Source organism: Pseudoduganella sp. (assembly GCF_041914865.1).
Lineage (GTDB): Bacteria > Pseudomonadota > Gammaproteobacteria > Burkholderiales > Burkholderiaceae_D > Rugamonas.
The window spans coordinates 11,303-60,505 of the sequence record NZ_JAYSCO010000034.1 but is presented as its reverse complement, the minus strand read 5'-3'; the positions used below and the strand labels follow the sequence as shown (position 1 = coordinate 60,505).

The 49,203-nt window shown below is 66.2% G+C and carries 44 protein-coding genes; 16 read left to right on the top strand and 28 right to left on the bottom strand.

The window, feature by feature from the left end; all coding sequences use genetic code 11:
• The 4 genes from ACE3TQ_RS16450 to rpsL form a co-directional block, all read right to left on the bottom strand.
• On the bottom strand, positions 1-127 hold a 127-nt coding region (locus ACE3TQ_RS16450), incomplete at its 3' end, for a GTP-binding protein (RefSeq protein WP_374583365.1).
• Between the two features lie 77 nt (positions 128-204).
• Positions 205-2,310, bottom strand: a complete 2,106-nt coding sequence (gene fusA / locus ACE3TQ_RS16445; RefSeq protein WP_374583362.1) for an elongation factor G — start codon at positions 2,308-2,310, stop codon at positions 205-207.
• Positions 2,311-2,412: 102 nt separating this feature from the next.
• Positions 2,413-2,883 carry a 30S ribosomal protein S7 gene (gene rpsG, locus ACE3TQ_RS16440; RefSeq protein ID WP_130316713.1) on the bottom strand — a complete coding sequence of 157 codons (471 nt, stop codon included), beginning with the start codon at positions 2,881-2,883 and terminating at the stop codon, positions 2,413-2,415.
• Between the two features lie 114 nt (positions 2,884-2,997).
• Positions 2,998-3,381: a 30S ribosomal protein S12 gene (gene rpsL / locus ACE3TQ_RS16435; protein WP_374583361.1), complete on the bottom strand. Its 384-nt coding sequence runs from the start codon at positions 3,379-3,381 to the stop codon at positions 2,998-3,000.
• Between the two features lie 259 nt (positions 3,382-3,640).
• On the opposite strand from rpsL, the gene ACE3TQ_RS16430 reads away from it, so the two are divergent.
• Positions 3,641-5,488 (top strand): phosphoethanolamine transferase, encoded by a 1,848-nt coding sequence (locus ACE3TQ_RS16430; RefSeq protein WP_374583360.1) that lies wholly within the window; start codon positions 3,641-3,643, stop codon positions 5,486-5,488.
• Between the two features lie 3 nt (positions 5,489-5,491).
• Here ACE3TQ_RS16430 and ACE3TQ_RS16425 read toward each other — a convergent pair whose 3' ends face one another.
• From ACE3TQ_RS16425 to ACE3TQ_RS16385, 9 genes are all read right to left on the bottom strand, one after another.
• Positions 5,492-6,346, bottom strand: a complete 855-nt coding sequence (locus tag ACE3TQ_RS16425) for an AraC family transcriptional regulator N-terminal domain-containing protein (protein ID WP_374583359.1) — start codon at positions 6,344-6,346, stop codon at positions 5,492-5,494.
• Complete coding sequence (locus tag ACE3TQ_RS16420; protein WP_374583358.1) at positions 6,343-6,630, bottom strand: putative quinol monooxygenase; 288 nt, start codon at positions 6,628-6,630, stop codon at positions 6,343-6,345. The genes ACE3TQ_RS16425 and ACE3TQ_RS16420 overlap by 4 nt, the downstream gene beginning before the upstream one ends.
• A complete protein-coding gene (locus ACE3TQ_RS16415; protein WP_374583364.1) occupies positions 6,627-7,619 on the bottom strand; it encodes an NAD(P)H-quinone oxidoreductase in 993 nt (330 codons plus the stop codon). Before ACE3TQ_RS16415 ends, ACE3TQ_RS16420 begins: the two co-directional genes overlap by 4 nt.
• Before the next feature lie 7 nt (positions 7,620-7,626).
• Positions 7,627-8,310, bottom strand: a complete 684-nt coding sequence (locus ACE3TQ_RS16410; RefSeq protein WP_374583357.1) for a type 1 glutamine amidotransferase domain-containing protein — start codon at positions 8,308-8,310, stop codon at positions 7,627-7,629.
• 132 nt (positions 8,311-8,442) lie between these two features.
• The gene (locus tag ACE3TQ_RS16405) at positions 8,443-8,907 is read right to left on the bottom strand and encodes a DUF2269 family protein (protein ID WP_374583356.1); all 465 of its coding nucleotides are present in this window, start codon (positions 8,905-8,907) and stop codon (positions 8,443-8,445) included.
• A complete protein-coding gene (locus ACE3TQ_RS16400; RefSeq protein WP_374583355.1) occupies positions 8,907-10,175 on the bottom strand; it encodes an SDR family oxidoreductase in 1,269 nt (422 codons plus the stop codon). Before ACE3TQ_RS16400 ends, ACE3TQ_RS16405 begins: the two co-directional genes overlap by 1 nt.
• Positions 10,172-10,492 (bottom strand): hypothetical protein, encoded by a 321-nt coding sequence (locus tag ACE3TQ_RS16395; protein WP_374583354.1) that lies wholly within the window; start codon positions 10,490-10,492, stop codon positions 10,172-10,174. Before ACE3TQ_RS16395 ends, ACE3TQ_RS16400 begins: the two co-directional genes overlap by 4 nt.
• 90 nt (positions 10,493-10,582) lie before the next feature.
• Complete coding sequence (locus tag ACE3TQ_RS16390) at positions 10,583-11,110, bottom strand: GbsR/MarR family transcriptional regulator (protein WP_374583353.1); 528 nt, start codon at positions 11,108-11,110, stop codon at positions 10,583-10,585.
• Between the two features lie 43 nt (positions 11,111-11,153).
• Entirely contained in the window at positions 11,154-12,173 is a 1,020-nt protein-coding gene (locus ACE3TQ_RS16385; RefSeq protein ID WP_374583352.1) for an alpha/beta fold hydrolase, read from the bottom strand.
• Between the two features lie 73 nt (positions 12,174-12,246).
• On the opposite strand from ACE3TQ_RS16385, the gene ACE3TQ_RS16380 reads away from it, so the two are divergent.
• Genes ACE3TQ_RS16380 through ACE3TQ_RS16370 form a run of 3 tightly spaced genes read left to right on the top strand, consistent with a single transcriptional unit; the run spans position 12,247 to position 15,520 of the window.
• A complete protein-coding gene (locus ACE3TQ_RS16380; RefSeq protein WP_374583351.1) occupies positions 12,247-13,734 on the top strand; it encodes a S41 family peptidase in 1,488 nt (495 codons plus the stop codon).
• 17 nt (positions 13,735-13,751) lie between these two features.
• Entirely contained in the window at positions 13,752-14,879 is a 1,128-nt protein-coding gene (locus ACE3TQ_RS16375) for a DUF1624 domain-containing protein (protein ID WP_374583350.1), read from the top strand.
• A gap of 2 nt (positions 14,880-14,881) precedes the next feature.
• Complete coding sequence (locus ACE3TQ_RS16370; protein WP_374583349.1) at positions 14,882-15,520, top strand: SMI1/KNR4 family protein; 639 nt, start codon at positions 14,882-14,884, stop codon at positions 15,518-15,520.
• A 6-nt stretch (positions 15,521-15,526) separates the two neighbouring features.
• On the opposite strand, the gene ACE3TQ_RS16365 is transcribed toward ACE3TQ_RS16370, so the two are convergent.
• Positions 15,527-17,005, bottom strand: coding sequence for a DNA mismatch repair protein MutS (locus tag ACE3TQ_RS16365; protein ID WP_374583348.1), 1,479 nt, complete (start codon positions 17,003-17,005; stop codon positions 15,527-15,529).
• Positions 17,006-17,211: 206 nt separating this feature from the next.
• Between ACE3TQ_RS16365 and ACE3TQ_RS16360 the strand changes: the two genes are divergently transcribed.
• From ACE3TQ_RS16360 to ACE3TQ_RS16320, 9 genes are all read left to right on the top strand, one after another.
• Positions 17,212-18,477 (top strand): efflux RND transporter periplasmic adaptor subunit, encoded by a 1,266-nt coding sequence (locus tag ACE3TQ_RS16360; RefSeq protein ID WP_374583347.1) that lies wholly within the window; start codon positions 17,212-17,214, stop codon positions 18,475-18,477.
• 20 nt (positions 18,478-18,497) lie between these two features.
• Positions 18,498-19,202: an ABC transporter ATP-binding protein gene (locus ACE3TQ_RS16355; protein ID WP_374583346.1), complete on the top strand. Its 705-nt coding sequence runs from the start codon at positions 18,498-18,500 to the stop codon at positions 19,200-19,202.
• A gap of 1 nt (position 19,203) precedes the next feature.
• Positions 19,204-20,517, top strand: a complete 1,314-nt coding sequence (locus ACE3TQ_RS16350; protein ID WP_374583345.1) for an ABC transporter permease — start codon at positions 19,204-19,206, stop codon at positions 20,515-20,517.
• 7 nt (positions 20,518-20,524) lie between these two features.
• Positions 20,525-21,760 (top strand): ABC transporter permease, encoded by a 1,236-nt coding sequence (locus ACE3TQ_RS16345; protein WP_374583344.1) that lies wholly within the window; start codon positions 20,525-20,527, stop codon positions 21,758-21,760.
• A 192-nt stretch (positions 21,761-21,952) separates the two neighbouring features.
• The gene (locus ACE3TQ_RS16340; protein ID WP_374583343.1) at positions 21,953-23,299 is read left to right on the top strand and encodes a sigma-54-dependent transcriptional regulator; all 1,347 of its coding nucleotides are present in this window, start codon (positions 21,953-21,955) and stop codon (positions 23,297-23,299) included.
• Positions 23,296-24,627 (top strand): PAS domain-containing sensor histidine kinase, encoded by a 1,332-nt coding sequence (locus tag ACE3TQ_RS16335; protein ID WP_374583342.1) that lies wholly within the window; start codon positions 23,296-23,298, stop codon positions 24,625-24,627. The genes ACE3TQ_RS16340 and ACE3TQ_RS16335 overlap by 4 nt, the downstream gene beginning before the upstream one ends.
• Positions 24,628-24,744: 117 nt before the next feature.
• Positions 24,745-25,284, top strand: a complete 540-nt coding sequence (locus ACE3TQ_RS16330; protein WP_374583341.1) for an FxDxF family PEP-CTERM protein — start codon at positions 24,745-24,747, stop codon at positions 25,282-25,284.
• Positions 25,265-26,017 (top strand): spermidine synthase, encoded by a 753-nt coding sequence (locus ACE3TQ_RS16325; RefSeq protein ID WP_374583340.1) that lies wholly within the window; start codon positions 25,265-25,267, stop codon positions 26,015-26,017. Before ACE3TQ_RS16330 ends, ACE3TQ_RS16325 begins: the two co-directional genes overlap by 20 nt.
• 376 nt (positions 26,018-26,393) lie before the next feature.
• Positions 26,394-27,017, top strand: a complete 624-nt coding sequence (locus tag ACE3TQ_RS16320; RefSeq protein WP_374583339.1) for a Crp/Fnr family transcriptional regulator — start codon at positions 26,394-26,396, stop codon at positions 27,015-27,017.
• Positions 27,018-27,025: 8 nt separating this feature from the next.
• Here the strand turns inward: ACE3TQ_RS16320 and ACE3TQ_RS16315 are convergent, their stop codons facing one another.
• Both ACE3TQ_RS16315 and ACE3TQ_RS16310 read right to left on the bottom strand, forming a co-directional pair.
• Positions 27,026-27,649 carry a Crp/Fnr family transcriptional regulator gene (locus ACE3TQ_RS16315; protein ID WP_374583338.1) on the bottom strand — a complete coding sequence of 208 codons (624 nt, stop codon included), beginning with the start codon at positions 27,647-27,649 and terminating at the stop codon, positions 27,026-27,028.
• 90 nt (positions 27,650-27,739) lie between these two features.
• Positions 27,740-29,224 carry a PLP-dependent aminotransferase family protein gene (locus ACE3TQ_RS16310; RefSeq protein ID WP_374583337.1) on the bottom strand — a complete coding sequence of 495 codons (1,485 nt, stop codon included), beginning with the start codon at positions 29,222-29,224 and terminating at the stop codon, positions 27,740-27,742.
• 72 nt (positions 29,225-29,296) lie between these two features.
• On the opposite strand from ACE3TQ_RS16310, the gene ACE3TQ_RS16305 reads away from it, so the two are divergent.
• Positions 29,297-29,944 carry a pyridoxamine 5'-phosphate oxidase family protein gene (locus ACE3TQ_RS16305; protein WP_374583336.1) on the top strand — a complete coding sequence of 216 codons (648 nt, stop codon included), beginning with the start codon at positions 29,297-29,299 and terminating at the stop codon, positions 29,942-29,944.
• Positions 29,945-29,948: 4 nt separating this feature from the next.
• Here ACE3TQ_RS16305 and ACE3TQ_RS16300 read toward each other — a convergent pair whose 3' ends face one another.
• The 10 genes from ACE3TQ_RS16300 to ACE3TQ_RS16255 form a co-directional block, all read right to left on the bottom strand.
• The gene (locus ACE3TQ_RS16300) at positions 29,949-31,640 is read right to left on the bottom strand and encodes a hypothetical protein (RefSeq protein WP_374583363.1); all 1,692 of its coding nucleotides are present in this window, start codon (positions 31,638-31,640) and stop codon (positions 29,949-29,951) included.
• Positions 31,641-31,642: 2 nt separating this feature from the next.
• Entirely contained in the window at positions 31,643-33,754 is a 2,112-nt protein-coding gene (locus tag ACE3TQ_RS16295) for a hypothetical protein (RefSeq protein WP_374583335.1), read from the bottom strand.
• Positions 33,735-34,760 carry a hypothetical protein gene (locus tag ACE3TQ_RS16290; protein ID WP_374583334.1) on the bottom strand — a complete coding sequence of 342 codons (1,026 nt, stop codon included), beginning with the start codon at positions 34,758-34,760 and terminating at the stop codon, positions 33,735-33,737. Before ACE3TQ_RS16290 ends, ACE3TQ_RS16295 begins: the two co-directional genes overlap by 20 nt.
• Positions 34,757-35,647, bottom strand: coding sequence for a DUF58 domain-containing protein (locus tag ACE3TQ_RS16285; protein ID WP_374583333.1), 891 nt, complete (start codon positions 35,645-35,647; stop codon positions 34,757-34,759). The genes ACE3TQ_RS16290 and ACE3TQ_RS16285 overlap by 4 nt, the downstream gene beginning before the upstream one ends.
• Before the next feature lie 14 nt (positions 35,648-35,661).
• On the bottom strand, positions 35,662-36,663 hold the full coding sequence (locus ACE3TQ_RS16280; protein WP_374583332.1) for an AAA family ATPase: 1,002 nt from the start codon (positions 36,661-36,663) through the stop codon (positions 35,662-35,664).
• Positions 36,660-37,280 carry a DUF4159 domain-containing protein gene (locus tag ACE3TQ_RS16275; protein WP_374583331.1) on the bottom strand — a complete coding sequence of 207 codons (621 nt, stop codon included), beginning with the start codon at positions 37,278-37,280 and terminating at the stop codon, positions 36,660-36,662. The genes ACE3TQ_RS16280 and ACE3TQ_RS16275 overlap by 4 nt, the downstream gene beginning before the upstream one ends.
• A 103-nt stretch (positions 37,281-37,383) precedes the next feature.
• Complete coding sequence (locus ACE3TQ_RS16270) at positions 37,384-38,718, bottom strand: TldD/PmbA family protein (RefSeq protein ID WP_374583330.1); 1,335 nt, start codon at positions 38,716-38,718, stop codon at positions 37,384-37,386.
• Positions 38,719-38,727: 9 nt separating this feature from the next.
• Positions 38,728-40,365 (bottom strand): TldD/PmbA family protein, encoded by a 1,638-nt coding sequence (locus ACE3TQ_RS16265; protein ID WP_374583329.1) that lies wholly within the window; start codon positions 40,363-40,365, stop codon positions 38,728-38,730.
• 117 nt (positions 40,366-40,482) lie between these two features.
• Complete coding sequence (locus ACE3TQ_RS16260; protein WP_374583328.1) at positions 40,483-41,820, bottom strand: TldD/PmbA family protein; 1,338 nt, start codon at positions 41,818-41,820, stop codon at positions 40,483-40,485.
• 16 nt (positions 41,821-41,836) lie between these two features.
• Entirely contained in the window at positions 41,837-43,471 is a 1,635-nt protein-coding gene (locus ACE3TQ_RS16255; protein ID WP_374583327.1) for a TldD/PmbA family protein, read from the bottom strand.
• A 347-nt stretch (positions 43,472-43,818) separates the two neighbouring features.
• Between ACE3TQ_RS16255 and ACE3TQ_RS16250 the strand changes: the two genes are divergently transcribed.
• Together ACE3TQ_RS16250 and ACE3TQ_RS16245 are read left to right on the top strand one after the other, a co-directional pair.
• Positions 43,819-44,634, top strand: coding sequence for a class I SAM-dependent methyltransferase (locus tag ACE3TQ_RS16250; RefSeq protein WP_374583326.1), 816 nt, complete (start codon positions 43,819-43,821; stop codon positions 44,632-44,634).
• Between the two features lie 9 nt (positions 44,635-44,643).
• Complete coding sequence (locus ACE3TQ_RS16245) at positions 44,644-45,492, top strand: substrate-binding periplasmic protein (protein WP_374583325.1); 849 nt, start codon at positions 44,644-44,646, stop codon at positions 45,490-45,492.
• 158 nt (positions 45,493-45,650) lie between these two features.
• On the opposite strand, the gene ACE3TQ_RS16240 is transcribed toward ACE3TQ_RS16245, so the two are convergent.
• Together ACE3TQ_RS16240 and ACE3TQ_RS16235 are read right to left on the bottom strand one after the other, a co-directional pair.
• On the bottom strand, positions 45,651-47,255 hold the full coding sequence (locus ACE3TQ_RS16240) for a serine hydrolase (RefSeq protein WP_374583324.1): 1,605 nt from the start codon (positions 47,253-47,255) through the stop codon (positions 45,651-45,653).
• 2 nt (positions 47,256-47,257) lie between these two features.
• Positions 47,258-49,099: a M1 family metallopeptidase gene (locus tag ACE3TQ_RS16235; RefSeq protein WP_374583323.1), complete on the bottom strand. Its 1,842-nt coding sequence runs from the start codon at positions 49,097-49,099 to the stop codon at positions 47,258-47,260.
• Positions 49,100-49,203: the final 104 nt, after the last annotated feature.

Genomic DNA, 49,203 nt, shown 5'->3' with positions numbered 1-49,203 from the left:
CGCCGCCGAACTTCTTCGACAGAACGGTTGCGATTGCAGCGGTCAGGGTGGTCTTGCCGTGGTCAACGTGACCGATGGTGCCAACGTTCACGTGCGGTTTAGTCCGCTCGAACTTTTCTTTTGCCATTTTAATTCTTCCTCAGAACTTTAGATTTAAGGTCAAACCAGGCGGGAGGATCTCCCCCGCCCGGGTAAATATCAATTTTACTTCGCTTTAGCGGTGACGATTGCGTCGATCACGTGCTTAGGCGCCTCGGAGTAGTGCTTGAACTCCATGGTGTAGGTCGCGCGGCCCTGGGTCGCGGAACGCAGGATGGTCGAGTAGCCGAACATCTCGGACAGAGGAACTTCCGCCTTGATGATCTTGCCGCCGCCGCCTGGGATCTCGTCCATGCCCTGCACCATACCGCGGCGGGACGACAGGTCGCCCATCACGGTACCGGCGTAGTCTTCCGGAGTCTCGACTTCCACAGCCATCATTGGCTCCAGGATCACTGGGGATGCGCGCTTGCAGCCCTCTTTGAATGCCATGGAACCGGCCATACGGAACGCGTTCTCGTTCGAGTCAACGTCGTGGTAGGAACCGAAGGTCAGGGTGACTTTCACGTCCACCACTGGGTAGCCTGCCAGCACGCCGCTGTTCAGGGTTTCACGCACACCCTTTTCAACCGCAGGGATGTATTCGCGTGGAACGGTACCGCCCTTGATCGCGTCGACGAACTCGAAGCCCTTGCCGGCTTCCTGTGGTTCGATGGTCAGCACAGCGTGGCCGTACTGGCCGCGACCGCCGGACTGCTTGACGAACTTGCCTTCGGAATCGACCACCGCTTTGCGGATGGTTTCGCGGTATGCAACCTGTGGCTTGCCAACGGTCGCTTCCACACCGAATTCGCGCTTCATACGGTCAACGATAATTTCCAGGTGCAGCTCGCCCATACCACCGATGATGGTCTGGCCGGATTCTTCGTCGGTCTTCACGCGGAACGAAGGGTCTTCCTGTGCCAGGCGGTTCAGGGCCAGGCCCATCTTTTCCTGGTCGGACTTGGTCTTCGGCTCAACTGCCTGCTGGATCACTGGCTCTGGGAACACCATGCGCTCCAGGACGATGATCGAGGAAGGATCGCACAGGGTTTCGCCGGTGGTCACGTCTTTCAGGCCCACGGCAGCGGCGATGTCGCCAGCGCGCACTTCTTTGATCTCTTCACGCTGGTTAGCGTGCATCTGCAGAATACGGCCCAGACGCTCTTTACGGTTCTTCACCGAGTTCAGCACGGTGTCGCCGGAGTTGATCATGCCGGAGTACACGCGGAAGAAGGCCAGCTGGCCGACGAACGGGTCGGTCATGATCTTGAATGCCAGCGCGGAGAACTTCTCGTCGTCCGATGCCTTACGGGTTGCTGGCTGTTCGTCTTCGTCGGTACCAGCCACGTCGTCGATGTCCACTGGGGATGGCAGGAACTCAACCACCGCGTCCAGCATCGCCTGCACGCCTTTGTTCTTGAAGGCGGTGCCGCACATCATCGGAACGATTTCCGAAGCGATGGTGCGCTTGCGCAGGGCGGTCTTGATCTCTTCTTCGGACAGGTCGCCTTCTTCCAGGTACTTGTTCATCAGCTCTTCGGACGATTCAGCGGCCGCTTCGACCATCTTCTCGCGCCACTCTTGAGCGGTGTCCACCAGTTCAGCTGGAATGTCTTTGTAGTCGAACTTCATGCCCTGGGACGCGTCGTCCCAGATGATGGCCTTCATCTTGACCAGGTCGATCACGCCGGCGAAGTTGTCTTCGGCGCCGATTGGTACCTGGATCGGCACTGGGTTGGCCTTCAGGCGGGCACGCATCTGCTCGTAGACTTTGAAGAAGTTGGCGCCGGTACGGTCCATCTTGTTCACGAAAGCCAGACGCGGGACTTTGTACTTGTTAGCCTGGCGCCACACGGTTTCCGACTGTGGCTGCACGCCGCCCACTGCACAGTAAACCATGCAGGCGCCGTCCAGAACACGCATCGAGCGCTCAACTTCAATGGTGAAGTCAACGTGCCCTGGGGTGTCGATGATGTTGATGTGGTGCGGCTTGAAGTTGTTCGCCATACCAGACCAGAAGCAGGTGGTCGCTGCCGAGGTAATGGTAATGCCGCGCTCTTGTTCCTGCTCCATCCAGTCCATGGTGGCGGCGCCGTCGTGCACTTCACCAATCTTGTGGTTCACGCCGGTGTAGAACAGGACGCGTTCGGTGGTGGTGGTCTTACCAGCGTCGATGTGAGCGGAGATACCGATATTACGGTAGCGCTCAATGGGGGTCTTGCGGGCCATAATTGATCCTAAATCTTTGAATGGACAAAACCGAGCAGCATCTTCAGAACAAAAATGCGCCCGGCTTGAACAAGGCCGGCCACGGATGGCCGGCCAAACGTATTAGAAGCGGAAGTGCGAGAACGCTTTGTTCGCTTCAGCCATACGGTGGACTTCGTCACGGCGCTTCATTGCACCGCCACGGCCTTCCGCGGCTTCCATCAGCTCACCGCCCAGACGCTGTGGCATGGACTTTTCGGAGCGCTTGTTAGCGGCTTCGCGCAGCCAACGCATGGACAGAGCCAGGCGGCGCACTGGGCGCACTTCGACCGGCACCTGGTAGTTCGCACCGCCAACGCGGCGGGACTTCACTTCAACCAGTGGCTTGGCGTTGTTGATTGCTGCGGAGAACACTTCCAGAGGATCCTTGCCGGACTTCTGCTGGATGTGGTCGAACGCACCGTAGATGATGTTTTCTGCAACCGACTTCTTGCCGGACAGCATCAGAACGTTAACGAATTTAGCGACTTCGGTGCTACCGAATTTTGGATCCGGCAGAATCTCGCGCTTGGGTACTTCACGACGACGTGGCATGTTATTTCCTTCCTGTCTTCAGTTGAGTGCCTCTTTAGTAGCACTCGCGGAGGCCATCATAGCCTTCCACTTACTCGGTCTCGCGACCGCCTCAACTCAATTAAATTGCAAGAATTACTTCTTAGCGGCTTTAGCGCGCTTCGCACCGTACTTGGAGCGAGCTTGCTTACGGTCTTTAACGCCCTGGGTATCCAGAGAGCCACGGACCATGTGGTAACGCACACCTGGCAAGTCTTTTACACGACCGCCGCGGATCAGCACAACCGAGTGTTCCTGCAGGTTGTGGCCTTCACCGCCGATGTACGAAATCACTTCGAAGCCGTTGGTCAGGCGCACTTTTGCAACTTTACGCAGTGCCGAGTTAGGCTTCTTAGGAGTGGTGGTGTACACGCGGGTGCACACGCCACGCTTTTGCGGGCAGTTTTCAAGTGCCGGCGATTTGCTCTTCACGACCAGCTTGGTACGTGGGCTGCGAATCAATTGATTGATGGTTGGCATCGTTTTAAATCCAACAAAATTACAGCATTGACAACCCGGGCAGTGCTGCCCGGGGGCTAAAACGGTATCTCTTAGGGCGCGCTGAACGTCACTCAAAACGAGGCGTATACGATGCGCAGACTAAATTGAGAACTCGCGAGTATATACCCGGTTAACCGCTCAGTCAACCAATTTGCTGAATTAAGTGGCAGCATTTCGCCGCCCGCAGGCGCGACATTCCCCTCATAATAACGTTCATTTTTGTCCTTTCCAGCCTGTAATGCGACTGCTGCTGCGCCCTGCCCACCTGTTTATCCTCCTCAGCTACCTGGCCCTGTCGGCAGTGCCGTTCGTGCCCCTGCTGCTGGGCAAGCCCGTCGAGCAGCCGTGGCAGCTGCTCGGCATCGAGCTGGTGGCCTGGGTGGCCGTGTGGGCGCTGTTCAAGCGGCCGGCCTATTTCCACTGGCTGCTGATTCCCGCCTTCCTCGCGCTGCCGACCGAGATTTACCTGTTCGTGTTCTATGGCCAGGGCATTTCCACCCACCACCTGGGCATCCTGGCCGAGACCAGCCCGCGCGAAGCGCTTGAATTCCTGGGCCAGAAAGTGTGGACCATGGCGGCCGTGATGATCGGCGTGGCGGCGTGGTGGGTGCTTTGCTTCCGCGCCGCGCGCCAGACGCGCGAGCTCGATTGGCATGACGGTTCGCGCTGGGTGGCGCTGGCCATGCTGGTGCTGCTTGCCGCAGTGTCGGCCTGGGGTTATGAATTTGGCATCGCCGCGGCATCGGCCGGCGCCGGCACATCCGCCAGCGCCAGCGCCAGCGAGGAGGCGGAGGACGAGGCCAGCGACCCGGCGCGCGCCGCAGTAGCGGGCGCGCGCACCCTGCGCCTGCCCGGTCCGCCCCTGCCGCACTGGGCCCGGGTGCCGGTGGAGCCGAAAGCCTTCATCGAATCCTGGCCATTCGGCCTGGCCGCGCGCGGCTACGACTTCTATAAAGAGCGGCGCTACCTGTCGCAGCTGAACGAACGCAGCGCCAGCTTCAGCTTCGGCGCACGCCAGCTCGATGGCACGGCCGCGCCGGAAATCGTGGTGATGGTGCTGGGCGAATCGTCGCGCTACGACCGCTGGAGCCTGAACGGCTACAAGCGCGAAACCAATCCGCTGCTGGGCAAGGAAGGCAACCTGGTGGCGCTGTCGGACGTGATCACCTCGGTCTCCGCCACCCGCCTCTCGGTGCCGGTGATCATCTCACGCAAGCCGGCCACGCAAAGCCTGAAGGACGGCTTCAGCGAAAAGTCCTTCATCACCGCCTATAAGGAAGCGGGCTTCAAGACCTGGTGGCTGTCGAACCAGATCTCCTTCGGCCAGTACGACACGCCGGTCTCGGTGTTCGCCAAGGAGGCGGACGTGATCCAGTTCCTCAACCTGGGCGGCTTCACCAACAACTCCAACTTCGACGACGTGCTGTTCGAGCCGCTCAAGCGCGCCCTGGCCGATCCTTCGCCGAAGAAGCTGATCGTGCTGCACTCGCTGGGCAGCCACTGGAACTACAGCCAGCGCCACCCGAAGGAATTCGACAAGTGGCAACCTTCGCTGTTCGGCATCGACAAGCCGGTGTACACCGACCTGAAGATCAAGCCGCAGCTGAACAACAGCTACGACAATTCGATCCTGTACACCGACTGGTTCCTGGCGCAGGTGATCGGCGACCTGAAGGCCACCGGGCAACTGGCCTCCCTGGTGTACGTGGCCGACCACGGTCAAACCCTGTACGACGGCAGCTGCAAGCTGGCCTTCCACGGCCACAATACGCAGTACGAATTCCACGTGCCGGCCTTCATGTGGTACTCGGAACAGTACCGCGAACGCTATCCCGCCAAAGTGGCCGCCCTGCACAAGAACCGCAAGGCCAGGCTGGCCACGGAAAATTTCTTCCACACCATGCTGGACGTGGCCGACATCCGCTACCCGGACGACTTGCCGGAGTGGTCTTTCCTCAACCCGGACTTCAAGCTGCACAAGCGCGTCGTGGACAGCTACGGCTGGACCAATTACGACAACGCCACCATGAAGGGCGACTGCCGCGAAGTGATGGACAAGGGCAAGCCGCAGAAGCAGGATAAGTAGGACTCAGGCGGCGGCGCTGGGCGGATAGCCGAACAGGCGCTTGAACTCCCGGCTGAACTGGGAAGCGCTGGCGTAGCCGACCGCAAAGCCGGCCTGCGCGGCAGCCGCGCCCCGTCCGGTGATCAGGTCGTGCGCCCTATGCAGGCGCAGCGCCTTCTGGTACTGCACCGGCGACATGCCGGTCACCTGACGGAAGGCTTTGTGGAAGGCCGAGGCGCTCATGGCCACGCTGCGTGCCAGGGTCGCCACGTCCAGCGGCTCGGCAAAGCTGCGCTGCAGCGTTTCGCAGGCGGCAAACACCGGCGCCAGCTTGCCGTGGCGCGCCGCCAGCGCGCGCAGGCATGCCCCGCCCGGCCCCTGCAGCACGCGATAGTGCAGCTCGCGCAGCAGTTGCGGGCCCAGCACCGCCGCCTCCTCCGGCGACGGCAGGCAGTCCAGCAGGCGCTCCACCACGCCAGCCACGCCGGCATCCAGCGCCAGTACCGCCATGCCGCGCCCGTCCTGGCCGTCGGCCGGCGCGGCCGGCGCCATCTTGCCCAGCAGCTCGAACACCAGGGCCATATCGATGTCCACCGTCAGCGCCAGCATCGGCGCGCCGCTCACCACCGTGTCGCAATAAAAGGGCAGCGGCACCGACACCACCAGGTACTGCCCCGGCGCGTAATGGAATACCTCGTCGCCCAGGAAGCCGCGTTTCAGGCCCTGCGCAATGAACACCAGCGTCGGACGCTGCAGCACGGCGCTGGGCGGCTTGCTGCGGTCGGCGCGCATCAGGGTCACGCCCGGCAAGGCCGTGCCGGCATTGCCGTCCTGCGGCAGCAAGGCTGCCAGTCGCGCCGCCAGCGCCGCGCTGTTCACAGCGCCGCCATCCGCTGCACCTCGACCGGCGCCGCCAGCTTATCCGCCACGAATGCGCGGTAGGCCCGGTAATGCGGCGCCGCGCGGTGTGCCGCCAGGGCCGCCGTGTCGGCGTATTCCTCGAACACGTGCAGCCCGGGCGCGCCTTCGGCTGCGGCGAACAGGCGGTACTGCCGGCAGCCCGGCTCCTGCCGGCTGGCGGCGGCCAGCCGCTCCAGCGCCGCCTGCACCGCCGCCTGCTGGCCCGGGAGGCAGCGCAGGCTGGCGAACACATAGGTACTCATGCTGCAGCCTCCATGGTCAAAACGATCTTGCCGAAATGCGTGCCCGAATCCATCAGGCGGTGCGCCTGCGCCGCTTGCGCCAGCGGGAAGGTGCGGTACACCTGCGGCCGCACCGCGCCGCTTTGCAACAGGGGCCAGACGTGCTGCCGCAGCTGCGCCATCAGCGCCGCCTTATCGGCCGCACTGCGCGCGCGCAGCGTGGAGCCAAGGTGGGTCAGGCGCTTGCTCAGCATCGGGAACAGGTCCAGCTGCGGCGCGGCGCCGGCGATCACGCCAACCTGCACGATGCGGCCATCCATTGCCGCCGCCGCGTAATTGCGCGCGACATACTCGCCGGCGATGATGTCCAGCACCAGGTCGGCGCCATGGCCGCCGGTGGCGCGCATGGTTTCCGCGACAAAGTCCTGCTCCTTGTAGAGTACCGCCACGTCGGCGCCCAAGGCAAGGCTGGCGTCGCGCTGCGCTGCCGTCGCCACGGTGGTGATGATGCGGCGCGCGCCAAAGGCCTTGGCCAGCATGGTGGCCGTAGTGCCAATGCCGGACGCACCGCCGTGCAGCAGCACCGTCTCCCCGGCCTGCAAGCGGCCGCGCTGGAACATGTTCAGCCAGACCGTCATGAAGGTTTCCAGCAGCGCCGCCGCGGCAACAGGCGGCAGGCCGGGCGGCACCGGCATCACGTTCCCGGCGTCCGCCACGCCGTACTGCGCGTAGCCGCCGCCCGGCACCAGCGCCATGACCAGCTCGCCGGCCCGCAGGCCGTCCACGCCCGGCCCCAGCGCCACCACTTCGCCCGCCACCTCCAGGCCGGGGATGTCCGGCGCGCCCGGCGGCGGATCGTACAAACCCTTGCGCTGCATGACATCGGGCCCGTTAACGCCGGCCGCGATATGGCGCAGCAGGACCTGGCCCGGACCCGGCTGCGGCAGCGGGCGGCGCACCAGGCGCAGCACCTCGGGCCCGCCGGGCTGGCTGATTTCAATCGCGTCCATCATGGCCTCAGGCTCCCAGCTGCTGCAGCAGCAGTTGCGCCACCGCCGCGCCGGAGGCCGGGTTCTGGCCGGTCACCAGGCGCTGGTCCGCGACGGCAAACGGCTGCCATGGCTGCTCCGCCTTGGCGTAGTGCGCGCCGCGCTTGCGCAATTCGGTTTCGGTCAGGAAGGGCACGTACTGGTCCAGTTCCGCCAGGCGCTCCTCCTCGTCCGAGAAGCCGGTCACCTGCTTGCCCGCCACCAGCAGCGTTCCATCGGACAGGCGAATGTTCAGCAAGCCCACCGCACCGTGGCAGACCGACGCCACATAGCCGCCCTGCTCGTAGATGTCGCGCGCCAGCGCCTGCAGCTCGGCATTGTCCGGAAAGTCCCACAGCACGCCGTGGCCGCCGACATAGTAGATCGCGGCGTAATCGCCGGCGCGCACGTCGGCCGGCTTGCGCGTAGCGCCCAGACGGTTCATGAAATCCCGGTCGTGGTACCAGGCCCAGTCCAGCGGCTCCGCCAGCGCCAGGCTGTGCGGGTCGATCGGCGTATAACCGCCGGGCGGCGTCACATAGTCAACCTGGTAGCCGGCTTCCTGCACCACCTTCACGAAGTGCACGGCCTCCCCCAGCCAGATGCCGGTGGCGCGGTTGATTTGCGGGTATTTCTCAGTGGCGGTCAGGACGACCAGGATCTTCTTGGGCATGATGCATTCCTTTGCGTGGTTTCCGGCGGACCGGCATGCAGTCATTAAACTCCCGACGCGCTGGCGCGTGAATGCCTAAAGCTGGATATGACTTGCCTGATCCTGCCCGGCGCCGGCAGGATCGGGCAAGCCTCACAGCGGCTTGTGCACCATCAGCCAGTACACCGCCAGCATGGCGATGAAGGCGGGATAGCCGAGCAGCTCCCAGCGCCGCGCGTAGCGCCAGTACTGCGCCGGCAGCGGCGCGCCGGCGGCGTGGGCGGCCAGCGCCATGTGCCCCATGCGGATCTGCAGCCACACCACCGGCAGCCAGCACACGCCGGCCAGCAGGTACAGCGCCAGCGAGGCCTTGAGCCACAAGGCGTCCAGCGGGTAGCCGGCCTGGTGGATCATCCAGGCGCCCGACAGCGGCTGCACGATGGCGGCCGGCGTGGTGAACCACCAGTCGGCGCGCACCACCAGGCGCGACACCACTGCGATCGCTTCCACCGAACCGGAGCGGTTGGCGAAGAACAGGTAGAAGGCGGTGCCGAAGCCGGTGCCCACCAGCAGCACCGAGGACAGGATATGGATGGTCTTGACCGTCAGGTAGTCCACTACTTCTCCTCCGCGTACAGCAGCACCAGCATGGCCAGGATCGGCAGATTCTTCAGCAGCGGCCCGAAGGGGTGCCACAGGAACTCCGGCAGGCAGGCCGCGATCACGGCGCTGTAGCCCAGGATCAGGGCGCCCTGCGCCAGCCACAGCGCGCGGCGCGGCCAGGCCAGCGTGGCGATGCCGAAGGCAGCATCAAGCGCCGCCGCACCGTACAGCGCCAGCAGCGCCAGCGGCCCTTCCAGGCCGACGCGCGCCAGCAGGGCCAGGCTGTCAGCCTGCGGGTAGATGAAGGCGCTGACCACGGCCGTGACCAGCCAGACCAGGGCCAGCGTCGCGCGCAGCAGGATGTTGCGCCAGCCGGCCAGCGCGCGCAGGCGCAGCAGCTCCGCCTCGGCCGGCGCCATGAACTCGGCCAATGCGCGCGGCGCGCGCCCCAGCAGCTGGCGCAGCGCGGCAGGCCCGGCCTGGTCGTCCGGCGCCAGCGCGCTGCCGGCGCGCAGCATGCGCCAGTTGTCCGGCGTCAGCGGCACGCCCGGAACCTGGCCCGCCACCTGGGCGGCAAGGGCCATGGCCGGCGCCGGGATATGCAGCACGGGCGCCGGCGCGAAGCCCATCGCGGCGCGATAGCCGGCCAGCATGGCGTCGTAACTGACCGCGTCGCGCCCGGCCACGTCGATCACGCGCCGCGCCGGCGTGGCCGGGTCGAGCGCGGCCAGCACCGCCTGCGCCAGGTCGTCCACGTGGACCGGCTGGAAGCGCGCCCCGCCCAGCGCCGGCGCCGCCATCACGGGCATGCTGGCCACCTGGCAGAACATGGCGGCCGAATCGCCGTCCGGCCCGAACACCAGCGAGGGGCGCAGGATGATCCATTCCAGCGGCAGCGCCATCAGGGCCTCATCCGCGGCGCGCTTGCTGGTGAAATAAGGCGTGTCGCCATGCGCCGCGCCGAGCGCGGAAATCTGCACCACGCGCCGCACGCCCGCTTCGGCGCAGGCCGCAAACAGGGCCGCCGGCGCGCGCGCATGCAGCGCTTCGAAGCTGGCCGCGCCCTGTTCGCGGATGATGCCGACCGCGTTGACCACCGCATCCACGCCGCGCAGCCGCTCGCGCCAGGCGGCCGGCTGCACGTCCTTGCTGTAGTCGATGGCGACATCGTCCGGGTGCACCGCGTGGCGCACCCCGCGCAGCACGCGGTGCCCGGCCGCCGCCAGCCGCGCGCACACGGCGCTGCCGATAAAACCCGAGGCCCCGCACACAAGGATGTTCATTTCGCCCCCTTCGGAATCGATTTCGCAATGCTGCGGCCGACAATGGCGACGCCGGCCACGATGCCCGCCGTGGTCATGATCAGCGCCATGCGCAGGACGCTTTCGGCGCTCGCGTCAGCCCGGCCGCTGATGCCGAACCCCAGCGCCAGCAGCAGCGGGAAGGCAATCACCTGGATGGTGGTCAATCGTACCCAGAAATCGGAGCGGGCCGCCGTCCCGCACACATCGACCAGCAGGCTGCACAGGGCGCGCCGCAGGTAAAGACTGACGAGCAGGCCGGCCAGCAGGGGTACCAGGATTTCAACGACGATCAGCATATGCATCTCCCTTGTGACAGTATTTTCTGTACAAACAGAAATAACAACCTCAAAAAAACGGGCATTGCTGCCCGCTGCTTACAGCTCCGCTCAGCGCTTGCCGCGCACGGCCCGGCTGATCTTGGCGCTGACGCCCAGCGTCTTCATCAAAGTCTCCGGTTTGTAGCGCAGCAGTTCATCCGACAGCGTCGCCATGATTTCAATGAACTTCAAGGTTTCCGCGATGCGCTCGCGCGTCCCCTCATCCTCCTCCGCGATGGCGGGGTTGGCCAGGCACTCCGCCAGCGCCACCGCCGTCGGGTCGATTTCGCGCTGGCGGCGGCCCGCCACGATCAGCTTGAACAGCTCCCACACATCGGTCGAGGTTTCGAAGTGGTCGCGCCGGTCGCCTTTCAGGTGCACCACCTTGACCAGGTTCCAGGACTGCAGCTCCTTCAGGCTGTTGCTGACGTTGGAGCGCGCCACGCCCAGCGTGTGCTGGATTTCCTCGGCGTCCATCGGGCGCGCCGCCAGGTAGAGCAAGGCGTGGATTTGCGCCACGGTGCGGTTGACGCCCCAGCGCGAACCCATCTCGCCCCAGTGCAGTACAAATCGTTCGGCAATCGGTTTCAGTTCCATGCCTGTCATTCTATCCTTACATTAATTTCTGTCAAGACAGAAATTACAGCGTTGGCCGCACGCGCTGCTCCAGCACGTTGAACTGGGCATCCATCAGCGGCTGGTTCGGGTCGTGGCCGGCGCGCGGCACCAGGACCAGCTCCTTGCGCGGCGCCTGGATGCGCTCGAAGTAGCGGCGCGTCACAGCGGCCGAGGTCAGCAGGTCGCGCTCGCCCTGCACCAGGTAGACCGGCAGCTTGAAGTCGGTGCCCAGCGCATACAGGTCGATCTTCGATTGCATGCCGTCGCCGCGCAGGCCGACAAACTGCAGGAAGGAGTAGTCTTCGCCCGCCTCATAATCGGCCATCGCCTTGGGCGTGGCGTAGATCGCTTCCGGCTGCCACCATTGCTTGGGTGGGGCATCGGTCGCCAGGTTCTCGTATTTGCGGATGGCGCGCCGCATGATGCCGAAGTTGCGCGGGTTGGTCCACGGCGGGGTGCCAAGCGCCTCCAGGCGCGGCAGGTGTTCGGCATCATTGGCCTGGCGCGCCAGCGCCAGCACGGCGCGGTAGGCATCCACCCCGTTCTCGTTCCCGTCGACCACCTGCGCCACGCCGACATAGGCGTGGAACTGCTCCGGACGCGCCTTCGCCATATGCACCGCCAGCACCGAACCCCAGGAGCTGCCCATCAGGATCAGCTTGCGCTGGCCCAGGTGCTGCGCCACCTGCTGCGCCACGGCCAGGCCGTCGTCGCGCAACTGCTCGATGCTGAGCGGCGTGCCTTCCGGCGGCGGGTTGGCGCCATACGTCATGCCGGAACCGCGCTGGTCCCACAGCACCACGGTGTAACGCTCGCGCCAGGCCTTGAACAAACCCTCGCCGTACGGCGTGAGCGGGTTGCCCGGGCCGCCATGCACATACAGCACGACCGGGTTGGCGCAGTTGCTGCCATCGATGGTCAGCCATTGCTGGATGCCGCCGGCTTCGATGAAGCGCCTTTCGTGGATAGGGCCAGCCTCGCAGCGTGCGAAGGCGGGCACACTGTTCGAGATGAGCAACAACAGCGTGAGCAGGAGACGCATACGGGTTCCGGGATGACGATTTGATAATTTGCCAGTATAGTACGCTTGCCTATTTTTCAACAGGAATTCCCCCGTGTTCAAGCACATCACCGGCGCATTGCTGCTGGCCGCCTGCAGCGCGGCCCAGGCCGCCTCCCCTTGGGCCGACCTGGCCAAAGCCGACCTCGATTTTGTCTACCAGACCGTGCGTGCCGACCATCCCGGCATGGTCGACCCGGACAACCCGTATTTCCGCGCCTGGGCCGAGCAAGGCTATGCGCAAGCCGTGGCGGCGCTGCCCAATGTGCGCTCGCTGCACGACGCGCAAGTGCTGCTGCGGCGCTACTTCGCCGGCTTTGCCGACGGCCATATGTGGCTCACCTATCGCTACGAGAAAGATGCGGTGCGCTGGGCCGGCATGCTGCTGCAGCGCCAGGGCAAGCGCTACGTGGTCGGCCACAGCGAGGAGGCCGCGGTGCCAGCCGGCGCCGAGCTGCTGGCCTGCGACGGGCGCCAGGTCGACACCCTGATCGAGGAAGACCTGGTACCGGGTGCGTTCAACAACCGCCAGCTCGACTGGCTCAAGACCGACCTCGCGAGCCGCGTGCTGGCGGTGGTGGAGCAGGACGTGCACCCGGAGTATGCGCGCTGCACCTTCGCCATCGAAGGCGCCACGCGGGAAGTTGCGCTCAACTGGCGCGAGTTCGCCCAGTTCAAGTTCGAAACGCTGTTGCAGACCATGCAGCCGCGGCTGGGCAAGGACAGCAGCATCACGGAAATCCGGCCCGGCGCCTATTGGGTGCGCCTGCCGCAATTCCAGCCCAACGACGCGCAGGTCAAGCAGCTCAACGACGTGGCCGCGCGCATGCCATCGCTGCGCAATGCGGAACTGGTGGTGTTCGATACGCGCGGCAACAGCGGCGGCAACTCGGCCTGGGGCTGGCGCGTGCTGGCCGGCCTGGTGGGCGACGCATACCTGCAGCAGCAGACCCGCAGCGCAGGCTATGCCGAATGGCGGGCCAGCGCGGGCAACCTGGCCTATATCCGCGACGGCCTCCTGCCGCGCCTTACGCGCCAGTATGGCGCCGGCCACAAGGACCTGGCCCAGTGGGAGTCGCTGCAGCGCCGCATGCAGCAAGCCATCGAACAGGGCCGGCCCTTCGTGCGCCAGGGCGAGGACGCAGCAGCGCCGGCGGGCAAGGCCGCCAGCACGAAGGCGGCCCCGCTGTCGACCGCGCGCATCGCGCTGGTCACGCAGTCGGGCTGCGCCAGCTCCTGCCTGGACTTTGCCGATTACGCGCTGGCCGTGCCAGGCACCGTGCACCTGGGAGAAACCACCGGCGCCGACACGGTGTATATGGACGTGCGGCCGCTGCCCCTGCCCAGTGGCCTGGGTCGCTTCTCGATGGCGCAGAAGGTCTATCGCGGCCGGACACGCGCGCACAACGCGGCTTACGTCCCGCACATCCCGTATCCGGGCGCGATCCATGACACGCCGGCGCTGCAATCGTGGACGATGCAACAGCTGACCGGCAAATCGCTTGCCCAAGGCAGCCCGGCCCACGACAATAGCAAGAAATAAACAACAGGGGCAGGGCGATGGAAAAGAGCTCGCGGCTTGCAAGCATCGACATGCTGCGCGGTCTGGTGATCGTGCTGATGGCACTGGACCATACGCGCGACTTCTTCGGTCCTGCGCTGTTCGATCCGGAAGACCTGGCCAAGACCACGCCGCTGTGGTTCGCCACGCGCTGGATCACGCACCTGTGCGCCTCTACCTTCGTGCTGCTGGCAGGCTGCTCGGCCTACCTGCGCGGCGGCAGGGACGGCGTGCCCGCCCTGTCGCGCTACCTGCTCACGCGCGGCCTGCTGCTGGTCGTGCTGGAGGCGACCTGGATCAGCTTCAGCTGGCAGTTCGGCTACAGCGTCACCATCCTGCAGGTGCTGTGGGCGCTGGGGATGGGCATGGTCTTCCTGGCCGCGCTGGTGTGGCTGCCCATGCCGGCCATTGCCGCCATTGCCGCCCTGCTGATCCTGCCGCATAACCTGCTCGACACTATCCACTCCAGCCATCCCCTGTGGCTGGCCTGGCATGAACGCGGCTTCTGGCCGGTGGCCGGCAACTACGGCGTGTATATCGCCTATCCGCTGATGCCGTGGCTTGGCCTGATCGCGGCCGGTTACGCACTGGGTCCGGTGTTCCGCTGGGACGCGGTGCGCCGCCAGCGCTTCCTGCTCGGTGCGGGCGCCGTGCTGCTGCTGGCGTTTGCGCTGCTGCGCAGCGGGAACTTCTACGGCGATCCCGACCCATGGTCGGCGCAGGGACGCGGCCTGGTGTGGGACTTCATCTCATTCATGCGCGTGCACAAGTACCCGCCCTCGCTGCTCTACCTGTGCGTCACGCTCGGTATCGCCCTGCCCTTGCTGGCCTGGTTCGAACGTTTGCGGCCGGTGCCGCTGCTGATGCTGTTCGGCGCCACGCCAATGTTCTTCTACGTTGTACACATTGCCATGATCCACTTTATGGCCGGCCCCTACTTCCTGCTGCGCTACGGCGCGCTGCCGGAAGGCGGCCCGGCCGGCTTCACCCTGCCGAAAGGCTATGAACCCTCGCTGGCCGTGGTCTACCTGGCGTGGATCGCCATGCTGGCGATTATGTACGGCCTGACCAAACTCTGGCTGCGCTGGCGCAAGCGCGGCGCGCACGCGCAGCCCGCAGCGGCCTGAATATGGCGCAGACATTTGCAGCAGTACTGGACCACTACCTGAAAACGATCCAGGAAAACGGATCGGCCACCCCGCGCGCGCTCAAGCCTTGCGCGGCGGTGGACATCGAAGGATTGAAGAAGCTCAGGGACGTCACGCCGTTTGACGACCTGGCCCATTTTTTCGCCCGCGTCGACGACTACGACGACGACGTCATGGACGATCTCGATTTGTTTGAGCCGCCCCTGGCATGGGGCATGTTCGCGCTATCGCTGCAGGACAGCATCAGCCATTACGAAGACGCGGCGTTCTGCGGCGGCAGCGAGAACCCGGATTACTGGCCATACGGTTTCCTGCCTATCATGCAGGATGGCTGCGGTTCCTATCTCGTGGTGAACTGCATCTCCTCCTCGCCTTCTTACGGCGCGGTCTACGATATGTGCCACGGTGTCGGCTGCAACCGCCTGGCCAACTCGCTGCAAGAGTTTTTTGCCGCCAGCACGCAGGAAGTCCTGGCCGGCCTGCGCAAGTATGACAACGACACGTCGGCAATCACGGTCGATGCCAGGGATTACCTGCAGCAAGCTGCACCGCTATTCGGCAACAGCCCCTACTTCGCCCGCGTCGGCCGCATGGACAGCCAGGTCGTCGACTGGAAGTAAGCAAAATCAGACCGACAGCAAGCGGCCCGTGAGGCTCTTGTAGACTTCGCGCGCGCGCTGTTCGATGGCGGGGTCGAAGCCGGACTGTGCCAGCAGGGTGAGGCCATTGGTTTCACTCAGCACGCCCGGCGTCAGCACCAGCCGGCCGGCGCGCTTTTGCACCAGCAGCGGAACGCAGCTCCGGTCCAGCAGGCGCGCCAGCACCACATTGTGCGACGACACCAGCACCGTGCCTTGCGCGGCCAGCTCCTCCAGCACGGCCGCGGCAGCGGATACCGATTCCATGTGGTTGGTGCCGCGAAAGATTTCGTCGATGATGTACACGGCGCGCTGCGGCTGGCGCGCCAGCGCCAGCAATTCATGCGCGCGCCGCAGCTCCGACTGGTACAGGCTTTCGCCGCCGGCCAGCGCGTCTTCGTTCTGCATGCTGGCAAACACCGGCAGGTTCGGCACGCGCGCCTGGGCTGCGTAGCAGAAGCCGAAGCCGCGCGCGGTCAGCAGGTTAAGGCCGACCGTACGCAGCAGGGTGCTCTTGCCGATGCCATTCTGGCCGCTGATAAAGGCGCTCTTGCCTTCCAGCGACAGGTCGAGCGCCTCGGCGTCGGGCAGCAAAGGGTGGGTCACCGCCTGCAGCTGGATCTCCTGCTCCCAGCCCTCCTCCGCCCAGCACCACAGCCCCTGCTGCGACAGGTGGCGCGCCAGCGCCAGGTCGGCATCCAGGTTGGCCACCAGCACGTAGCTCTCGCGCAGGAAAGCAGCGTGCTCGCGCACCAGGCCACGCGTCTTGTAATAGCGCTTCAGGTTCGCTTGCATCAGCCAGTTCGCATACTCGGCGACGCCGGGCACCGCCTCGGCGGCTCCCGCCGCAAGCTGGCCGCGCAGCTGGGCCGCTTGCTGCGCGCCGGGCGCACCGGCTTGCTGGCTATGGACGTAGAGCTGCAATTGCAGCGCTTGCGCAATGCCATCCCAGTACTGCATGCGCGCCTGGTGCGAGATCTGGATCGCCATCAGGGCCAGCGACAAGAGCACGGTCGGCACCAGCGCCGGCAACCAGAAAAAGCTGGCAGCCAAGCTGGCGAAAAAGGCCAGCGGCAGCAGCCACAGACAGGACGGCCAGCGCGGCACGGGCGGCAGCGGGGAAGCGGCGCCGTCGGCGGCATCCGCGACGAAGATCGACTCGGTCACCTCGGCGGAAGCACGGCGCAGCACTTGCATGGCTTCCTGCGCGCGCTCCAGGGCGCCGCCCCCGGCCAGCAGCGCCGCCACACGGCGGCGCGTGGCGGACAGCGCATCCGCGTCCAGCCCACGCCGCAGGCGGCGGTACAGCATCTGGCGGCCAAAGATGCTGGCACCGGCCCCCAGCGCTGCCAGGTAGGACGGCAGCAGCATGTCCTGCGCCGTTTGCGCGTCCACCGCACCATTGCCCTGCGCACCGGCCAGCTCATCGTAGCGCCTCAGTGCGCTCTCCGGGAACGGATACTCCACAGCCACACCCCTTGCCATAAACACAAGCCCATAAGTATAGCCGCTTACCAAAAAAACAAGTAGTCCGCCACACCGGGGCGGACGCCCGTGGACGCTGGCGGACAGCGGTCGTTGGCGAACGGACACTATAAAAATCAATCACTTAGTCACTGGCACGCTTCATGCATAAGCAAGATTGACCAAATCACCAACACCAGGACAAGAATATGATTCGCGACACCTCACACCAGGACCAAGTGATCGCCGCCCCGGCCGGCATGAAGACGCGCCGCAAGCTGGTGCTGCTGGCGGTCGGCGTGGCGCTGGCCGCCTCCGCCGCCGTGCTGGCCAAGGGCTGGAGCAGCAGCGAGCAATCCGTCAACGCCGCCCGCCTGCGCATCGGCGAAGTCACGCGCGGCACCCTGATCCGCGACGCCGCCGTCAATGGCCGCATCGTCGCCGCCGTCAGCCCCACGCTGTACTCCACTTCCACCTCCACCGTGGAGCTGAAGGTACACGCCGGCGACACCGTCAAAAAGGGGCAGGTACTGGCCGTGCTGGAATCGCCCGACCTGACAGACGAGCTGAAAAAAGAACAGACCCTGTTCAACGAGCTGCAGGCCGAAGTCTCGCGCCAGCAGATCCTGGCGCGCAAGCAGAAGCTGGCCGCCCAGCGCGACGCGGACACCGCCGAGATCGAGCGCCTGTCCGCCCTGCGCACGCTGCAGCGCTACGAAGGCGTGTCGAACGAAGGCATCATCGCCAAGATCGACCTGCAGAAGGCCAAGGACGCGCTGGCCGCCGCCGACATCCGCGCCAGGCACACCAAGCAGGCCGCCGAACTGGAAAGCGACAACGTCTCGCTCGAACTGAAAACCAAGACGGCCCAGATGGAGCGCCAGAAACTGGCCCTGGCCAACGCCCAGCGCCGCGTCGACGAGCTGACCGTGCGCGCGCCGGTGGACGGCTTTATCGGCACGCTGTCGGTGGCCAACCGCAGCATGGTGCAGCCCAACACCCCGCTCATGACCCTGGTCGACCTGTCGCAGCTGGAAGTGGAACTGGAAGTGCCGGAAACCTATGCCAACGACCTGGGCCTGGGCATGACCGCCGAGATCGAAGTGGCCGGCATCAAGACCAAGGGCAAGCTGTCGGCCCTGTCGCCGGAGGTGGTGAAGAACCAGGTGCTGGCGCGCGTGCGCTTCGACCAGCAGCCGGACGGCCTGCGCCAGAGCCAGCGCGTTTCGGCGCGCCTGCTGATCGACGAGAAGGCCAATGTGCTGATGGTGCCGCGCGGCCCCTTCGTCGAATCGGAAGGCGGGCGCTATGCCTACCTGGTGCAGGACGGCATCGCCGTGCGCACCCCGATCCAGATGGGCGCCACCAGCATCAATGCGGTGGAAATCGTCAACGGCTTGAAACAAGGCGACAAGATCGTGATCGCCGGTACTGAAACCTTCGAGAGCGCCAAGCGCGTTTCGATCAACAAATAACCCCTACGGAAAGGCACACCATGCTGCGCATGCAAAACCTGAGCAAAGTCTATCGCACCCACATGATCGAAACGCACGCCCTGCGCGGCTTTGAGATCGAAGTGAAGCAAGGCGAATTCGTCACCGTCACCGGCCCGTCCGGCTCCGGCAAGACCAGCTTCCTGAACATCGCCGGGTTGCTGGAGGAGTTCACCAGCGGCGAATACATCCTGGACGGCGTCAACGTCAAAGGCCTGGACGACAACGGCCGCTCGCGCCTGCGCAACGAGAAGCTGGGCTTCATCTTCCAGGGCTTCAATCTGATCCCCGACCTGAACCTGTTCGACAACGTCGACGTGCCGCTGCGCTACCGCGGCTTCAACGCGGCCGAACGCAAGGAGCGCATCGAAGACGCGCTGGCCAAGGTCGGCCTGGCCTCGCGCATGCGCCACTACCCGGCCGAGCTGTCGGGCGGCCAGCAGCAGCGCGTGGCGATCGCGCGCGCGCTGGCCGGCTCGCCCAAGCTGCTGCTGGCCGACGAACCGACCGGCAACCTGGACACCCAGATGGCGCGCGGCGTGATGGAGCTGCTGGAGGAGATCAACGCCGAAGGCACCACCATCCTGATGGTGACGCACGATCCGGAGCTGGCCCAGCGCACCCAGCGCAATGTCCACATCATCGACGGCCAGGTGTCCGACCTGGTGCGCAAGTCGCCGTCGCTGGTCGTCGCCAAGGAGGCTTGAGATGCTCGGCTACTACTTCATGCTGGGCGTGCGCAGCCTGCGCCGCAACCCGTTGCTGACCGCCCTGATGGTGCTGATCCTGGCGGTCGGCGTGGCCGCCAGCGTTTCCACCCTGACCATCCTGCACGTGATGTCGGGCGACCCGATCCCGCACAAGAGCGAGCGCCTGATCGTGCCCATGGTCGACAACGGCCCGGCCGAGAATTACCGTCCGGGCGACGAGCGCGGCGACGACCAGCTGTCCTACAAGGACGCGGTGGCGCTGCTGGCCTCCGGCCAGGGCGAGCGCCGCACCGTGATCCGCGGCGTGGGCGGCCCGATGGAGCCGCAGCGCAAGGACATCCCGGTCTTCGCCAGCTCCGGCCTGTCGCTGACCAGCGACTTCTTCGCCATGTTCGAAGTGCCGTTCAAGCACGGCAGCGCCTGGAGCGCGGCCGACGACAAGGCCGGCGCCGACGTGATGGTGCTGAGCGCCCGGCTGGCGGAAAAGCTGTTCGGCGACGCCAACCCGCTCGGCCAGCGCGTGCGCTTCATGGGCCAGGAATACGGCGTGGTCGGCGTCACCGCCGGCTGGAACCCGGTGCCGCGCTACCACCGCATCATCGGCGGCGACGGCGCCTTTGCCGAGGAGGACGAGTTCTACATCCCCTTCCACAACGCGATCCGCCACGAAATGCCGCACAACGGCAGCATGAGCTGCAACGACAACCGCGACCCCGGCTACCAGGCCCTGCTCGATTCCGAATGCACCTGGATCCAGCCCTGGGTCGAACTGCACAGCGCCGCCGACCGCGCACAGCTGAAGGCCTATATGGACGCCTACGTGGCGGAACAGGGCAAGCTCGGTCGCATGCCGCGCAAGGCGCCGGCCGAGCTGTATAACGTGATGGAGTGGCTGGAACACCGCAAGGTGGTGGGCAACGACAGCCGCCTGTCGGCCATGCTGGCCTTCGGCTTCCTGATCCTGTGCCTGGTCAACACCATCGGCCTGCTGCTGGCCAAGTTCTCGGTGCGCGCGCCGGAAGTGGGCGTGCGGCGCGCCCTGGGCGCCTCGCGCAAGGAAATCTTCACCCAGTTCCTGATCGAGAGCGCCGTGGTCGGCCTGGCCGGTGGCCTGCTTGGCCTGCTGCTCGCCCTGGGCGCCCTGTCGCTGATCGGCAGCGTCTCGAAAGCGCTGGAAATCACCACCCGCATGGACTGGCAGATGCTGGTCGTGACCTTCGTCATGTCAGTCGCCGCCGCCGTGCTGGCTGGCCTGCTGCCGACCTGGCGCGCCTGCCAGGTGACGCCCGCCATGCAACTCAAATCGCAGTGAGGAACTTATGGAAATCAAACCTATCTTTGCCGCGCTGATGCGCTCCAAGACCGGCCCGATCCTGGTGGCAGTGCAGGTGGCGCTCAGCCTGGCGATCCTGGCCAACGCCCTGCACATCGTCAACGTGCGGCAAGCCGTGGCGGCGCGCCCGACCGGCATCGCGCATGAAGAGGAAGTGTTCAACCTGCGCGTGCGCCCGCTGGTCATGGGCGGCCACCAGGAGCAGATCGCCACGCAGAAGGCGCAGGCGGCCGCCCTGCGCGCCGTGCCGGGCGTGGTGTCGGTGGCCGACACCAACCAGATCGTGCTGTCGAGTTCCGGCAACTACAACGGCATCGGCAACACCCGCGTGCAGGGCGCGCGCCTGCCGACCGCCGCCGGCTACTTCACGCCCGACTCGCTGGTCAAGACCTGGGGCCTGAACCTGGTGGAAGGGCGCGACTTCAACGCCGGCGACGTGCTGGAGATCGACCAGAACGCCAGCAAGGACTTCCCGACCACGGTCATCATCAGCAAAGCCACCGGCCAGAAATTGTGGCCGGACGCCGCCAGCTACGTCGGCAAGAAGCTGTACTTCGGCGCCGGCGACGGCGCGCGCGAGACCACCGTGGTCGGCGTGGTGGAGCGCCTGCAGACGCCGGGCGCGGCGATCGGCAACGACGGCGAGATGATCACCATGCTGCCGACCCGCCTGTCGGGCAATCCGCGCACCCTGTACACCGTGCGCGCCGAACCGGGCCAGCTGGACCGCGTGATGAAGGACGCCGAACAGGCGCTGCGCAAGCTGCACAATGGCCAGGTGGTGGTGCGCGCCACCACCCAGGCCGAGGAGCGCGTCAAGCGCTACCGCGCCGACAACGCGCTGGCGTGGATGCTGATCTCGGTCAGCGTGCTGCTGATGATGGTCACCGCCAGCGGCATCGTCGGCATGGCCAGCCTGTGGGTCACGCAGCGCCGCAAGCAGATCGGCGTGCGGCGCGCCCTGGGCGCGCGCAAGGTCGATATCCTGCGCTACTTCATCACCGAGAACCTGCTGATCACCACCACCGGTATCGCCGGCGGCCTGCTGGGGGCGCTGGCGCTCAACCAGCTGCTGGTGGCCAAGCTGGAGCTGGCGCGCCTGCCGGCCGAGTATATGCTGGCCGGCGCCGCCGCGTTCTGGGCGCTCGGGATTGCCGCCGTCTATGGGCCGGCCTGGCGCGCGGCGTCGATTTCGCCGGCGCTGGCGACGCGTTCTGCTTGAACCCCGGCAAACCAGGGTCTGACCCGAGGGTCAGACCCTTGTCTGCGGCGCTGCTGCCGGTTTGGGGTGGGCGCTGTTGATGTTCTGCGAAAGTCGACGGCGCACACCCCAGGCCAACGGCCTCAAAACCGGAATGGGTCTGACCCTGCGGGTCAGACCCAGGTTTCCCGGTTTTCCTGTATCCTTGCCCAAATGCCAACCGTACTCATAATCGACGACAACGCCGCCGTCGCAGTCGCCCTGGAAGTCCTGTTCTCCCTGCACGACATCGATGCGGTGCGCGCCGCCTCGCCGGAAGAGGGCCTGGCCCTGCTTGACCGCACTGTGATCGACCTGGTGGTGCAGGACATGAACTTCAGCGCCGACACCACCTCCGGCGAAGAAGGCGTGGCCCTGTTCCGCGCCATCCGCAAACGCCACCCCGACCTGCCGGTGATCCTGCTCACCGCCTGGACCCACCTTGACGCCGCCGTCGACCTGATCAAGGCCGGCGCCGCCGACTACCTGGCCAAGCCGTGGGACGACCAGCGCCTGGTGGCCACCGTGCGCAACCTGCTGGAACTGGGCCAGGCCAACCGCGCCCTCAGCCAGCACCGCAGCGACGAGCTGCGCCAGCGGCGCGAGCTGGAGCGCTACAACCTGCGCAATATGGTGTGGAACGACCCCGCCACCGAGCGCGTGATCGCGCTCGCCTGCCAGGTGGCGCGCGCCGACGTGCCGATCCTGATCACCGGCCCCAACGGCACCGGCAAGGAACGCATCGCCGACATCATCCAGGCCAACTCCGCCGTGCGCGATGGCCCGTTTGTCGTACTCAACTGCGGCGCCCTGCCGTCCGAGCTGATCGAAGCTGAACTGTTCGGCGCCGACGCCGGCGCCTACACCGGCGCCGCCAAAGCACGCGAAGGCAAGTTCGAAGCCGCCGACGGCGGCACCCTGTTCCTCGACGAAATCGGCAACCTGCCGCTGGCCGGCCAGATGAAGCTGCTGCGCGTGCTGGAAACCGGCCGCTTCGAGCGCCTCGGCTCCAACCGCGAACGGCAGGTGCAGGTGCGCGTGATCAGCGCCACCAATGCCGACCTGCCCGCCATGATCCGCGCCGGCACCTTCCGCGAAGACTTGTACTACCGCCTGAACGTGATCGAGCTGCGCCTGCCGCCGCTGGCCGAGCGGCCGGGCGACATCCTGCCGCTGGCGCGCCACTTCCTCGGCCCCGCACGGCACCTGCGGCCGGACGCCGAAGCCGCCCTGCTGGCGCACGGCTGGCCCGGCAATGTGCGCGAGCTGAAAAACGTCATGGCGCGCGCCAGCCTGCTGGCCAGCGGCGACGCCATCACCGTGCCCGACCTCGGCCTGCCGGCCGCCAGCGCGGCCAGCGCCGCCAGCCACGGCAGCAGCGACCAGGAACCCGACCGCGACGCCATCAGCGCCGCCCTGCAGCGCGCCAACGGCGTCGTGGCGCAAGCCGCCGCCGACCTTGGCCTGTCGCGCCAGGCGCTGTACCGCCGCATGGAACGCCTCGGCATCGCCCGCCCATGAGCGAACACGGCCCGAAAGCCTTGCGGCTTTCGCTCCTGACGCGCTGGTCGGCGCTGGTCGGCACGCTGACGGCCACCGGCATCCTGATCGCGCTCGGCCTGGACCAGCTGCTGCCACACCATCCGTCCATCGTGGTCGGCATTTCACTGCTGTGCCTGGTACCGCTGGCGGTGATCACCATCCGCGCCCAGCTGCAGCGCCAGCTCTCGCTGTACCGCGCCCTGACCGGCACCGTGAGCAGCTACCGCGACGGCGATTTTTCCTTCAGCCTGCACTGGCCGCATAACGACGAGTTGAGCGACCTGGTGGCGGCGCACAATGAGCTGGGCGAAGTGCTGCGCAAGCAGCGCCTGGGCCTGGTGCAGCGCGAACTGCTGCTCGACACCATGGTGCAGCACACGCCGGTCGCCATGCTACTGGTGGCCGACGGCGGCGCCATCGTCTTTGCCAACACGGCGGCGCGCCAGCTGGTCAACGATGGCCGCAAGCTGGAGGGCCTGCACCTGGCACAGTTGCTGGCACGCGTGCAGCCGGCGCTGCGCGAAGCCATGGACCGCGGCGGCGATGGCTTGTTCACCATCGGCGACAGCGAGGAGGAGGAAGTCTTCCACCTGGCGCGCCGCAGCTTCAGCCTGAACGGCCGCCCGCATGAGCTTGTACTGCTGCGCCAGCTGACCCAGGAACTGCGCCGGCAGGAAGTGCAGACCTGGAAGAAAGTGATCCGCGTGATCAGCCACGAGCTGAACAATTCGCTCGCGCCGCTGACCTCGCTGGCCCACTCGGGCGCCGAGCTGGTGCGGCGCGGCCAGACCGAGCGCCTGCCGCAAATCCTGGCCACCATCGAGGAACGCACGCGCCACCTGGAGAGCTTTATCCTGGGCTACGCGCGCTTCGCCAAACTGCCGACACCGCGCCTGGACCCGCAGCACTGGCGCCCCTTCCTGGCGGCACTGGCGGACCAGGTGCAGTTCAAGCTGCTGGGCGAAGTGCCCGAGGAAGCGCACGCCTTCGACCCGGCGCAGATGGAACAGGCGCTGCTGAACCTGCTGAAGAATGCGCATGAGTCCGGTTCGCCACCCGGCGACGTCGGCCTCGAGCTGCGCCGCGTGCAAGGCGTGCTGCGCATCGAGGTGCAGGACCGCGGCCCCGGCATGAGCGAGGCGGTGCTGGCCAACGCGCTGGTCCCGTTCTACTCCACCAAGCGCAGCGGTACCGGACTGGGCCTGGCGCTGGCGCGCGAAATCGCGGAAGCGCATGGCGGCCGCATCAGCCTGGCCAACCGCGAAGGCGGCGGCCTGGCCGTGGCCATGATCCTGCCGCTGGCCTGATTAAATGCGCGACCTTTGATCCCGCTCAAACTGTTGGCTTGCTCCCCAGCCAGGGCCAATCGTGCGGCATAAGTTGAAGAGTGCAGGCGCCTTGCCTGTACTTCCAGGAGAAGCATCATGGATATGCGCACTTTCCTGCCGGCCACCGCGCTGGCAGCCCTGCTGGCGGCAGCCGGCCCAGCCCAGGCGGACGATCTGACCAGCAACGTCAACCTGGGCGGCAGCGCCACCAGCCAGACGGCCAGCTTCGGCGTCACCCACCTCGAGCTGGGCAGCTTTACCGATACCTTCAACTTCTCGCCCAGCAGCGGCAGCTTCATCGTCGACGCCAGCCTGGTCACGATCGGCTTCACGCCGGCGGCCGACGTCACCTTCACCTCGGCCGCCGTGAACGGCCATGCCATGACGCTGACCGGGGCCGGCATCTTCGAATACGGCTTCCTGACGCCGACCACCATCCTGGGCCCGCTGGTGCTGACCGTGATGGGTTATGTCGATACCCCCGGCGGCATGGGCCCGGCCTCGGCCAGCTATTCGGGCACGCTGAATGTCAGCGCGGTGCCGGAACCGTCGTCCTGGCTGCTGCTGCTGGCGGGCCTGGCCGTGGTGGGTGGATGCGGGCTGGTAAACTATCGGAATGCCAAACCGTCGATTTAACCAGCCTGGTTTTCCTCCCGCCACCATCACGGAGTTTGAAGGGGTACGTTCGCTGCACCTGGGTACGTCCTGGGTGCAGGGCGCGATGCGCATCGCCAAGCCCGACATGATCGAGCTTGAATACGTACGCATGATGATGATGTGGACCCTGTTCCAGTCCGCGCCGCGCCATATCGTGCAGCTTGGGCTGGGCAGCGCAGCCCTGACCAAATTCAGCTACCGCCAGTTTCCCAAGGCGCGCGTGACCGCCATCGAGCTCAATCCCAATGTGATCGCCATGTGCGAGGAAAAGTTCGCCCTGCCGCCGAACGACGGCCGGCTCGACGTGCGGCAAATGAACGCCATGGATTTTGTGCTGGACCGGCGCAACCACGGCACGGTCGATGTGCTGCAGGTGGACTTGTACGACGAGGCGGCGCGCGGTCCGGTGCTCGACACCCCGGAGTTCTACCAGGCCTGCGCCGATTGCCTGGGGCCGGACGGCATCATGACCACCAATGTCTTCGGCGACTTCGACAACTACGGCAAGAACCTGGAACACATGGAACAGGTGTTCGATGCCGTGGTCTGGCTGCCGGAGGTGCACGATGCCAATATCGTGGTGATCGCCTTCAAGCGCGCGCCTTCGGTCGACTTTGCCGTGCTGTATGAACGGGCGGCGCAGATCCGCAAGACCATGAACCTGGACGCTCGTCCCTGGGTCGATGGATTACGCGACTGGATGGAAAGTTAAGCCCGGCAGGAAAACGCTTACCGTCCATCCCTGCCGCGCCGGCCGGGACCGTGGCGCAGGATGCGCGCACTGGCCGGCACGCCGCGCCAGCCGATGGCCGCCCCGCCCTTTGCGCACTCCGCAAGGCGTGGTACCGCGGCAGTCCGCGCGCCTCATGCTGCCGCGGCGCTGCCGCGGCCGGCCGCGTAGTATAGCTACAAACGCGTCGGCCTTTCGTTTAAATAGTTGAATTTTTTCAGGCACTTATTAAAATTGGCCTGGGCTACGCAACAGTTTCGTTGGTGCTATTGCAGCGCTCCTATCGGTAGTTTATATTGCCACGCCTTTCGTTTCAGGCTGGAAACAATATTGTCAATAAGACCAAGAGTTCACTGCGATGCCCGACGTATTTCTGCAACAGCGCGAAGAGTTCAGCGCCTACACCATGAGCCGGGTCGGCGTATCGCGCGAACTGTTCGATGAATTCAATCGTTTACTGGCGCCCCATGTGACGCAGGTGCAGTTCCGCAAGGGCGACTACCTGCAGCGCGCCGGGGTGCCGGCCACCGTTGCCTACTGGCTGTACCGCGGTGTGGCGCGGCGCGGCATGCTGACCAAGGACGGCAACGATGTGACGATGGCGTTTTCGGCGGAAGGCGATTCCTGCGGTTCGCACCACGACCTGCTGGCGGCGGCCGATGGCCAGCCGGCGCAGGAGTTCATCGTGGCGGAAACCGCCGTGACGGCGGTGCGCGTGGAATGGGCCGCGCTGGCGCGGCTGCGCGAAGAGCACAGCATCATGCGCGAGTACTACCTGAAGGTGTCGGAGCATTCGATCCGCCGCTACTCGCAAAGCTGCCTGATCCGCAGCATGACCTCGGCCAATTGCCGCCTGGCGGCGTTCCGCGAGCAGTATCCGGGGCTGGAGCATCGCATCTCGCAAAAATCGCTCGCCTCCTTCCTTGGCATCACCCCGCAATACATGTCGACGCTCCTGCGGCAGGAGCGTCCGGAAGATTAAGCCGCTTCTTAGGCCGCTTCCTGCTCGCGGCGCATCAGCTGCGACAGGTAGGCCGGCGTGATCTGCAGGTAGGACGCCAGCACCTTCTGCGAAATCCGGCGTTCCAGGTTGGGATACTCGGCGCGGAAGCAGGCCAAGCGCTCTTCCGCGCTGGAGGCGGTGTGCGTCACAAAGCGGCGCGCCTGGCTGCATACGGCGAATTCCAGCATGCGCGTCATGTACGCCATCAGCACCGGATGGCGGGCGCGCGCAAGCGACATCTGCTCCCAGTCGAAGCGGAAACCCTGCACCGAGGTCTCGGCCACGATGAAGGAGCGCGACGGCTGCTCGCCGCGCACTTCCAGCAGGTCCTCGTAGGCGTTGGCGATATTGCCTTCGGTCGCGAAGCGCATGGTCACTTCGTTGCCACCCTGGCTCACGTAGCCCACCCGCGCCACGCCGCCGGTCAGCCAGAACACTTCGCGCGTGGTCTGGCCGACGCGCTGCAGCAGCTCACCGCGGCGGGCGGCGAAGGGCACGGCCAGCGACGCGATGCACTGGCTGGTTTCGTCAAAAAGTTGTTCATCGACGCCGTAGCGCGCCATCATGTCGGCTTTGTAATGCTGCCGTAGCTTCAGGAAATGCTGATTCATTGCGCCCCAGTTATGTTTTTTGTTTTCACTACATCCGGTCAGGCCAGATTTAGTTCATTCTAAAAACAAGCGGTCGTTCGAAATGATCAACTATTTGAACTTTTGGCGGAAATTTTCATAAGCTGCGAGGTGTACAACACTTGCCAGGCGCCGCACCAGGCCATCCATCTGCGCCGGCGCCACCTGGCCGTAGCCCAGCGCCAGGCCATGCCAGTTGCTGTGCTCCCCCACCGCATGCACGCTCAGGGCATTGGCGACGATGCCTTCCGTGGCGCGGATGCGGCGGCTGATGTCCACGTCCGACAGGCGCGGGTCGTGCCAGCGCAGCGACAGGTGCATGCCGGCCGACGCCCCTTGCACGCTGGCGATGCTGCCCAGGTGCGTGTGCAGGGCCTGCACCAGCGCGTCGCGCCGCTCCCGGTACAGGCGGCGCATGCGGCGCAGGTGCAGCGCGAACTGGCCGCTGCGCAGGAACTCGGCCAGCGCCAGCTGGTCGGCCGCGCGCCCGCGCGACGCCGATTGCTGGCGCATCGCCGCCAGCGGCTGCACCAGCCAGGGCGGCACCACCAGGTAGCCGATGCGCAGGCCGGGGAACATGGTCTTGCTGAAGGTGCCGCAGTACAGCACCGGCGCATCCGGCTGCAGGCCCTGCATGCAGGCCAGCGGCGGCCCGTCGTGGCGGAATTCGCTGTCGTAGTCGTCCTCGATGATCAGGGCGCCGCAGGCGCGCGCGCCGTCGATCAGGGCCAGGCGGCGCGCCAGCGACAGCACGGTGCCGGTCGGGTACTGGTGCGAGGGCGTGGTGTAGATCAGGCGCGGCGGGCGTTCCTGCCAGTCCTGCGGACGCGGTGCAATGCCTTCCTCGTCAACGTCGATCGCTTCCAGCCGCAGGCTGGCGGCGCGGAAGGCGGCCATGGCGCCGCCGTAGCCGGGATTTTCCATCCACAGCGTCTCGCCGGCGTCGGCGCAGGCGCGCCCGCACAGGTCAAGGCTGCTCTGGCTGCCGTCGGTGATGAACACTTGCGCCGGCTCGCACACCACGCCGCGCGAGGCGCGCAGGTAGTCGGCGATGGCTTCGCGCAGCACCGGTTCGCCGCACGGGTCGCCGTAATTCAGCTTGTCCGTCGGCAGGTTGCGCCAGGCGCGTTCCAGCATGCGGCGCCACAGGCCGATCGGAAAGCTGGGCAGGTCGGGCACGCCCGGCACGAAGGGCGCGCCGATGGCGGCCGACACCGTGAGGTTGCGCAGGTTCTGCGCGCGCTGCGACAAGCCCCGGTACGGCAGCGCGCTGCTGGCCTGGCGCGGCCGCCCGCCGGCCAGCGCGGCGACCACGGTGCCGCTGCGGCCTGTGGCGACATAGCCTTCGCTGGCCAGCTGCTCGTAGGCATACAGCACCGTGTTGCGCGCCACGCCCAGCTCCGCCGCCAGGGCGCGCGTGGCCACCAGGCGCGTCCCCGGCGCCAGCGTGCCATCGCGGATGGCGGCGCGCAGGCATTCGTGCAGCAGGCGTTGGCGCGGCCAGCCGTGGTGGCCGTGGCTGGCGGTGAAACTGGCGATCAGCAGTGCGTAATCCAAAAACGTGGCTCCATGGTTTTGCATACCCCTGGACCTGTTGCAGGGGCCATCAACTGATTATATTCCGTTGCCATGAAAACATCACATCCCCCATCCGACCGCACCCGCGTGCGTCGTGGCGCCGGCAATGCCGCCTATGAACCTGAGCTGGTGCGCGCCATCGTCGACGCCGCCTACATCTGCCATATCGCCTTCAGCGACGGGCACGGCGCCCATTGCATCCCGACCGCCTGCTGGCGCGAAGGCGACCACCTCTACATCCATGGCTCGAACGGCAGCCGCATGCTGAAGCAGCTGATGGCGCAGGATGCCTGCGTCACCATCACCCTCCTGGACGGGCTGGTGCTGGCGCGTTCGGCCTTCAACCACACGATGAACTACCGTTCGGTCATGATCTACGGCCGCTTTGAAATGGTGGACGAGGCCGAGCAGCGCCGTGCGCTGGACGCCTTCATGGACCACCTGGCGCCGGGCCGCAACGCGGAAGTGCGCGGCGGCAGCGACAAGGAGCATGCGGCCACCACGGTGCTGCGCATTGCGCTGGCCGAGGCGGCGTGCAAGGTGCGCAGCGGCGGCCCGGAGGATGACGAGGAAGACATGGGCATCGCGGCCTGGGCCGGCGAGCTGCCGTTCACCCACCAGCGCGGCGCGCCGGTGCCCGACCCGGCCTGCACGGTGGCGGCGCCGGCCTATGTGCGCGCGTGGGCCAGCGCGGCCTGACCTGTCAACGACGCTCGCGCCACCAGAGCGCGAGCATGCTGGCCGCAAAGGCCAGTCCCAGCAACCAGCGCGGCACGGCGCCGGCCATGGCCGCCAGCCACCCCGCGCCAGGGCGCGCGCCGGCGTCGCCGCTGCCATCCTGCGCGCGCGCCAGGCCGCGCGCGACCGGCTGGGCTGCCTGCGCCGCATAGCGCGCCGTCGCATCATGCCGCAGGGCGGCCTGCCAGGCCGGCCAATCCTGCGCGCCGAACACATACATCTCGCTGTGCTCGTCGCCGCTGGCCAGCGGCAACCAGCCGGCCGCGCGCGGCCAGAACGCCGCGCACGCCGCATCCGCGCGTTCGCTGCGCGCCTGCCAGCGCAAGGTTTCCTGCCCTGCGCTGAGCGTGCCGCCGCTGGCGACGCCCTGCGCGCATACTTCGCTGCGCAAGCCCGGCAACGGCATCGGCTGCGCATCGATCCAGCGCACTTTCTGCTCGCTGCCCGCTGCCGCCAGGTCCATCACCTGCTGCCACCACGCGCCCAACGCTGCCGGTTCACTGATCGCATGGCGGTGCCAGTCGCGCACGCCCAGCCACAGGATGCGGCCCTTCTGCCAGCTGCGCTGCCACAGCCAGGGCTTGCCATCCTTGTCGCGCGCCACGGCCTGCCAGGCGCCGGCGCCGCCTTGCGGCAACTGCGCGCCCGGCGCGAAGGCCAGCGTCGCTCCCGGCAAGGCCAGGCGGCGCACTTCCTCCTGCTCGGTGGTGGCCGACTGCGCCGCCAGGCGCAGGCCCAGCTCGCGCTGCCACAGCGCGGCATCGTCGGCATTCCCGCCCAGCACCAGCAGCGGCAACCCCTGCGCCACCTGCGCCAGCGCGCTGCGCAAGCCGCCGCGCTCCAGCCAGGCCGCATCGGCCACCAGCGCGTTCGGATGCGCCAGCGGTGCGCGCGCTTCTTCGCTGCGCGTGAGCGACTTGCCCAGCGTGGTCTGCCAATCGACGATGGCGTTGGAATCCGTCAGCAGCTGGTTCAATGCGCGCGTGTCGAAGGACGGCGCGCCAAAGCGGCCCTGCACCTGCAGCGGCACGGCATCCAGCACGCGCAGCGGCACCGGGCCTTGCGCGAAGACCTTGCCATCCTTGTCCAGCAGGCGCGCCTGCAGCACCATGGATTCCGGCATCGGCGGCTGCCATTGCACCGTCAAGGACTGCGCCGCCGCAGCGGCCCGCGCCTCGCCCAGCACCTGCCCGTTCTCGGCCAGCAGCTGCAGGCGCCAGCCCGCCTGCGCGCTGCCGCCGCGCCGCACGGTCAGCGCGAAAGCGCGCCCGAGCGGCAGGGCACGCGGGAAGTCGAGCCAGAGCAGACCGTCGGCCGCCGGGGTCCACTGCAGCGGGCGCACCGGCAGGTCGCGCCATTGCGCCTCGTGCAGGCCATGGCCCTGCAGCTGGACGCTGGACGCTGCCGGCAAGGCCGCCAGCGCGGCGGCCAGGCGCTCGCCCGGCAGCACGGCGCCGCCCTTGCCCCAGTCCTCGCTATCGAGCACGACGGCCTGCCCTGCTCGATCCGGCGCCGCCGGTGCCGCCAGCAGCGCCGCCAGCGCGGCGCCGGCCACGGTCGCCAGGCCGGCATCCGTCCAGCGCTTGCCGCGCGCATACAGCAGGGCACTGGCGGCGCCCGCCACCGCGGCGCCGCCGCACAGCAGGTTGATATCCACGTTCAAGGCGCTTCCTTCCCTTGCAATACCTGGCCAAAGCGCGTCTGCGCCTGCGGCCGCGCCTGCAGCAGGACGGCCGGCTGCGTCACCGTCGCGCGCAGCCAGGCGCGCAGCTGGGCGCGGCACGGCTGGCAGCCGTCGGCCACATCCTGCACCGCTGCCTGCGCGGCCAGGCGCTGTTCCTCATCGGCGATGCGCGCCACGGCTTCCCGCGCCGGCTTGCTCCACAGCGCCGGCAGCGCGCCGTCGCCGCCCAGCACCCGCACCAGCTCGCGCAAGTCGGCCGGCACGAATTCATTGGCGGCGCCCTGCGCGCGGCGGTAGCTGGCCGCACCGGCCATGTCGCCGCTCATGCGCTTCTCTTCCTTGATGGCGGGCGGCACGAAGGCGGTGCGGTGCAGGTAGACGCGCTCGGCCTGCTGCAGCTCCTTGATCGCGCCCAGCGCCTTGTACTCGGGCGGCAGCGCCGGCTTCGGCGCGATGGCGCGCAGCTGCTTCTCGGCGTCCCACATGGCCGCCAGTGCGCGGCGCAGCACTTCCTTGGTGGCCGGGTCGAAGATGGTGGCATTGCCTTCCTGGTCGTGCGCGTGGCCGAACTGGGCGGCGATATCGCCGGTGCCGAAGCCGCCTGGGCCATGGGTCGGTCCGCCCGCGCCGGCGCCGCCGTGCTCATGGCCGTCGCCCTCGCTATGCTCCTCATCGCCGAACAGCGACGATTCCTCGCCCAGGAACTGGCCATAGCGCAGGCGCAGCTTGGCCTGGTCGCCGGCGATCTTCTCGCTGCGCGCGCGCAGTTCGGCGGCGCCGATGCGCGGCATGTCGGCCACCAGCTGCTCGGTGTCGATGATGATCTGGCGCTGGCTGCGCAGGTTTTCCGGTTTCACCATGGACGGCAGCGCGGTCGACTCCAGCGCCTCGCCCTGCAGGCCGGGCAAGCGCAGCGTGTAGGTGGGCGACTGGGCGATGTGCGGCTCGGGCGCGTTGTCGCTGGCGCGCACAAAGAAGTACAGCTCATCGCCGGGCTCCATGCCCAGCTCTTTCAGCATCCACTGCCTGCTCCAGCTGCGCTTGCGCGGGTCGGACGATGCCGGCAGCGGGCTTTCCTTGTCGGTGAAGCGGATGTTCTCGCCGCTGCCGCGCGCAAGCGTCATATGCAGCGTGGCTTTGGCAATGGCGTAGTCGTCGCTGACGCTGACGCTGATCTGCGCGCTTTGCGCATCCGGCTTGAGCACGGTGACCGATTCGTTGGGCGCCGTGATGGCCACTTGCGGCGCCTGGTCCGGCGTGACGCGGATGGTGTAGCGCTGGGCCGGGTCTTTGCGGCTGCGCCAGAAGACGGAATCGCTGGCCAGCATCTCGGCACATGCCCCCGCCGCAGCCTGCAGCGTGTGGCCATCGCTCAGTTCAATCGCGGCGTCGGCGCCGTGGGCGCACCAGCGCAGCTTGCTGTGCTGCGGCACTTGCAGGTCGCGCGGCGCGCCTTCGCTCGATGGGGCGCCGGTGTAGGCCGGTGGCACGGCGTGCAGGCTGATGCCGCTCTTTGCGATGGCTGCCTTGGTGGCTTCGCTGCCGCCTTGCGGGGCGATGCGCTGTGGCGAGTGGGCGGCGGCATAGGCCCATGCGGCGGCCGCCGCCACCGCCGCCAGCGCCAGGGGAATGGCATTGAAGCGGGCCTTTATCCGGGCGATGCTGTGCAGGCGCTCCTCATCCAGCGCGCTGTCGATGCGCGCCAGCAGGCGGTTGCGCTGCAAGGCGCCCAGTGGCGTCGCTGGGGCGGCGGCCAGCAGGGCGCTGCTGTCTTCCAGTTCCGGCACGGCGTCGTTCAGCCAGGCCGGGAGCTGCTCCTCGATGCGCCGGCGCCAAAGGGCGAAGTCGGCGGCGGCCCAGAGCAGGGCTACGGCGGCCAGGGCCAGGGGGATCGTCAGGCTGAGCGTCCGGCCGTCGCGTGCGGCACTGGCACTGCCGGCAGGGCCGAAGGCACCGGCCAGGATGGCGGCCGCCAGTGCGGCGGCCGGCAGCAGCGGCAGCAGCCAGCTGGCGGCGCGGCGCCGGATCAGGGCTTGCAGCATGCGCTGGCGCACGCTGGCCAGGTGGTCAGCTGCGGCGGCGTGCATGGGTCAGTATCCTTTCAATTGCAAACAATGCCAGCAGGGCCAAGGCCAGCCATTCGGGCGAGCGGGCCAGCGGCGCCGGCAGCGGCTTCTGGCGCGCGGCGCTGAACTGCTGCGCCGGCAGCGGGTACGGCGCGGGGCGCGCGGTGGCGGCTTGCCAGCGTTCGTACAGGGCGCGCGCGGCCTCGATGTCTTGCAGCGGCCATTGCGCGGCGCTCCAGATGGTGCCTTGCGGGCTGTGCGTCTCGCCGGCGGCAGCGCCGGTGCGCCACCAGAGTTGCGCCTTCCAGTCCGGCGGCGGCGCCGCGTCGGCCTTGTCCCAGACGATCAGTTCCGTTTCGGGCCGGGGCGCGTCGCCCAGGATGTAGCGGTTGGCGCCGTCGGCTGCCGTGCCGAAAGCGGCGAACAGGGCTTGCCACTGGGGCATCCGCGCGGCGGGCGCCACGACCACGATGTGGCGCGCGCGCGGTGCGCGCTCCGCCGCAGGGACGGCGGCCGCCGCGGCGGGCGTGGCCGGCGCGATGCGCAGGTCGACGGGATGGGCCAGGCGCGGCGGCAGCGCGGGCATGGCGGCGGCGGCGGATGTGGCCGGGGCGAGGATGAGGAAGCGCGCTTCCGGGCGCCATTCGTGCTCATGGCGCGCGAGCCAGTGCCATGCGTCGTCCGGCAGCGGCTGGCGCTCGGCGCCGCCCATGCCGGCAGACTGGATCTGCTGCTCGGCCCAGGCGGAGCGCTCGACAGATGCGGCGACAAACACGGTATCGCCTTTCCACGGCATGGCCAGCACCGCCAGCCAGGCAATCAGTGCAAGCAGCAGCGCCAGGCGCGCCAGCAGTAGCGGCACATCGGACCAGCGCAGCATGCGCTGCTGCTGCGGCGTGGCGGCGGGCAGGAAGCGCGCCGTGGCCAGCAGGTCGGTGCGCGTGCGTTCGCGTTTGCGCATATGCCACCACACCGGCAGCAACAGCAGCGGCAGGGCGAACCACCACAAAGGCTGCATGCTGGTCATGGCCGCCGTGCCTCCGGGTTGCGCAGCCAGGCGCGCAGGACTTCGCCCAGCGGCTGCTCGATGCGCGCCTCGCACAACGGCACGTCGTGCTGGCGGCACGCGCTGCGCACGGCATCGAAGTGGCTTTCCAGCGCCGCGCGGTAATGGTCGCGCTCGGAGCGGCTGAAACTGTGCAGCCCCGTCCCCGCCTCCGGGTCGCGGTAGGCGTGTCCCTGCGGGAAATGCCCTTCCACCTCGGCCTCGGTGCGCAGGGCCAGCAGGCGCACGTCGTGCCGCATATGGCGCAGGCGCACCAGCGCCTCGCCCAGCGGCGACGGCCAGTCCAGCGCATCGGAAGCGGCAAACACCATGCTTTGCGAGCGTGCGAAATGCAGGCTGGCGCGCAGCGTTTCGGCATCGGGCAATGCGCCGGACGGCGTGGCGCGCTGCAAGGCGGCCAGCACACGCTGCAGCTGGCGCGGCCCGCGCGACGCCGGCGTGAACTCGATGCGCCCGCCCGACAGCACCAGCAGGCCGAACGCGTCGCCCTGGCGCTGCGCGATCGCCGCCACGCACGCCAGCGCGGTGCGCGCAAACCAGTGCTTGCTCAGGCCATCCACGCGGCGGCTCGGCTCGGCCATGGAGGCGGTGGCATCCAGCACCAGCCAGGCCGCCACATGGCTGTCGCGCTCCGCCTCGCGCACGTAGTAGCGGTCGGCGCGCGCCAGCAGCTTCCAGTCCACGCGGCGCCACTCGTCGCCGGGCGCGTAGGCACGGTATTCCGAAAATTCGACGCCGGCGCCGCGTTCGCGGCCCGCATGGATGCCATGGCCGAGACCCGCCAGCACATGGCGGATCACCAGCTCAAGGTCGGCGGAGTGCGCCAGCAGCGCAGGGGTTTCCAGCATGCTCGGTGCGCGGCTTATTCAGGCTTGATGGCGTCGCGCAGCGCGGCCAGGATGTCGGCGATGGCGATGCCGTCCGCCTCCGCCTCGAAGTTGCGCAGCACGCGGTGCGCCAGCACCGGCAGCAGCATGTGGCCGATGTCCTCGCGCGTTACCGCCAGGCGGCCCTGCATCAGGGCGCGCGCCTTGGACGCCAGCACCAGCGCCTGCCCGGCGCGCGGACCGGCGCCCCAGCCGACGTGCTTCTTCACCGCCTCCACCGTGGTCTCGCGCGGACGGGTGGCGCGCACCAGGCGCGTGGCGTAGCGCAGCAGGTGCTCGCCGATTTCGATATCGCGCACCAGCGCCTGCAGGCGCAGCAGGGTCGCCACGTCCATCGCCGGCTCGGCGTCTTTCAGCCCGGCGTGGGTGGTGGCCGAGACCATGGCGATTTCCTCGTCCTCGGTCGGGTAGCCGACGTCGATGTGCAGCAGGAAGCGGTCCAGCTGCGCCTCCGGCAGCGGGTAGGTGCCGGCCTGCTCGATCGGGTTCTGCGTCGCCAGCACGAAGAACGGGCGCGGCAGCTTGTGGGTCTGGCCGGCGAAGGTCACCGAGCGCTCCTGCATCGCTTCCAGCAGCGCCGATTGGGTCTTGGGCGGCGCGCGGTTGATCTCGTCCGCCAGCAGCACTTGCGTGAACACCGGTCCTTGCTGGAAACGGAACTCGCGCTTCTTGGTGGCATGGTCCTCTTCCAGGATCTCGGTGCCGACGATATCGGACGGCATCAGGTCCGGCGTGAACTGCACGCGGCGGAACTCCATGTCGGTGGCCTGCGCCAGCGACTTGACCAGCAGCGTCTTGCCCAGGCCCGGCACGCCCTCCACCAGCGCATGGCCGCCGCCCAGCAGGCAGATGATCAGCGAGTCGATCACCTGCTCCTGGCCGATGATGACCTTGCCCATGCTGGCCTTCAAGGCCTTTACCTTGGCGTGCAGTACGCCGATTTCGTTCTCGCTCCAGCCGCTTTCAGCCACGGTCATGCTCCCAACGCGTATTGAATGATATTGACTGCGAAGCGCGTGTTGTCGATTGCCAGCCAGCGCTTGTTGCGGAAGTCGTAGTCCCACTCGCAGCCATAGTCCTTGTTGCTATACAAAAGCCTGATGCGGCCCTGGAATTCCACCGCTTTCAGGTAGTCGTGCACCAGGTCGTCGCCCCAGCCGTTCAGCTCCATCGAGGTATTCGGCGGGCCGTCGAACTTGAAGAAGGCCGAATACAGCGGATGGTTGTTGGGGATCTTGCGCAACGCCTTGGCGCCGAAGATCTTTGCCACTTCCGCTTCGAACGATTTGGCGAACAGGCCGTCGATGTCGTGGTTGCAGTCGTCGACGAAGACGAAGCCGCCACCCTTCACGTAGCGCTCGAAGTTCTTCCGCTCCGCAGGGGTGAACTGCACCAGCTTGTGGCCGGCCAGGTAGCAGAACGGGGCTTCGAGCATTTTCGGGTCGGACAGGGCCACGATGCGCTCTACCGGGTCAACTTTCAGGGTCGTGTATTCGACCAGGGAGTTGAGCACGTTGCTGGGCATCCGTATATCGACGTCCCAGTCGCCCGACTCGTAGGTCAGGCGGGTGAAGTAGAAGTCGTAGGCTGGCATGTCTTACCCCGGAAAACCAGGGTACGACCCAAGGGTCGGACCCTGCCAATGCAGGCTGCGCGGACAGGGTCTGACCCTTGGGTCTGACCCCGCATTTCCGGGTTCAAACCGCATCCGACAGCGAAGTGAAGTTAAAGTCCCGCACCTTCATCGCAGGAATCATCAGCTTGCGCGCATCGGTATCGCCGATCAGCACCGGACGCCCCAGTTCATCGATATTGTTCAGCATCGACACCGGGCTGTCGTTGAAGCGGAAGTTCTTGATCGGGTGCTTGATCTTGCCGTTCTCGATATAGAAAGTACCATCGCGGGTCAGCCCGGTCAGCGCCACCGACTGCGGGTCCACCATACGGATATACCAGGTACGGGTCACCAGGATGCCCTTCTTGGTCGACGCAATCAGCTCCTCGGTCGACCTGGAGCCGCCGGCCATGATGATATTGCCCGCCGGCGGAGTAGCCGCCTTGTTCTGCTTCTGCGCCCAGAAGCGGTTGTAATCGAGCGAGGTGATCACGCCGCCCTTGATCAGGTCACGCCGCGCGCGCGCCTGCATCGAGCCCTGGTCCCACGGCAGCACCGGCGCGTTGGGGTCCCACGGATCGGTCCACACATTCACCTGCTCGTCGAACAGCTTGTCGCCCAGGCGGTTGGCGCCGCCCTTCTTGGACAGGAAGCTGCGGCCCTCGTCGGCCGAACGCGCGTCGAAGGCGTTGAACATGAAGTTCAGCAGGTCGTTGGTGGCGGCAGGCTCCATCACCACGGTATAGCGGCCCGGCTCCAGCGCCTTGGCGTCCACCGAACGCAGCGCCTTCTCGATCGCGATATCGGAAGCGGCGCGCGGGTCGAACGCCTTCGGATCGTAGGCGGCGCGGCTGACCCAGCCCGAACCCTTGCCGTCGTTGGTACGGGTGGTCACGGTGAAGTTCAGGCCCGCCAGCTCCTGGAAACCGAACACGCCGTTCGAGTTGGCGATGCAGTCAAAGCCCACGCTGTCGTTGAAGAAGCCCGCCGCCTGCAGGCCCGCCTTCTTGGCCGCCTCGATGCTGGCGAACGCCACATCGGCGCGGTAGTCCGGGTTGAAGGCGTCCGAATTGCGGTTGAAGGTATTGGTCGCCTTGAAGTCCTGCTTGCCAACGGCCGGCATGAACTCCGGATTCTCCGGCGCCAGGCGCGCGATTTCCTCGGCGCGGCGCACCGCCGCTTCCAGCGACTTGGCGTCGAACTGGTTGCAGGTGGCGGAGCCCTGCTTCTTGCCGAAAGCGACGCTCACCACCAGGGTGGTGTCCTCCACCTGGCCGGCGGTGGACACGCTGTTGTTGGCGTAACGCACATTGCCCTTGCGGCTGCCGCTCAGGTTGATGCGGCACTCGTCGGCCTTGGACATGGCCATCACTTTGTCGCAGATGCTTTTTGCTTCGTCTTTGCTCAAGAGTTTCATGTCGCGTCCTTAGTCAATCTTGCGGGCAGTGTTGATCACATTGATAGCGTTGAAGCGGGTGGTCGAGGAACCGTGCGAAACGGCGCTGACCTGGCTCGGCTGGCCTTTGCCGTCGAAGAAGGAGCCGCCCATGCGCCAGTCCTTCTGGTCGCAGATCGCCGAGCAGGAATTCCAGAATTCCTGGGTGTTCGACTGGTAGGCCACGTCGTTCAGCATCTGGCCGATCTTGCCGTCCTTGATTTCGTAGAACAGCTGTCCGCCGAACTGGAAGTTGTAGCGCTGCTGGTCGATCGAGTAGGAGCCGCGGCCCAGGATGTAGATGCCCTTCTTCACGTCCTTCACCATATCGTCCGGCGACAGGGCTTTCTTGCCCGCCTCCAGCGAGATGTTCGGCATGCGCTGGAACTGCACGCTGCTCCAGGAGTCGGCGTAGGAGCAGCCGTGCGATTCCTTCTCGCCGATGATGTGGGCCTGGTCGCGTGTGGCCTGGTAGTTGACCAGGATGCCGTTGCGGATGATGTCCCACTTCTTGGACGCCACGCCTTCGTCGTCGTAGCCCACGTTGCCGAGCGAACCCGGGGTGGTCTTGTCGGCGAAGAAATTGACGATATCGGCGCCGTACTTGAAGTTCTTGCCCTTCCACTTGTCCAGCGTGGCGAAGGAGGTGCCGGCGTAGTTGGCTTCATAGCCCAGCACGCGGTCCAGCTCCGTGGCATGGCCGACGTTTTCGTGGATGGTCAGGAACAGGTGTTCCGGCGACAGCACCAGGTCGTACTTGCCCGGCTCGACCGACTTGGCCGACAGCTTCTCGCGCGCCTGCTTGCCGGCTGCCCTGGCGTCTTCGATGATGTCGTAGCCGCCGTTATAGAGCTGCGTCACGCCGCCCGCCGCGCGCACCTTGTGCTCCGGCTTGGCGTCGAAGAATTCAAAGCCCATGCCGGCCGGCGAGGACAGGCCATCACGGGTGCGGAACTTGCCGGTCGCCTTGTCCACTGCGGTGGCGGTGAACGGGGACCACAGGCGGTGCACGTCCTGGTCGATGTACGAACCGTCGGTGGACGCGAAGTACTTCTGCTGGTTGACCTGGAACAGGCTGGAGGTCATGAAGGAGGCGCCGGCATCCAAGCCGGCCTTGTTCGCGGCCAGCAGCATGTCGGCTTTCTCCTTGACCGGCACGCTGCGCCAATCCTTCTTGAAAGGCGTCTGCCACGCGACTTCGCCCACGCCCTTGACCGGGGCCAGTTGCACCGGCGCGGTCTGCAGGCGGGCGTTGGCGCGCGCAATGGCGACCGCCTGGCGCGCGGCATCGGCCACGGCGTCCACGGTCAGGGCATTGGTGGCGGCGAAGCCATAGGCGCCGTTGGCGATCACGCGCACACCGACGCCGGTCGATTCGGTGTTGACGATGTTTTCCACGCGCGTGTCGCGGGTGGTGACGAACTGGTTCAGGTAGCGGCCGATGCGCACGTCGCAGTAGCTGGCGCCGGCCTTGGTGGCGGCGTTCAGCGCGGCGTCGGCGAGTTCTTTTTTGAACTTGCGCGCCATCGGGTTCATCAGGTCTTCGGCGGCGATGGCGTTGCCGAAGACGGGGACCAGCATGGTGCCGCCAGCTGCGGCGGCGACTTTCAGGAAGGATCTGCGTTCCACAATTACTCCAAAATACTTACCCCGGCAAACCAGGGTCGGACCCAAGGGTCCGACCCTGACTACACGGCGGTCGCGGGCCGGGGTCAGACCCTTGGGTCTGACCCTGGTTTACCGGGTTTAAACAGCGTCCGACAACGAGGTAAAGTTAAAGTCCCTCACCTTCATCGCCGGAATCAACAGCTGGAACTGCGACTCGTCGCCCGCCAGCACTTCCGGCCGGCCCAGCTCCTCGATGTTGTTCAGCATCGTCACCGGCGACTCGTTGAAGCGGAAGTTCTTGACCGGATGCTTGATCTTGCCGTTCTCGATATAGAACGTGCCATCGCGCGTCAGCCCGGTCAGCAGCACGGTCTGCGGATCGACCATGCGGATATACCAGGTGCGCGTCACCAGGATGCCCTTCTTGGTCGAAGCAATCAGCTCCTCGGTCGACTTGGAGCCGCCCGCCATGATGATATTGCCCGGCGTGCCGACCGCGCGCTGGCCCTGCTTCTTGCCCCAGAACGGCGAATAGCCGAGGGATGCGATCTTGCCGTTCTTAATGATGTCCATGCGCTCGCGCGCCAGCAAGGTCTGGTTATCCCAAGGCAGTACCGGGATATCCTTGTCCCACGGGTCGGCCCACACGTTCACCTGCTCGTCGAACAGCTTCTCGCCCATGCGGTTGCCGCCGCCCTTCTTGGCCAGGAAGCTGCGGCCCTCATCGGCCGAACGCGCGTCGAAGCTGTTGAACATATACGCCAACAGGTCGGAAGTCGCCGCCGGCTCCAGGATCACGGTGTAGCGGCCCGGCTCCAGCGCCTTCGCCTCCGCCGAGCGGATGGCTTTTTCCATCGCCACTTCCGCCGCCGCGCGCGGATCGAAGCGGTTCACGTCGTTTGCATCGCGCCGCACCCAGCCCGAACCGCGCCCGTCCTCGGTGCGCACGGTGCAGGTGAAGTCGATGCCGGTCTGCGCCTGGTGGCCGAACACGCCGCGCGAGTTGGCCACGGTCTCGAACGAAGACTGGTCGGTGAAGAAGCCGGCAGCCACCAGGCCCTTCTTCTTGCACGCCTCGATGCTGTAGGCGGCCACCTGCGCCCGGTAATCCGGGTCGATGGCGTCGGTCGATTTGCTGAAGGTGCTGGAAGCCTTGAACGCCTGCTTGTCCGGCGTCGGCATGAACTCCGGATTCTCCGGCGCCAGCTTGGCCAGTTCCTCCGCGCGCTGCACAGCCTTGGCCAGCGACTTGTCGTCGAACTCGTTGATGACCGACGTGCCCTGCTTCTTGCCGAAAGCGACCGACACCGTGAGCTGGGTGTTTTCCACCAGCCCGGCCGTCGATACCGCATTGCGCGCATAGCGGATGTTGCCGGTGCGGGCGCCGTTGATGGTGACGATGCATTCGTCGGCTTTGCTCAGCGACATGACCTTGTCGGTGATGCGCTTGGTCTCTTCCTGGTTCAGGATTTTCATAGTCTATCCTCCAGGATCAGCCGATTTTGCGGGCGGTGTTGATCACGTTGATGCCGTTGAAACGGGTGGTCGAGGACCCGTGCGACACCGCGCTCACCTGCATCGGCTGGCCTTTGCCGTCGAAGAAGGAACCGCCCATGCGCCAATCGCGCTCGTCGCACATGGAATGGCAGGCGTTCCAGAACTCCTGGGTGTTGGACTGGTAGGCCACATCTTCCAGCATCTGGCCGATCTTGCCGTCCTTGATCTCGTAGAACAGCTGGCCGCCGAACTGGAAGTTGTAGCGCTGCTGGTCGATCGAGAAGGAACCGGCGCCCACGATGTAGATGCCCTTCTTCACGTCCTTCACCAGCTCGTCCGGTGTCAGCTTCTTCTTGCCCGCTTTCAGGGACACGTTCGGCATGCGCTGGAACTGCACATTGCTCCAGGAATCGGCGTAGGAGCAGCCGTGCGACTCTTTCTCGCCGATGACTGCCGCCTGGTCGCGCGTGGCCTGGTAGTTGACCAGGATGCCGTCCTTGATGATGTCCCACTTCTTGCACTTGACGCCTTCGTCGTCGTAGCCGACCGCGCCCAGCGAGCCCGGGATCACCTTGTCCGCCTCGATGTTGACCAGGTCGGAGCCGTATTTGAATTTCTTCGACTGCTGCTTGTCCAGGGTGGCGAAGGAAGTGCCGGCGAAATTGGCCTCGTAGCCCAGCACGCGATCCAGTTCGGTCGGGTGGCCCACCGATTCGTGGATGGTCAGCCACATATGCTCCGGCGACAGCACCAGGTCGTACTTGCCCGGCTCCACCGACTTGGCGGACAGCTTTTCCTTGGCCTGGCGGCCGGCCGCCTTGGCGTCCTCGATCAGGTCATACGAACGGTTATACAGGGTGGCCACGCCGCCCGCCGCCTTGACTTTGTCTTCCTTGCGGCCGTCCAGGTATTCATAGCCCATGCCGACCGGGGTGCCCAGGTCCGAGCGCGCGCGGAACTTGCCGGTCGACTTGTCGACGGCGGTCGCGAAGAACGGCACCCACAGGCGGTGCAGGTCCTGGTCGATATAGGAACCGTCGGTGGAAGCGAAATACTTCTGCTGGTTCACCTGGAACAGCAAGGACTGGATGAAGGAAGCGCCCGATTCCAGCGCGCCCTTGTTGGCGGTGATCAGCAGGTCCGCCTTCTCCTTGATCGGCACGGTGCGCCAATCCTTCTTGATCGGGGTGGCCCAGGACACCTCGCCCACGCCCGGGGTAGGCGCCAGCTGCACGCCGGCCGCCTGCAGCTTGGCATTGGCCTTGGCGATGGCGACCGCCTGGCGCGCCGCGCCGGCCACGCCATCCGGCGACATATCGCTGGTTGCGGCAAAGCCGTAGGCGCCGTTCGCGATCACGCGCACGCCCACGCCTGCGGACTCGGTATTGGTGACGTTTTCGATGTTCAGGTCACGGGTCGTGATGAACTGGTTCAGGTAGCGCCCGATGCGCACGTCGCAGTAGCTGGCGCCGGCCTGGGTGGCCGCGGTCAGCGCGGTATCCGCCAGCATCTTCTTGAACTTCACTTCCACGGGCTTGATCAGCTCGTCGGCCGCGATGGCGCGGCCAAAAGGCATCATCATGGCGGCCATTGCCCCGCCGCTCAGATTGAGGAATGCACGTCGTTCCATAGTCTCTCCAGGGTTATCGTTTTTACCTAAGACAGCTTGCAGGAGTCCAATCGTACGCAATTTTTATGCCATTGTGTAAAGCTTGTACAAAGCAGAAACAATTGCAAAAAAATGGGGATGAAAAATGGGGACGTACCCCATTTAAAGGAGATTCATCTTTAAATGGGGTACGTCCCCATTTTTCATCCCCATTTTTTCCGCCCCCATTTTTTTCCGGCAACTGTCCGCCTAGTGTCCGCTCACCGTCCGCGCGGACACTTGACCGGGCGGCCAGCTTGCCCGATCATCAAGTCCCCGGGCGACCGGACTTGCCGCGTCGCCCGTCCAACGAAAAAGGAGACTCCTGCATGAAACAGTACGTCCTGGCCGGCTTGCTGGCCGTTGGCTTCACCAGTTTTTCCGGCGCTGCCCTGGCCGACCCGGCCCTGAAAGCGGCCATCGCCAGCCCGACCCGCAATGCGGACAACGTCAAGCGCGACCAGTACCGCCACCCTTATGAAACGCTGACCTTCTTCGGCATCAAGCCGAACATGACCGTGGTCGAGCTGTCGCCGGGCGGCGGCTGGTACACCGAGATCCTGGCCCCCTACCTGCGCGACCAGGGCAAGCTGATCACCGCCGGCGCCACCCCGGATTCGGCCAGCGAAAACGTGCGCAAGGGCGCCGCCCGCTTCCAGGAATTCCTGGCCAAGCAGCCGGGCCGCGACAAGGTGGTGCTGGGTGCCTTTGAGCCGGGCAACGGCGTGTACAACTTCGCGCCGAAAGGCAGCGCGGACATGGTGGTCACTTTCCGCAATATCCATAACTGGATCGGCACCGGCGACGAGAACATGAAGAAGCTGATGGCCAGCATCTATGACAGCCTGAAGCCGGGCGGCATCTTCGGCGTGGAAGAGCACCGCCTGCCGGCCGCCATGACGCAGGACGCCAAAGCCAGCAGCGGCTACATGCACGAAGCCTATGTGATCAAGATGGCCGAGCAGGCCGGCTTCAAGCTGGTGGCCAAGTCGGAAGTCAACGCCAACCCGAAAGACACCGCCAACCATGAAAACGGCGTGTGGGCGCTGCCGCCAACCTTCACCAACAAGGACAAGGACCGCGCCAAATACGCCGCCATCGGCGAGAGCGACCGCATGACCCTGAAGTTCGTCAAGCCGCAGTAAGTGCTGAAAATGCTGCAACGCGCTGCCGCCGGCCTGCTGCTGGCGGCAGCAACCTCCCTGGCCGCTGCTGCGACGCCGCAAGCCGCGCCACCCATGCGCTTCATCCTGCCTTCCGTCGCGCCGGGCGCCGAGGCGCAGGCCAACTATTTCCCGCAGCTGCTGCGCCTTGCGCTGGAAAAGACCGCAGGCCCGTTCAGCATCGAGTTCTATCCGCACGAGCTGACCACGCCGCGGCGCGCGCTGGAAATCAGGCGCAACGGCGTCATCAACATCATGTGGGACGGCACCGATGCGCAGCGCGAGCGCGAGCTGCTGCCGATCCGCATTTCGCTGGTACGCGACCTGAACGACTACCGCGTGTTCCTGATCCGCAAGGAGGACGCGGCCCGTTTCCGCGCCGTGCGCACCCTGGACGACCTGCGCCAGCTGAGCGCGGGCGCCGGCGTCAACTGGCCTTCGGTGGACGTTCTGCGCCACAATGGGCTGAAGGTGGAAACGGCCGTCAACTACAACTCGCTCTTCCCCATGCTGAAGGCGAAGCGCTTCGACTATATGCCGCGCGGCGTGCATGAGGCGTGGGCGGAGGAGCAGCAGCACGGCAAGGAAGGCTTGATGGTCGAGCCGACCATTTTCCTGCACTACAAAGTGCCGTTCTATTTCTTTGTGAGCCGCGAAAACCGCGCAATGGCGGATCGGGTGGAGAAGGGATTGAAGCTTGCGATGGCGGACGGCAGCTACGACAAGCTTTTAAACGGCTACCCGGCATTCCGGCGCGCCCTGACTGAAATCGCGGCGCGCAAGCGCAAGGTATTCGAACTGGAACTTCCTAGCGGGACTGCAGGTGGCTCATCAAGGTAACGAAGCCATACACCGCTACGGATAAACCGCCGCACACGGCGGCAATCGATAGAATCAGGCTAGTCATTCAAACTCCCATGTACACAGCACTGCCGTCATTATGCTGCACGCGCACATGGGAGATCCTCACGTTTGGTTTCAATATTGTCGGAAATTTGTCATTTTTTCGCAGGCTTGAACGACAAATCCGCAAAGTCGTAACTGAAATCGGTCTCGGTTGAAACCGGCGCCATCTTCATGCTGTCGATGCTGCCGTCCGGGTTCAGCGAGAAGGTCACGTAAGCATCGGCGTTGAAGTTGCGCTCCTTCCAGCGCACGATGAAGGTATCGTGCTGGAAGTGTTCCAGCGTACCGGTCAGGTCCGGCGTACGGGTGAAGGTCATCACCTGCTTGCCGCCTTCCTGCTTGATGTTCACCGTGCCATACCAGGCGTCGTTGTAGTCGCCGTTATAGGACGCCAGCGGCAGCGAAGGCTTGGACGCCGCCGCGCGGCCCGCCGTCAGCTTGCCCTGGCGCGCCACTTCCTCCTTGTGCATCTCGGCTTCCATCTCGGCGTAGCGCTGGATCCAGTCGGTCGGCGCCACCCCCATGTAATGGTCGAGGATGCGCCACTGCAGCGCCGTCATGGACGGGCCGTTTTCGGCATTGGTGAAGATGGCCACGCCCAGCTTCTCCTCCGGCACCAGCACGATGCGCGAATAGAAGCCCTGCAGCGCGCCGCCGTGCATGGCCAGCTTGCGGCCGCGGTAGTCGCGCAGCTGGAAGCCCAGGCCGTAGGCCGCGAAATTCGGCTTGGTGGCCGCCAGCGGCGGCTTCGGCTCGCTGATCTTCATCGGCGTCTGCTGCGCCCACATCTCGCGCGCCTGCTTCACACTGAACAGCTGCTTGCCGTTTTCCAGCTTGCCCTCGTTGAGCAGCACCTGCATCCACTTCGCCACATCCTCGGCATTGGTCTGGATGCCGACCGCGCCCACTGCGTTCTGCACCGGCATCGGCTTCACCACGGCGGCCTTGCCATTGATCTTGCTGTGCGGCGCCGAGTAGTCGGCAGTCTTCAGCATATCCGCCACGTCGGTGGTGGAGCCGTTCATGCCCAGGGGCGCCAGCAGGCGCTCGCGGGTCGCCTCCTCCCAGCTCTTGCCGGACTTCTGCGCGATGATCTTGCCCGCCACGATGTAGAGCAGGTTGTCGTACGCGTAGTTGTTGCGGAAGCTGGTGGCCAGCTTCACATGGCGCAGGCGCTCGATGATCTCATCGGTGCTGAAGGTGGTGGTCGGCCACCACAGCAGGTCGCCGGCGCCCAGTCCCAGGCCGCTGCGGTGCACCAGCAGGTCGCGCACGGTCATCGAATGGGTCACGTACGGATCGGCCATCTGGAAGCTGGGCAGGTGCTTGGTGACCGGATCATCCCAGGCCAGCTTGCCCTCGTCCACCAGCTGCGCCAGCGCGGCGGCGGTGAAGGCCTTGGAGTTGGAGGCGATCTCAAACAGGGTCTTGGCGGTAACCGGCGCCGGGTCGCCCAGCTTGCGCACGCCGAAGCCCTGCGTTGCCACCACCTTGCCGTCCTTGACGATGGCAATGGCCATGCCCGGCACGTCAAAGGTCTTCAGCGCCAGGTTGACGTCGCGCGCCAGGTCGAAGGCGGGCGCGCTGGCCGCGCTGGCGGCCACCGTGCCTTCCGGCGCGGCGAGAGCGGGAGCATTGACGGCGGCGCCGGCGGCGAAGGCCAGCAACAGCACAGCGGCGAGAGGTTTCTTCAGCATGTTCATTTCTTCATCAGTTTGTCGACGGAACCCTGGGTCTCAGGATGGTAGCGCGGGCGGGCTTTGGCGAAGACCGCTTTGGCCCATGCCGCCTCGTTCGGGTTGGCCAGCAGCGCCTTGTACAGCGGCACCACGAACTTCTGGCGGCCCACGCTCAGCAGGAAGGCGTTCAGCGGCTCGCGCACGCCGTAGCCGGCATGCACCGAGGCCAGGTAGAAGCGGAAGCCGATTTCATTGTTCCTGGTATCGCGCAGCTTGAAGGCTTCGTCCAGCTCCTTCATCTGCGCCGCGCTGGCCTTGCCATCGATTCCGTTCAGGAAGTGCATCCATTCCAGCGCGATCCAGCCCTGCGGCTCCAGCGCGCTGGTGGCCAGCTCGCCCTTCAGCCAGGCTTCGCGCTTGGCATCGAGCGCCGCCAGGCGTGGCGAATTGACGCGCTGCGCGCTGGCCGGGATGCCGCTGCCGTGCAGCCACTCATCCAGCTCGGCGTCGCCCATGATGGCCGGGTTCCTGGCCAGCAGGTTCTTGCGCAGGTAATCGACGAATTCCTCCGTCGTCGCCGACTTGAAGGCGTGCTGGTCGAACCAGCCGCGCAGGAACGGGTCAAAGACCTCGCGCCCGGCGCGCTGCTCCAGCGTGTGCAGCAGCCAGGCCCCTTTCGGGTAAGCCAGGCCCTCGTCGGTATAGGTGTCCGGGTTGGTGTCGGCATCCTTGGTCAGCAAGGCTTGCTTGGCGACCGGGATATCCTTCAGCGACGCGATGGCCTCGGCCTGCTCCACCTGCAGGTTCAGCTCCGCCACTTCCTTGCCGTACAAGCTCTCGACGATGCGCGTGGTGACGTAGGTGGTGAAGCCCTCGTTCAGCCACCAGTGCTTCCACGACGCGTTGGTGACCAGGTTGCCGGACCAGCTGTGCGCCAGCTCGTGCGCGATCAGGTCGTTCAGGCTGCGGTCGCCAGCGATCATGGTCGGGGTCAGGAAGGTCATGCGCGGGTTTTCCATGCCGCCGATCGGGAACGATGGCGGCAGCACCAGCATGTCATAACGCCCCCAGCGGTAGGGACCGTACAGCGCCTCCGCCGCGTTCACCATCTTCTCGGTATCGGCCAGTTCCCAGGCCGCGGCGTCGATGCGGCCCGGCTCCGCGTACACGGCGGTGCGCGGACCCAGGTTGCGCAGTTCGATCTCGCCGATGGCGATGGCCAGCAGGTAGGCCGGGATCGGCTGCGGCATCCTGAACTTCCAGCCGCCCTTGCCGGTCGCGTGCTGGTCGCCTTCCGCGCTCATCACCACGCGCAGGCCGGCCGGCGCATCGACGCGCGCGCTGTAGGTGAAGCGCACGGCTGGCGTATCCTGCACCGGCGCCCAGGAGCGCGCCTCGATCGCCTGCGACTGGCTGAACATGAAGGGACGCTTGCCCGACAGCGTTTGCGCAGGGCTCATCCACTGCAGCGCGCTGGCGGTGGGGGCGGTGCGGTAATGGATGCGCACTTTGCCCGGCTGCTCCTGCAGCGCAATGCGCAGCGCGCGGCCCTTCTTCGCATCCGTCTTGTCCAGCATGAAGGAGGCCGGCGCCCAGCTGCCATCGGCGCGCTGCACCTGCACCCGCGCGATCTTCAGGTCGCGCGTATCGAGCACCAGGGTGCGCGCCGACTTGTCGATCCAGTTCAGGGACAGCTCGGCGAAACCGGCCAGCGTCTTGCGCGCGAAGTCGGCTTTCAGGTCCAGGTGCAGGTCAGTGGTGCGCACCTGGTCGTAACGGGCATAACTCAGTGGATCCTGGGCCCAGGCGGGCAGCGCGAACGCTGCAGCCAGCGCTGCCGCAGGCAAAGACAGTCGGAACATGGCATCTCTCTGTTGTTACAAGCGCGCAGAGGATAGCACACCAGATTCGGGGTCAGGTCTGACAATCGGACAAATGGTGCCCAAGGGGCCCCATTGTGCGGTTG

Bases quoted from the DNA above. Each gene is read 5' to 3' on its own strand.
- ACE3TQ_RS16400 (WP_374583355.1), bottom strand. From the start codon at position 10,175: ATGAACATCCTTGTGTGCGGGGCCTCGGGTTTTATCGGCAGCGCCGTG.
- ACE3TQ_RS16260 (WP_374583328.1), bottom strand. From the start codon at position 41,820: ATGAAAATCCTGAACCAGGAAGAGACCAAGCGCATCACCGACAAGGTC.
- ACE3TQ_RS16335 (WP_374583342.1), top strand. From the start codon at position 23,296: ATGAGCGAACACGGCCCGAAAGCCTTGCGGCTTTCGCTCCTGACGCGC.
- ACE3TQ_RS16345 (WP_374583344.1), top strand. From the start codon at position 20,525: ATGGAAATCAAACCTATCTTTGCCGCGCTGATGCGCTCCAAGACCGGC.
- ACE3TQ_RS16245 (WP_374583325.1), top strand. From the start codon at position 44,644: ATGCTGCAACGCGCTGCCGCCGGCCTGCTGCTGGCGGCAGCAACCTCC.
- ACE3TQ_RS16415 (WP_374583364.1), bottom strand. From the start codon at position 7,619: ATGGACGCGATTGAAATCAGCCAGCCCGGCGGGCCCGAGGTGCTGCGC.
- ACE3TQ_RS16295 (WP_374583335.1), bottom strand. From the start codon at position 33,754: ATGCACGCCGCCGCAGCTGACCACCTGGCCAGCGTGCGCCAGCGCATG.
- ACE3TQ_RS16340 (WP_374583343.1), top strand. From the start codon at position 21,953: ATGCCAACCGTACTCATAATCGACGACAACGCCGCCGTCGCAGTCGCC.
- ACE3TQ_RS16270 (WP_374583330.1), bottom strand. From the start codon at position 38,718: ATGAAACTCTTGAGCAAAGACGAAGCAAAAAGCATCTGCGACAAAGTG.
- ACE3TQ_RS16330 (WP_374583341.1), top strand. From the start codon at position 24,745: ATGGATATGCGCACTTTCCTGCCGGCCACCGCGCTGGCAGCCCTGCTG.
- ACE3TQ_RS16285 (WP_374583333.1), bottom strand. From the start codon at position 35,647: ATGCTGGAAACCCCTGCGCTGCTGGCGCACTCCGCCGACCTTGAGCTG.
- rpsL (WP_374583361.1), bottom strand. From the start codon at position 3,381: ATGCCAACCATCAATCAATTGATTCGCAGCCCACGTACCAAGCTGGTC.
- rpsG (WP_130316713.1), bottom strand. From the start codon at position 2,883: ATGCCACGTCGTCGTGAAGTACCCAAGCGCGAGATTCTGCCGGATCCA.
- ACE3TQ_RS16255 (WP_374583327.1), bottom strand. From the start codon at position 43,471: ATGGAACGACGTGCATTCCTCAATCTGAGCGGCGGGGCAATGGCCGCC.
- ACE3TQ_RS16305 (WP_374583336.1), top strand. From the start codon at position 29,297: ATGAAAACATCACATCCCCCATCCGACCGCACCCGCGTGCGTCGTGGC.
- ACE3TQ_RS16275 (WP_374583331.1), bottom strand. From the start codon at position 37,280: ATGCCAGCCTACGACTTCTACTTCACCCGCCTGACCTACGAGTCGGGC.
- ACE3TQ_RS16385 (WP_374583352.1), bottom strand. From the start codon at position 12,173: ATGCGTCTCCTGCTCACGCTGTTGTTGCTCATCTCGAACAGTGTGCCC.
- ACE3TQ_RS16375 (WP_374583350.1), top strand. From the start codon at position 13,752: ATGGAAAAGAGCTCGCGGCTTGCAAGCATCGACATGCTGCGCGGTCTG.
- ACE3TQ_RS16390 (WP_374583353.1), bottom strand. From the start codon at position 11,110: ATGGAACTGAAACCGATTGCCGAACGATTTGTACTGCACTGGGGCGAG.
- fusA (WP_374583362.1), bottom strand. From the start codon at position 2,310: ATGGCCCGCAAGACCCCCATTGAGCGCTACCGTAATATCGGTATCTCC.
- ACE3TQ_RS16360 (WP_374583347.1), top strand. From the start codon at position 17,212: ATGATTCGCGACACCTCACACCAGGACCAAGTGATCGCCGCCCCGGCC.
- ACE3TQ_RS16240 (WP_374583324.1), bottom strand. From the start codon at position 47,255: ATGCTGAAGAAACCTCTCGCCGCTGTGCTGTTGCTGGCCTTCGCCGCC.
- ACE3TQ_RS16235 (WP_374583323.1), bottom strand. From the start codon at position 49,099: ATGTTCCGACTGTCTTTGCCTGCGGCAGCGCTGGCTGCAGCGTTCGCG.
- ACE3TQ_RS16280 (WP_374583332.1), bottom strand. From the start codon at position 36,663: ATGACCGTGGCTGAAAGCGGCTGGAGCGAGAACGAAATCGGCGTACTG.
- ACE3TQ_RS16410 (WP_374583357.1), bottom strand. From the start codon at position 8,310: ATGCCCAAGAAGATCCTGGTCGTCCTGACCGCCACTGAGAAATACCCG.
- ACE3TQ_RS16350 (WP_374583345.1), top strand. From the start codon at position 19,204: ATGCTCGGCTACTACTTCATGCTGGGCGTGCGCAGCCTGCGCCGCAAC.
- ACE3TQ_RS16290 (WP_374583334.1), bottom strand. From the start codon at position 34,760: ATGACCAGCATGCAGCCTTTGTGGTGGTTCGCCCTGCCGCTGCTGTTG.
- ACE3TQ_RS16320 (WP_374583339.1), top strand. From the start codon at position 26,394: ATGCCCGACGTATTTCTGCAACAGCGCGAAGAGTTCAGCGCCTACACC.
- ACE3TQ_RS16370 (WP_374583349.1), top strand. From the start codon at position 14,882: ATGGCGCAGACATTTGCAGCAGTACTGGACCACTACCTGAAAACGATC.
- ACE3TQ_RS16250 (WP_374583326.1), top strand. From the start codon at position 43,819: ATGAAACAGTACGTCCTGGCCGGCTTGCTGGCCGTTGGCTTCACCAGT.
- ACE3TQ_RS16315 (WP_374583338.1), bottom strand. From the start codon at position 27,649: ATGAATCAGCATTTCCTGAAGCTACGGCAGCATTACAAAGCCGACATG.
- ACE3TQ_RS16325 (WP_374583340.1), top strand. From the start codon at position 25,265: ATGCCAAACCGTCGATTTAACCAGCCTGGTTTTCCTCCCGCCACCATC.
- ACE3TQ_RS16420 (WP_374583358.1), bottom strand. From the start codon at position 6,630: ATGAGTACCTATGTGTTCGCCAGCCTGCGCTGCCTCCCGGGCCAGCAG.
- ACE3TQ_RS16355 (WP_374583346.1), top strand. From the start codon at position 18,498: ATGCTGCGCATGCAAAACCTGAGCAAAGTCTATCGCACCCACATGATC.
- ACE3TQ_RS16395 (WP_374583354.1), bottom strand. From the start codon at position 10,492: ATGCTGATCGTCGTTGAAATCCTGGTACCCCTGCTGGCCGGCCTGCTC.
- ACE3TQ_RS16430 (WP_374583360.1), top strand. From the start codon at position 3,641: ATGCGACTGCTGCTGCGCCCTGCCCACCTGTTTATCCTCCTCAGCTAC.